The sequence below is a fragment of the Shewanella sp. BC20 genome, from assembly GCF_003129585.1.
Taxonomy (GTDB): Bacteria; Pseudomonadota; Gammaproteobacteria; order Enterobacterales; family Shewanellaceae; genus Shewanella; species Shewanella seohaensis.
Window position 1 is genome coordinate 1 of the sequence record NZ_NHRI01000023.1, and the last position, 57,671, is coordinate 57,671.

Below are 57,671 nucleotides of genomic sequence, written 5' to 3' on the forward strand. Positions count from 1 at the left end.
TACTCACCCGTCCGCCGCTCGCCACCTCAGGAGTAAACTCCCTTGTGCTGCCGCTCGACTTGCATGTGTTAGGCCTGCCGCCAGCGTTCAATCTGAGCCATGATCAAACTCTTCAATTAAAAGTTTTGTGAATCCGAAGATTCGGCTCAATGAATTCTGAATCGACTTAACTTAATAAGTCGTTGTACATATTGCTATGAACACTCATTCATTGATTTAATTCTTTGATTACTCGCCAAATGGCAGAGTAATTTCGATTAACTCAACACCTGTGAGTGTCCACACAGATTTCTTGTTTAGATTGTTAAAGAGCATTCGACCATTCACTTCGCGTTACCGCTCAGCGGGTCAGGGCTGCGTATTCTACGCATTTCCCTTGTCGCGTCAAGGCGTTTTTGCAAACTTCTTGGCGCTTTCGAATCAACCGCACATTTTGCATTCGATTCGCACTGATACCGCGTTCACTTTCGCTGTCTGCCGTGTCAGTGGATGCGCATTATAGGCAGCAGAACTTTTTGTGCAAGGGCTTTTTGAAAGAAAGTTTCGATTAATCATCTAGACGCCTAGATATCCAGCAACATGAATAAAAAAGGGGCTAAACAGCCCCTTTTTGAATGCATTTACTTAACAAAAAACTTACTACGGACTGAAGAAACGCGATTCTTGCTCGACTTCGACTTCTTCGCCACCGATATGGGTTTTCACTTTTATCTCGATGTTAGTCACTGAACGCGAAAGTTCGACCGGATCGACCCCGACGCTGATAGGTAGAGTTAACACCTCTCCACCCGCAATCGTCACTGAGGTTGGTCCATACCATTTATAGTTGTTGAGGCCTTCAACACTCATGGTGTATTCATGGGCTTGTTCTGTCTTATTGAGAATTTTCAGGGTGAAGGTGTTTTCAATCAGCCCCTGATTATTTTCCCTATAAAGTTGGTTACGGTCGCGGATGATATCCATACGCACGGGTGCAATCGTCGCGCTCGCGTAGATAAAGATCAGGATCATGGCGGCCAACACCACACCATAGCCCACCAGCTTAGGACGTAATACCTTCTCTTTGATACCTTCGAGTTTATTCTCTGTGGTATAGCTAATCAGCCCCAGAGGATATCCCATCCGCTCCATGGTTTGATCACAAGCGTCGATACAGGCGCCGCAGTTAATACATTCGTATTGCAAGCCGTTACGAATGTCGATACCCGTTGGGCAAACCTGGACACAGAGGTCGCAGTCGATGCAGTCGCCTAATCCCATTTCTTTCGGGTCGGCTTTGCGTGAGCGCGGGCCGCGGGTCTCACCGCGTTTAGCATCGTAACCTACGATATAAGTGTTTTTATCAAACATCGCCGATTGGAAACGGGCATAGGGGCACATATGGATGCACATAATTTCACGCATCCAACCCGCATTACCGTATGTTGCGAAGGTAAAAAACACCACCCAGAAGTAGATTGCGCCAGACGCATTAAGGGTAAAGACATCGACATACACTTCGCGGCTCGGCACAAAATAAGACACGAAGGTCATGGCTGTGAGCAGCGACAATAAAATCCACGCCGTGTGTTTTGCCGTCTTGCGCCAAAGTTTGTCAAAGTTCCATGGCATTTGATCTAGCTTGATGCGTTTATTACGTGCACCTTCAAGTTTTTCCTCGAACCAAATGAACATAAACGTCCACACGGTTTGAGGGCAGGTATAACCACACCAAACTCGGCCAAGATAGGTTGTGACGAAAAACAGCGCAAAGGCAGCTATCATAAAGAGAGCCGCAAGTAAGGTGAGATCCTGAGGCCAAATGGTGAGGCCAAAGACGTGAAACTTCTGTTCGCCCAGATTGAACCAAACGGCTTGACGGTCTCCCCAAGGGATCCACGGCAGGATAAGGAAGAAGAGCATTGCGACCCAACCCATACGGCGGCGTACGCTACTCCATAATCCATCGATTGCCCGGACATAAATCCGGTTGCGGGGGTTAAAGCGATCAGCCTTATTTTCATCTGGCTGGTGAATCTTAATTCGATTGGTTTTCGAATAGTCCTTGTTATTAGATTCTGCGTTCATCGTGACAGCCTTTTACTGCTTTAATATTGGACGAAAACTGGCTTATTATACCCATATTATTAATGGTTATTCACTTATGTTGGACTAAAAGATGAAAGGTTGGATCATATTAGCGCTCCTGTGTGGTGCATTATATTACTTATACACCGAAACAGACAAATTAGATGCACCTATAGCTAAAACAGAGGAAATGGTTCAGAAGATAGAAAACAAAATGGGTTCGATGACGGGCACCCAAATTATTAAGATCGATCAGAAACGCACTAAGGCTCGAAAAGATATTTTGGAGCGACTATCAGCTCCTGAAGTCGAAGAATTTAATAAAATCCCACTTACCGAAGACGGCATTGCCGATTTTAAAGACAGCTACTGCGGCACAAAAGCGCCCGAGCACCCCATTTTTAGCCGAGATAACCTGTTTTTTATCTGCGATAACCTCTAATCCCACTTATAGGCAAACGGAATTTTGCAGCCCATCACTAAGCATAACGCTTAGGCGATTGACCAAAGACATGATTCCGCCTAGCCTTTGAACTTCAATTACATAGGCCTTGTATCATGACTAAACCAGTATCAGATATTTTTGATCCCGCACTGTGGGATGAAGTCAGCGGATTTAATTTCGACGATATCACTTACCATAGAGCCAAAGCCCACGGCACAGTGCGTATCGCCATCAACCGTCCAGATTGCCTCAATGCCTTCCGCCCAAAGACGGTCGACGAGTTGTATATCGCCCTCGATCACGCTCGCCAATGGTCCGATGTAGGTTGTGTGTTACTCACAGGCAATGGCCCCTCCGCCAAAGGACAATATTCGTTTTCCTCTGGTGGCGATCAACGTATTCGCGGCAAAGATGGTTATAAATATGAAGGCGCAGAAGAAGGCAAAGCCGATTTAGCCAGAATGGGGCGTTTACATATCCTCGAAGTCCAACGATTGATCCGCTTTATGCCTAAGGTGGTGATCGCCGTCGTGCCGGGTTGGGCGGTTGGCGGCGGCCATAGTTTACACGTTGTCTGCGACTTAACCTTGGCCTCGAAGGAACACGCTGTCTTCAAACAAACCGATCCCGATGTCGCGAGTTTCGATTCAGGCTATGGCAGTGCTTATCTTGCCAAGATGATTGGCCAAAAGCGCGCGCGAGAAATTTTCTTCTGCGGCTTTAACTACAGTGCCGATGAAGCCTTTGCCATGGGAATGGTCAATAAATCGGTTCCCCATGCTGAACTCGAAGTCGAAGCATTAAGATGGGCCAAAGAGATTAACTCCAAATCGCCAACAGCGATGCGTATGTTGAAGTACGGCTTTAACATGACAGACGATGGCATGGTCGGTCAGCAACTGTTTGCGGGTGAAGCGACACGCTTAGCCTATGCCAGCGCAGAAGCTCAGGAAGGGCGCGATGCTTTCCTCGAAAAACGCGATCAGGACTTTTCAGCGTTTCCATGGCATTACTAATCGAAGCTGATTGTCATATAAAGCCCTCATTTGAGGGCTTTATATTTTTTAGCGCTTATAGATAGAAAAAACCGTTTAAACTAATCTCAAAATACGGGTTTAAATTTTAATGAGAATTGTTATCATCTAACTGTTCCCAATTGGGGCTTACATTAGAGGATAAGATCATGACCAAGACATTTACTTTTGCCGTATTACATTTCAGCGTCGCCTTCACTGTTACCTATTTATTAACCGGTAGTGTTTTGGTCGGTGGTGCAGTTGCCTTAGTTGAACCCGCAATAAACACGGTAGTGTTTTATTTCCACGATAAAGTGTGGAAGCGTTTCGAAGAAAAAAAGCAAAACGCACTTAATGCTATAACGGCTTAACACACTTAGCCACCAGCATATACTCTAATAAAGCCCCAATAAAAAACCGCCATTCAGGCGGTTTTTTATGACTTCCGATTTATTCCACCGTCACCGATTTAGCGAGGTTTCGCGGTTGATCCACATCCGTGCCCTTAATTAAGGCAACGTGATACGACAGCAACTGTAATGGGATAGTGTAAATCAGCGGTGCCATAAAGATATCGCAGTGTGGAACTGGGATAACCTTCATGGTCTCGTCAGATTCAAACTCGGCATCAACATCGGCAAAGACATACATTAAACCACCACGGGCACGCACTTCTTCAACGTTAGATTTCAGCTTTTCTAATAGTTCGTTGTTTGGCGCGACTACGATGACGGGCATGTCGGCATCAATCAACGCCAGTGGACCATGTTTCAGCTCGCCAGAGGCATACGCCTCAGCATGGATATAAGAGATCTCTTTAAGTTTCAGCGCACCTTCCATCGCAATCGGATACTGATCGCCACGGCCAAGGAATAGGGCATGGTGTTTGTCGGCAAAATCTTCCGCCAATTCAGCAATCGCATCATCTAAGCTCAATGCTTGTTCCACTTTGGCAGGCATAGACTGTAGGCTTTGAGTGATCTCCGCCTGCATTTGCTCCGACATGCCATTATGGCGACCGATCACCGCCGTCAGCATTAACAAACCAGCCAGCTGCACAGTAAAGGCTTTGGTAGAGGCCACACCAATCTCAGCGCCTGCTTTCATCATGTATGCCATATCAGACTCACGGACTAAGGAAGAGCCAGGAGCGTTACAGATAGTTAGCGTCGCCTTGTAACCCATCTCTTTGGCTAGGCGCATCGCCGCCAGCGTATCGGCGGTTTCGCCGGATTGAGAAATGGTCACCAACAGGCTGTTAGGAAACAAATGCGACTTGCGATAGCGGAACTCAGAGGCGATTTCGACATTACAAGAAACGCCAGCCCAATCCTCTAACCAGTAACGCGCCGCCATACCTGCATGGTAGCTAGTACCACAGGCAATGATTTGTACGTGTTTGATATCTTTTAAAAACTCTGCGGCATTATCACCAAAAGCCGTGTCGAGCACTTGCTTGTTAGCGATGCGACCTTCGATAGTGCGCGTCAGTGCCAATGGCTGCTCATAAATCTCTTTGAGCATATAGTGGCGATATTCACCTTTGTCACCGGCATCATGGGTGATTTCTGATTCTTTAACTTCGCGCTCAACTGTATTGCCATGCACATCGAAAATGCTCACGGTGCGACGAGTCACTTCAGCCACGTCACCTTCTTCTAAAAACGCGAAAGAACGGGTCACAGGCAACAGCGCCAATTGATCAGACGCAACGAAGTTTTCACCTAAACCAAAACCAATCACTAATGGACTACCAGAACGCGCGACGACCATACGCTCGCTATCGCGGCGGTCGATAACCACTGTGCCATAAGCGCCTTCAAGTTGTTTAACCGTGGCTTGCACTGCAGCAAGTAAGGTGTCGTGCGTTTTTAATTCGTGATGAACTAAGTGGCAAATCACTTCGGTGTCGGTATCAGAGCTGAAGTGATAGCCCAGCTCTTTTAGCATTTCGCGCAGTTTATGATGGTTTTCGATAATGCCATTGTGCACCACGGCAATATCGCCTTCAGATAAATGTGGGTGAGCATTGCGCTCGCTCGGCTCACCATGGGTAGCCCAACGAGTATGTGCAATACCAGTACCGCCCGCTAACGGGTCGGTTTCGAGTGCGGCAGAAAGCTCCTGCACTTTACCCACACGACGAGTGCGATTAAGTTCGCCATTGTGGATAACGGCAACACCAGCGGAGTCATATCCACGATATTCTAAACGACGTAAACCTTCGACCAGAATTTCGGCCACATCCCTTTGCGCCACGGCGCCAACGATTCCGCACATAGTTTTTACCTATAAAATGAAAAATAAAAATGAAGTTGTTTGAGACATTTACTTTGGTTTATCACGGGCAAATGTCTAAGGCGAGTAGGGCGCTAAGATGACTTTCACGCCTTGCTCGGTAATTTGGTTAAGGGCGCTCTCTTCGATGCGAGCATCGGTAACTAGCACGCTGATTTGCGACCAAGGTAGTTCTAAGTTAGGGATCCGCTTACCAATTTTGTCCGAATCCACCATAACGATCACTTCGCGGGAAACCTCAGCCATCACCTTACTTAAGCCCGTTAGCTCATTAAAGGTGGTGGTGCCGCGCGCTAAATCGATACCGTCAGCACCGATAAAGAGTTGGTCGAAGTTATAGGAGCGTAATACTTGCTCGGCCACTTGCCCTTGGAACGACTCGGAATGCGGATCCCAGGTACCGCCAGTCATCAACAGGGTGGGCTCATTTTCAAGTTCATGAATCGCATTGGCCAAATGCAGGGCATTGGTCATAACCACCAGCCCACGCTTGTGATTCAGCTCGGCGATCAGGCCTGAAGTGGTGGTGCCACTGTCGATAATGATGCGATTGTGATCTTTGATCAGCTGCGCCGCAGCTTTAGCAATAGATAACTTATTAGGGGCAATCTTGGCAGAAAACTGTTGTGTCACTTCATCGGGAATAGCCACAGCACCACCGTAGCGGCGCAGCAATAGTCCGGTTTTTTCAAGTTCTGCCAAGTCTTTACGAATAGTCACTTCTGAGGTTTCGAAACGTAATGACAACTCATCGACACTCACTTCACCCTGTTCATTCAGAATGCTGATAATACTGTGACGTCGTTGCTGTGTGTTTCGTTTATTCATAAAACCTTTCAATTAACTTTCGATTCGAAAGTTACATTATAGAGAAACGAAACATTTTTGCTAGTATTCGAAAGGTGTTTTTGGAATGAAAGTGATGAAATAGTGGAGTTTGTAAAATTAACCTAATGAAAAGAAATAAAAAAGCAGTTCACCTATCGATGAACTGCTTTAAGGGATCTAAAACTTAAGCGTAGAAAGTAAAGTTAGAACTTAGCTTCAAGTGCCACGCTGAAGTTACGGTCTTGGCCTAGAGTCACCATATTGTATTGTCCGCCATCAATATAATCGCTATCAAACAGGTTTCTCACGTTCGCGCGGATGCTTACATCTTTACCCATAATATCCATAGTGTACGCAGCACCGATATCGAAGCGGACATAACCGTCTTTACTGATAGTGTTATCTACGTTTGCAAAACGCTCGCCAACATAGATAGCACCGAAGTTCATTGCAAAGTTATCGGTTACTTCATAACGAGTCCAGATATTGGCCGACCATTCAGGGGCATCGATAGGCGTTTTACCTTCGCGCTCATCACCCGTTTGATACTCAGCATCGAGGTACATCATAGATGAAGTCACAAACCAGCTATCGCCTAGCTTACCTTGGGCACCCACTTCAAAGCCGCGGTGCTTTTGCTCTCCGCCTTGGGTGGTGATTGAAGTGTATTTTCCATCCTCACTTCGTGGGTCACTTGCTGTCAGCACCTCATTTATAGAGATATTCTCCAGTGTGACATCAAATACCGCAGCCGTTAATAACAAGCTATCGTCAAACAGTTCCCACTTAGTCCCTACTTCATATTGAATGCCATATTCTGGTTTAAGGTTAGTGTCATGATTAACATTTAGAGGGTCGGTAATACCACCTTGCGGTGTAAAGCTCTTAGAGTAGTTAACATATATGCTGCCATTGGTCATTGGTGAGTAGATCACCCCAAATTTAGGCGATACGGCATAGCTGTTTTCACCAAAACCATCTTTTTTCTGTTCGTCATAACGAACCCCTGCGAGCAATTTCCATTGTTCATTGATGGTCATTAAATCTTGCAGATAGAAACCATAGTATTTGTATTCATTTGGAGTGCCTTTCTTACCTGTATGGTAATCAAGATCCGGCTGAATCACCGGCTGACCAGGAATAACGGTTTGAGCTGCGCCACGGGCGATTTGTTGCTGGTAGAAGTAATCGAGATAGTTAGCGCCGATCAGCAACTGATGCTCCATACCCGCCAATGCAAACTCACCCGTAAAATCGACATAAGCGGTTTTATGTTGCCAATCATCGTAACGATCGAATGGCCTAATGCTGTATCCCGAGGTGAATGGATCTTCATTATATTGCGGCGCAGAATCAAAACGCTGGCGATTAAACTGTTGATCGTTATAACCCAGTTTAACTTTCCAATCGTCATTCATATGCCAAGTTAAATCGGCACCTAAGTTTGAAACCGTGTTATCGGTAAAGGCCCAAGGCGCATCCCAGATGGTTTTACGCTGGCCGACAACATTGCCTTGCTTATCTAACCAACCGCCGGCATCGATACCGGTTTTATCTTGGGTATGGTCGTATTTCAACGACAATAACAGATCATCACTGATATCAAATTCTAGGTTCAAATAACCTAACCAACGATCACGCTCTTGGTTTTCATCGGTCGTTGAATATTCACGCCAGTATTTAGTGTCTTGTTTGACGAACACACCGCGGTAACGAATGCTTTGAGCCTCGTTTAAGCTGCCACCCGCATCTAACTGTGCGCGGGTAGAGCCGTAACCGTCGGTATCAAAACCTAAATTGAGCATAGAATCATAGGTGGGCTTCTTGGTGACCATATTCACCAAACCGCCAGGTCCAGATTGGCCATACAACATACTCGAAGGACCTTTCAGCACTTCGACTTGTTGTAAGGTTTCGATAGGTTGGACGTAGTGGGACCATTGCTGGTGGCCGTTGATCAGATAACCGTTGCCCGAATCTAATTCAAAACCACGAATACTGAAGACTTGGCGGTTCCAACGGGTTGTTCCCGCTGTCACACTTGAATCGTTTACTAAGACTTCCGCAAGGTTAGTCGCTAATTGCTCATCGGTGACAAAGTCGGGGATCACATTCACAGATTGTGGTGTATCCATTAAATCGATATCACCACGCATAGCACCGGATGCGCTGCCGACTTTATAGTCGTTAAACGTACGGCCAGTCACATTAATGCGCTCAATGTTTGCATCGTTTGGCGCTTCGGCCATAACAGGCATCGCCATTAATGCAGACCCTACGGCCAAACCTACAACTGAATATTTAAATACCATTGCCAACACCTCAAGTAGACCTTTCGTCTTAGAATTGCAGGCAATATAAATAAGAATTGTTTTTATTTAATCATCTTTACACGAATTTACAATTCAGCGTGATTTAGATCAACTTTGAATAAAAACAATGGATTAGCCTTAACACTTCATTATTAACTCAACATTAATTTGGCTAATTTTTATTTAGTGAGGATTTTTAGCTTTGACAAAAAAGACATAAAGCGGCAATAAGCCGCTTTATGTTTGCTGAGAATAGAGCCGTTATTTCTTAATCTTTACCGGACGTTGCCAGCCAGTCAGATGTTTTTGCTTAACACGGGTGATCACCAGCTCATCCTCACCCACGTCACGGGTAATTGTTGACCCTGCACCCAGCGTCGCGCCTTTACCAATGGTCACAGGCGCCACCAGCTGAGTATCACTTCCCACAAACACATTATCTTCAATCACGGTTAGGTGTTTATTGGCACCATCGTAATTACAGGTAATAGTGCCCGCACCAATATTCACGCCCGCACCGATTTGCGCATCGCCTAAATAGGCTAAGTGACCCGCCTTAGAACCCACACCTAAAACGGCTTTTTTCATCTCAACGAAGTTACCGATATGGGCATCCTGCATTAACTCAGCACCTGGGCGTAAACGGGCAAAAGGCCCGGCACTGGCGGCAACGCCTAGCTTAGCGCCTTCGATAATAGAGTAAGGTTTGATCTCGGCATTATCGGCAATTTCACAATCGATAAGAATTGCGCCAGCGCCGATGCTAACGTTATTACCAATCACCACTTTGCCTTCGAAAACTACGTTCACATCGACCATTACATCCATACCGACCGTCACTTCACCACGGATATCGATACGGCTTGGGTCACGTAGGTTTGCGCCAGCAATCATCAGCTTTTCGGCTTCGCGGGCCTGATAGGCGCGCTCAAGTTGTGCAAGTTGCACGCGGTTATTAGCGCCTTCCACTTCGATAGCAGACTGTGGCTGAGCGGTATTAATTTCAACCCCATCGGCGTGGGCCATGGCGATAATATCAGTGAGATAGTATTCACCCTGAGCATTGTTATTCGATAAACGGCCAAGCCAGGTTTTTAATGCCTTGCCCGGCACAGCCATAATGCCTGTGTTGATTTCATTGATGGCTAACTGCTCAGCATTGGCATCCTTTTGCTCGACGATACCGACAACCTTGCCTTGCTCGCGCACGATACGGCCATAGCCGGTTGGATTGGTTAGATTGACGGTTAAAATCGCCACGCCATTATCGGGACGCGCAGCAAGTAATGCTTCGAGGGTTGAGGCTTGGATTAATGGCACATCACCGTAGAGGATCAGCACAGTGTCATTATCATCGATATTGGGAATCGCTTGAGCGACCGCATGGCCAGTGCCTAACTGCTCAGCTTGCAACATCCAATTGAGTTGCTGCTCACCCAAAGCCGATTTTAATTTGTCGGCGCCATAGCCGTACACCAATTGAATGGCATCGCTGCCGATACTGTGGGCGGTATCGATAACATGCTGCACCATGCTCTTGTGGGCGATAGGATGTAATACCTTGGGAAGATCCGAGCGCATGCGAGTTCCTTTTCCTGCCGCTAAGATCACTACATTTAATGCCATTGCCATATCCTTGATTAACATCCCAAAGGGATAAACTGAGCTCGATTTAATGGCGCAATTTTAACGGAAAGGCACTGCAAAGCGAAAGGCAGATATCAAAACGCAGCGAAAAAACCAACAAAAAAGGCGGGTATCTTTCGATAACCGCCTTTTATCACAAACAATAACCTTTATCTGGCAATGTTTTTCTTGATGGTTTCAACAACACGTAATTGAGCCATTGCTTTCGCTAACTCAACCATAGCGGCGTCATAATTGAAGTCCGCACCCGCAGTCGCCATATGGGCTTCTGCACGACGCTTGGCTTCTAATGCTGCCTGCTCATCAATATCTTTGGCACGCATAACCACATCAGCCAACACAGAAACAGAAGAAGGTTGTACTTCCAGTAAACCACCAGAAAGATAAAACACTTCTTCGCTGCCGTCTTGTTTGACGATGCGCGCCATGCCAGGTTTGATATAGCTTAACAGTGGAGCGTGGCCATGCATGATGCCCAACTCACCTTCAGAACCGGTCACTTGTAGGCTAGCTACGCGACCTGAGAAGATGCTGCTCTCTGCGCTTACTATATCAAGCTGTACTGTCATGGCTGCCATCCCGTTCTCCTTAAAAAACTAAGTATGACTACTTAGTTATTTCTTTTTGTTAGCTTTCTCGACAGCTTCGTCGATAGAACCAACCATGTAGAACGCTTGTTCTGGAATGTGGTCGAACTCGCCACTCAGAATTCCCTTGAAGCCACGGATAGTGTCTTTCAGAGATACGTACTTACCAGGAGAACCAGTAAAGACTTCTGCTACGTGGAAAGGCTGAGACAAGAAACGCTCAATCTTACGAGCACGGGAAACGGTCATCTTATCTTCATCTGACAGTTCGTCCATACCGAGAATCGCAATAATGTCTTTCAGCTCTTTGTAGCGTTGCAGAACAGTTTGTACACCGTTAGCTACGTCATAGTGCTCTTGACCAACCACTAATGGATCTAATTGACGAGAAGTCGAATCCAGTGGGTCAACCGCTGGGTAAATACCCAGAGAAGCGATTTGACGTGACAATACAACAGTCGCATCTAAGTGAGCGAAGGTTGTTGCTGGTGACGGGTCAGTCAAGTCGTCCGCTGGTACGTATACCGCTTGTACAGAGGTAATAGAACCAGTCTTAGTTGAAGTAATACGCTCTTGCAGAACGCCCATTTCTTCAGCCAGAGTGGGTTGGTAACCTACTGCAGAAGGCATACGACCTAACAGTGCTGATACTTCAGTACCGGCTAGGGTGTAACGGTAGATGTTGTCAACGAACAACAGAACGTCACGACCTTCGTCACGGAATTTTTCAGCCATAGTCAGACCGGTCAGTGCTACACGCAGACGGTTTCCTGGTGGCTCGTTCATTTGACCATAAACCATGGCTACTTTGTCGAGAACGCCAGAATCCTTCATCTCGTAGTAGAAGTCGTTACCCTCACGAGTACGCTCACCTACACCGGCGAATACAGAAAGACCTGAGTGAGCTTTAGCGATGTTGTTAATCAGTTCCATCATGTTAACTGTCTTACCAACACCCGCACCACCGAACAGACCTACTTTACCACCCTTAGCGAATGGACATACAAGGTCGATAACCTTGATACCAGTCTCTAACAGTTCAGTCGTGTTTGATTGCTCTTCGTATGAAGGAGCGCTGCGGTGAATCACATAACGTTCTTCTTCGCCAATTGCGCCAGCTTCATCAATAGGGTCGCCTAATACGTTCATGATACGGCCAAGCGTGGCAGTACCAACTGGAACAGAAATAGGTGAACCTGAGTTTACTACCTCAAGACCACGACGCAGACCATCAGAAGTACCCATAGCGATGGTACGAACTACACCACCACCTAGTTGTTGCTGAACTTCCAGCACCAAACCATTACAGGAGCCTTCACCTGTGATCTTCAGAGCGTCATATACCTGAGGTACGGCATCTTGTGGAAACTCTACGTCCACAACCGCGCCAATCACTTGGACAACAGTACCTGTGCTCATGATTAATCCTCTAAAACTTGTATTCGTTACCTAACCTAAACCGCAGAGGCACCAGAAACAATTTCCGACAGTTCCTGCGTAATCGCAGCCTGACGAGCCTTGTTATAGACCAATTGCAAATCGTCAATCAGTGTACCCGCGTTGTCTGTTGCCGCCTTCATCGCCACCATACGGGCAGCCTGTTCAGAAGCAATGTTTTCAACAACACCTTGGTAAACCTGAGATTCTACATAACGAACCAATAAGGTATCCAAAAGGGCTTTTGGATCTGGCTCGTAGATGTAGTCCCAACGATGAGCAACCTCATCATCTTCCGATTTAGGCAAAGGTAGCAGCTGCTCGATCACAGGAGTCTGCGTCATAGTGTTTACAAACTTGTTGAACACTACGTACAGACGATCCAGTTTGCCTTCGTTGTAAGCATCTAGCATTACACGTACTGTCCCGATCAGGTCTGCGAGCTTTGGCGCATCGCCTAAACCTGAAGCATGGGCAGATACTTGACCGCCAAAGCTTTTGAAAAACTGAACACTACGAGCACCAATTGGGCAAAATTCAAATTCTGCACCTTGCTCTTTCCAGCTTTTCACGTCTGAAACAACCTTTTTAAAGAGGTTGACGTTCAGACCACCACAAAGGCCACGGTCGGTTGCTACAACAATGTAACCAACCCGCTTGGCCTCTCTCACCTCTAAGTAGGGGTGTTTATACTCGAGAGAACCTTGCGCTACGTGACCGATCACCTTACGCATGCTTTCCGCGTATGGACGGCTTGCAGCCATGCGTTCCTGCGCTCTGCGCATTTTGCTGGCTGCCACCATTTCCATGGCGGACGTGATCTTCTGAGTGTTTTTCACACTCGCGATCTTGGTTTTAATCTCTTTAGCGCCGGCCATCTCTACTCTCCAATCTGGACCTGAGGTGCCTTAAGACACCTCTATCATTGTTACCAGGTTTGGGTTGCTACGAACTTGTCGAGGCCAGCTTTTAATTCAGCTTCGATATCGGCGTTATAATCGCCAGTCTCGTTGATAAGCTTGATTAAAGCAGCATGCTCGCTGTTCATGTACGAGAGCAGAGCGGCTTCGAAATCACCAACTTTTTTCAGCTCAACGCCCTTCAGGTAACCTTTTTCAGCTGCGAAAATTGACACAGCTTGAGCGGCTACGCTCATAGGAGCATATTGTTTTTGCTTCATCAGTTCGGTAACACGCACACCATGCTCAAGTTGAGCACGAGTTGCATCGTCTAAGTCAGATGCAAACTGTGAGAACGCAGCAAGTTCACGATACTGTGCTAGAGCGGTACGGATACCACCAGACAGTTTCTTGATGATCTTAGTCTGAGCCGCACCACCAACACGAGAAACAGAAATACCTGGGTTAACCGCTGGACGTAAGCCAGAGTTAAACAGATCGGTCTCAAGGAAGATCTGACCGTCAGTAATAGAAATTACGTTGGTCGGTACGAATGCAGATACGTCACCCGCCTGAGTTTCAATAATAGGCAGCGCGGTTAAAGAACCGGTTTGACCTGTTACAGCACCCTTAGTGAACTTCTCTACATATTCTTCGTTTACGCGTGAAGCACGCTCTAATAAACGAGAGTGTAGATAGAATACGTCACCAGGATAAGCTTCACGGCCTGGTGGACGCTTCAGCAGTAACGAGATCTGACGGTAAGCAACAGCTTGCTTAGACAGGTCATCGTATACGATCAGAGCATCTTCACCGCGGTCGCGGAAGTATTCACCCATAGCACAACCAGAGTATGGTGCTAAGTATTGCAGTGCTGCAGCTTCAGAAGCTGTTGCTACTACAACGATAGTGTTAGCTAATGCACCGTGCTCTTCTAGCTTGCGTACTACGTTAGCGATTGTAGAAGCCTTTTGGCCTACAGCTACGTACACACATTTGATGCCAGAATCGCGCTGGTTGATGATTGCGTCGATCGCCATCGCTGTTTTACCAGTTTGACGGTCGCCAATGATCAATTCACGTTGACCACGACCGATTGGGATCATAGCGTCAACGGCTTTATAACCAGTTTGAACTGGTTGATCTACTGACTTACGCTCGATAACACCTGGTGCGATCACTTCAACAGGAGAGAAACCATCGTTATCGATAGCGCCTTTTCCGTCAATTGGCTCACCTAGAGTGTTAACTACACGGCCTAACAGGCCGCGACCGACTGGAACTTCCAGAATACGGCCAGTAGTTTTAACTTTTACGCCCTCTGCTAAATCAGCATAAGGACCCATTACTACGGCACCGACAGAATCACGTTCAAGGTTCAACGCGATTGCAAAACGGCTACCAGGCAGTTCGATCATTTCACCTTGCATCACATCGGCTAGGCCGTGGATGCGGATAATGCCGTCACTTACCGCAACGATAGTACCTTCGTTACGAGATTCGCTAACGACTTCGAACTGCTCGATCCGCTGCTTAATCAGATCGCTGATTTCAGTGGAATTCAGTTGCATGCTCAAACTCCCAATTACGACTGCAGCTTTTCAGACAGACGCGATAACTTACCGCGGACAGAGCCATCAATGACTAAGTCACCTGCCTTAATAATTACACCGGCGATGAGCGCGGCGTCAGTGCTGCAATTCAGCTTAACTTTGCGTGCGAGACGTTTCTCTAAAGAATTACTGATCTGCTGCTGTTGTTCAGAGCTGAGCTCAGCTGCAGAAACCACATCGGCTTCCACTTCTTTTGCCCACTCATTACGGTATTGAGCAAAAAGCTCAGATACAGCAGGTAGTACCTTTAAGCGACCGTTTTCAGCCATTACCTTTATCAAGTTCTGACCTTGCTCATTGATTTGCTCACCACAAACACTAATGAAGAGTGCGGCAAGTTTAGTACTGGCTAAAGAGCCAGTTAGCAGTGGCTGCATGGTTTCGTTTTCACTAACCAGTGCGGCAAACGTGAGCATTTCTGCCCAGGTATCCACTGCATTGTGTTCAACAGCAATGTCAAAAGCTGCCTTTGCGTAAGGGCGAGCGATGGTGGTTAATTCAGCCATAACTCAAACTCCCTTATCAAATTTCAGCGACTAGTTTATTAACTATGTCACTGTGGGCGGCTGGATCAATAGAACGCTCAAGGATCTTCTCAGCACCCATGATGGCAAGAGTAGCAACCTGCTTACGCAGATCCTCTTTCACGCGATTACGTTCAGCTTCAATTTCTGCTTTACCCTGAGCGATGATTTTTGCACGCTCAGCGTCTGCTTCGGCTTTAGCTTCTTCAACTATTTGAGCTTTACGCTTGTTAGCTTGCTCAATAATTTCGTTAGCAGTCACCTTGGCTTCTTTTAGTTGGTCAGTCGCTTTCGCTTGAGCCAACTCTAGGTCTTTTACCGCACGATCAGCATCAGCTAGACCGTCAGCAATCCTTTTTTGGCGCGCTTCGATGGCATTCATCAAAGGGGGCCATACAAACTTCATGCAGAACCACACGAAGATGATAAAGGCGACCGTCTGACCGATTAGGGTAGCGTTGAAATTCACAACAGCCTCCTATTTAGAGTTAAGACAGAAGCGTTTTCTTACAGCATTGCACCCAGTGGGTTGGTGAACAGCATGAATAATGCGATACCAACACCGATCATTGTTACGGCGTCTAACAGACCCGCTACGATGAACATTTTAACTTGCAGCATAGGAGCCATTTCTGGTTGACGCGCAGCGCCTTCCAGGAACTTGCCACCTAATAAGCCGAAACCGATTGCAGTACCAAGAGCACCCATACCAATCAGCAGAGCAACAGCGATAGCTGTCATGCCTAAAATCGTTTCCATCTGTATCTCCAGTATCTAAAATCTAAATCTAATTAGTTGATGATTTAGTTTAAAATTTCTTCAGCAATCCTTAATGATCTTCATGCGCCATGCTTAAGTAAACAATGGTCAACATCATGAAGATAAACGCCTGCAGCGTGATAACCAAAATGTGGAAAATTAACCAACCTAGTTGCAGAGTCACACCCAGGGAAGATAATAACAAGTTGGTACCATACATCAGCGCAATAAGGATGAAGATCAACTCACCTGCGTACAAGTTACCGAATAGACGCAATGCCAATGAAATTGGCTTAGCAACTAAAGTAACAGTCTCTAATAGGAGGTTGACGGGTATCATTGCCTTATGGTTAAAGGGCTGTAGCGTCAGTTCTTTAACAAAACCAGACACGCCTTTGACCTTAATGCTGTAGTAAATAATCAGCACAAACACACCGATAGCTAAGCTGAAGGTGATGTTTACGTCAGTTGTCGGAACCACTTTCAAGTATGGAACGCCCGCTAAACTTGCTAACCAAGGCAGCCAGTCAACAGGAAGCATATCCATGAAGTTCATCATGAATACCCATACAAAAATGGTCAGAGCTAAAGGCGCGATCAGGGCATTGCGGCCATGAAAACTTTCTTTCACGCTGTTATCAACGAACTCAACGATCATCTCGATAAAGCATTGCAGCTTACCGGGAACCCCTGAAGTCGCTTTTTTACCAACACTACGGAAAATCCACAGGAACAGAACACCAAGACCAACCGAAAAGAACAACGAATCAATGTGCCATGTCCAGAAACCTTCACCAACATGTAAGTTGGTAAGGTGATGCTGGATATAGCCCTGCGGTGTTAACGCTTCACCAGGTGCAGCCATGATTCATCCCACTTAACTTTGCTTGAAGTATAAAGGAGCTGTCCAATGCACTATTAACGTCAGCACATAACAAACAAAAAGCGGCATAAATGCCACCTCAAGCTTGCTAAACACCAATGAAAACATTGCGATGGTTAACAGCAACTTTACCGCTTCCCCCCAGTAAAAAGTTTTAATCACTTTTGCTGCTGAACTTGCTCCCGTATGAGAGAAAGCGAGGGTTGCGAATACAAAATTAGGGAGCACAGCAATTGAACCACCTGCTAACGCAGAATAGCCAAACTGAACTCCCCACACGACGAAAAAGAGAATTGAAGCACCCCCAGCCACCGCCGCCTGCATCATCACCAATTTATAGGCTGACCACCGGCCACGACGCGCTAAAACCTTACTCAACTCATCCTCTCCGCATTCATACTTTTTGTTTCGATGACCGGATGACAAATATCCGTATTTTTGTCGATGCACAAAAAGCTTGCGAAAGTATACCTTTTCACGCCTTCATTGCAACTTTGAGATAAGGAAAAACAGCACTTTTAACGTGATATAGCGCCAAAACAGTCAAAATCCAAAATTAACATATGTCACAAATTTACATTAAAAACTGTTAATCTACAGACATTAACGAATTTTGCTAAGAATTCCGTCTAATTCAGCCAGATTCTGATAGTTAATTACAATTTTACCCTTACCCTTACTGCTATGAGCGATCGAAACCTTAGCACCTAATCTTTCAATTAACTGTTGCTCTAAACGACAAACATCTTGATCTTTAGTCGTAGTTTCGACGGGTTTGGGCGGATTTAAGGTTTGATTAATCAATCGTTCAGTTTCCCGAACGGTTAATTCCTTGGCAGCCACTAATCTCGCCAGATTTGTTTGTTCTTCACCCTCAATTGCGAGCAAAGCGCGTGCATGGCCCATATCAATGTCGCCATACTCGAGTAAACGCTTAACCGGTTCATTTAACCCGTTTAACCGTAACAAGTTAGATACACTCGCGCGAGATTTTCCCACAACATCGGCAACCTGTTGGTGAGTCAGCTCAAATTCTTGCATCAAACGTTGTAATGCAATGGCTTCTTCCATGGCATTTAAGTCTTCACGTTGAATGTTTTCAATCAACGCAATAGCAACCGCCGCTTCATCGGGAACTGGTTTAACGATACAAGGGATTTTTTCGACACCCGCCAATTGGGACGCGCGCCAACGGCGCTCACCGGCGATGATTTCATACTGGCTATCGCTAACAGGACGCACCACAATCGGCTGAATAATGCCTTGATTGCGGATGGAATGGGCGAGTTCTTCTAACGCCTCGGGAGACATGTCCTTACGAGGTTGGTATTTACCCGGTTGTAGTAGGTCGAGATCCAGATGAATAAGTTCTTCTTTTTTATCGACAACAACCACTTCTTCCGTGTGTTTTTTACTCGCGGCGTGGCTGTTACTCAGTAAAGCATCTAAGCCTTTACCTAACCCTCTTTTCTTTAACGTCATGGTTATCCTTTACGCTCGCTTAGCCTGAGTTTTCTGTTCGGAACGGCGGATCATCTCACCCGCTAACGCCAAATATGCCTTAGCCCCCGCACTCGATTTGTCGTAGTACATGGCGGGTGCACCAAAGCTCGGCGCCTCAGCCAAACGCACATTACGTGGGATCACAGTGCGATAAACCTTATCACCGAAATGCTGTTTTAACTGATCGGACACATCATTTGACAGGCGATTACGCGGGTCATACATGGTCCGCAAAATCCCTTCAATCCCCAAACCAGGATTCACCACCGCCGCTAATTTGGTGATGGTATCAATCAAGGCGGTTAAACCTTCCAGTGCAAAATACTCACACTGCATTGGCACCAGCACGGAATCCGCCGCCGACATGGCATTAACCGTCAACATGTTGAGCGAAGGTGGGCAATCGATAAAGATATAATCGTATTGATCTTTTATCGGTGCGAGCGCATTACGTAACCGCACTTCACGGGCAAAGAACTCCATGAGTTTAATTTCTGCCGCGGTCACATCGCCGTTACTGGCAATCAGATCGTATTTCCCCGTGGTGTCTTTGACCACGATCTCATCGAAGGGCTTTTCTTCAACCAGCAGTTCGTAAGCCGTGTTTTCGACTTCGTATTTATCGACACCGCTGCCCATGGTGGCATTGCCCTGAGGATCGAGATCGATCAGCAGCACTTTACGCTTAGTCGCGGCTAAAGAGGCGGCTAAGTTGACACAAGTTGTTGTTTTCCCTACGCCACCTTTCTGGTTGGCCACGGCAATTACTTTACCCACAATGTCACCCTGTATGTAAATTCTGGTTTATTGCCTACTTAAAAATCCATGCGAAATGAGGAGCTTTAAGCCTGTTATTCTTTGATTATTTTGAGTAAATGTCTTTGCTCATCGAGTCTAGGCACTTGGAGTTCGATGGTTTCGGTCACCACAAATCCAGCGGGGATTTGTTGCATCTCTTCATCACTCAGTTGTCCCTTGAGCGCATAAAATTGTCCATGCTCGGCAGGCAAGTGATGGCACCATGTCAACATATCATGGATTGAGGCAAAGGCGCGGCTGAGCACTCCATCGAATTTTTGCTCGGGTTGATAGGCCTCGACTCGGCTCTCTATCGAACTAATATTGTGGATCCCGAGTTCAAAGGCCACTTGCTTTTGAAAACGGATACGCTTGCCTAAGCTATCGAGCAGCACAAAGGTTTTATCTGGATTCATAATCGCTAAAGGAATGCCGGGAAGCCCAGGACCAGTACCCACATCGATAAAGCGCTCGCCCTGCAAATGGGGCGACACCACTAAGCTGTCCATAATATGGCGGACAAGCATCGCCTCAGGATCTCTGACCGAGGTTAAGTTATAGGCTTTATTCCATTTGTTGAGCATGCCAACAAAATCAAGCAGTTGTTTTTTCTGCTCAGCAGTGGCGTGCAGATTAATTTCGGCTAAATAGGCCTCTAACTGGGCAGATAACACTGAACAACCTCAATAAAGATACGATTATAAACTCGCTGGCTATTATGAAGCCCTGAAACGTCGAAGGGAAGCCTGAATGCTTCCCTTCTGCGACCAAACTGGCGATTAAGCTAGCTTTTACGCGCTCTTGCGTAATAAACCGCGTTTTTTCAGATGCACCAGCAGAATTGAAATCGCCGCCGGAGTGATACCTGAAATACGCGATGCTTGGCCAATGGTTTCGGGCTTATGGCTATTTAACTTAGCAATAACCTCATTTGAAAGCCCCGGAACCTCTTTGTAATCGAGATTCAATGGCAGACCTGTGTTCTCATTGCGTACCGCTTTGTTGATCTCTTCCTGCTGACGTTGGATATAGCCAGAGTACTTAACTTGGATCTGTACTTGCTCGGCAGCGAGTGGATCGGCAAGTCCTGGACCAAAGCCTTCAATCTGCATCAACTTGCTGTAATCCATTTCTGGACGACGCAGCAACTCTTCAAACGACGCTTCACGGGAGATAGGCGTGTTTAAATGCGGATTTAACACTGGCACCAAAGGTGAATTTGGATGGATCCATTGGCTACGTAGACGTTGCAGTTCTAACTCGATCGATTCCATTTTTTCACTGAAAGAGGCCCAGCGCGCATCATCCACCAGACCCAGTTCACGACCTTTTGCCGTTAAACGCAGATCGGCGTTGTCTTCACGCAGCAAGAGGCGGTATTCGGCGCGGCTGGTAAACATACGGTAGGGTTCTTTAGTCCCTAAGGTTGATAAATCGTCAACCAATACACCGATGTAGGCTTCATCACGGCGAGGACACCAAGCTTCTTTGCCCTGAACCTGCAAAGCAGCGTTCATCCCCGCGAGTAAACCTTGGGCACCAGCTTCTTCGTAACCCGTGGTACCGTTGATTTGGCCAGCGAAGAACAAACCATTGATAGTTTTGGTTTCTAACGAATTTTTAAGATCTCTTGGATCGAAATAATCGTACTCAATCGCATAACCTGGGCGAACAATCTCAGCATTTTCCATACCTTGGATCGAACGAACCAAATTTAACTGCACATCGAAAGGCAAGCTGGTGGAAATACCGTTAGGGTAGATCTCGTTGGTGTTTAAGCCTTCGGGTTCGATAAAGATCTGGTGCGATGATTTATCTGAAAAACGATGGATCTTGTCTTCGATAGAAGGGCAGTAACGTGGACCAATCCCCTCGATCACGCCTGAATACATAGGGCTGCGATCTAAGCCTCCACGGATAATATCGTGTGTCTTTTCATTGGTATGGGTGATCCAACAAGAAATTTGTTTCGGGTGATGGCTCACATCGCCCATAAACGACATCACAGGTAATGGCGTATCGCCTTTCTGCTCTGTCATCTGGGTAAAATCGATGGTGTTAGCGTCGATACGTGGTGGTGTACCGGTTTTTAAGCGGCCAACACGGATTGGTAACTCGCGTAAACGGTGGGCGAGTGCGATAGATGGTGGATCGCCAGCACGACCACCACTGTAGTTTTCTAAACCAATGTGAATTTTACCACTGAGGAAAGTACCCGCGGTTAAGACCACTGCAGGCGCTTCGAAGGCTAAGCCCATTTGGGTCACTACGCCGACTACGCGATCGTTCTCAACAACCAGATCATCAACGGCTTGTTGGAAAATACGTAAGTTGGCTTGGTTTTGCAGAATATTTTGGATCTTCTGACGATACAAAGCGCGATCAGCCTGAGCACGAGTCGCTCTTACTGCTGGGCCTTTGCTCGAGTTTAGGGTTCTAAATTGGATCCCTGCATAGTCGGTTGCGATCGCCATTGCACCGCCTAAGGCATCGATTTCTTTTACCAGATGACCTTTGCCAATACCGCCGATCGCAGGGTTACATGACATTTGGCCTAAAGTATCAAGATTATGCGTCAGCAATAATGTCTTAGAGCCCATTCTTGCTGCAGCCAATGCGGCTTCAGTTCCGGCATGACCACCACCTACAACAATAACATCAAACCGTTCATGAAAATGCATGACCCTACCTTTAGTAACTTAAGAGACCCAACGTGAGCCGATCATTTTAGCATTTGCTTTGAATGAGGTGAATGATCATTTTTAGAAAATGGATCCATAGGATCGGGACTAATAGATCTTAAGATCTTTATATAGATCTTCTTACTATGTTTACTATTAGGATCGCACTTTCCTGTGGGTAAGCTTATTTTCTTATTTATATCAAACAGTAACGAGCTTTTATTCTTGTGATCTAGCCGAGATCTACTGCCAGAAAAGGTGGGGATAGATCGGCTATTTATCCACAAGGGGGATCTTTAAGCAGATCAGGTTGTGAATAGCACAGAGGTTGATCAGATCTAAATAATAGTTTATCCACAAAAATATACATCTGAGTAGCTTTTTGTGGATAAATAAGATCTAAACTGTGGGTGGTTTGGTATGTTTTCCAAGAGAGGATCTTAAATTTGATCTTGCCATTGTGCCAACCACGCTAAAGCTGGGTCTTCTGGCACTGGATCCTGTTGTACATCGATCTGGATCTTATCCACAATGACTTTTGCACCGCTATATTCCAGCGCTTCAACTAACTTTTCTGGGCCTTGGCAAAAGGTGTCATAACTCGAATCGCCAATCGCGCATAAGGCGAACTGAACTTGGGTCAGATCCGGTGTGTTTAGCAGCAGTTCTTTACAAAATGGTTGTAAATTGTCGGGCAGATCGCCGGCACCATGGGTCGACGAAACGATGATCCAAAGGGGATATGATTGCAATTCATCCAAAGTTGGACTCAAAAAGGTATCGACTTCATGGCCTAATGGAGTGAGCTGGGCCTGCATTTCATCCGCTATATATTCACTGCTGCCGAGGGTGGTTCCGACTAATATCGCGATCTTGGTCATTGTTACTGCTCTCTGTGGTCGTTAATTTCTATCATTTTTGGGGCTTACATCTAGTTACAGTGTTTTGCTGTATAAATTTACTCACTATTGATTTGCAGTCTGCTAGTATCCTTGGCTGCAATCCTTGTTTTATACATAGGCCGTAAGGTTTTTATAACAATTATAATAGGATAACTGATGACTACTCCTGCTGATGCGCCAAAGTGGCCACGCCAAATACCCTATATTATTGCCAGTGAAGCGTGTGAGCGTTTCAGTTTTTATGGCATGCGCAACATTCTAACACCATTCTTGATGACGGCACTTTTGCTCTCTATCCCCGAAGATCTTCGTGGAGCTGTGGCCAAGGATGTGTTCCACTCGTTCGTGATTGGGGTGTATTTTTTCCCCTTACTCGGTGGTTGGATTGCAGATAGATTCTTTGGTAAGTACAACACTATTCTGTGGCTAAGCTTACTTTACTGTGTGGGCCATGCGTTCTTGGCGATTTTTGAGCACAGCGTGCAAGGCTTTTACACTGGCTTATTTTTAATTGCCTTAGGTTCGGGCGGGATTAAGCCTTTAGTTTCTTCGTTTATGGGCGATCAGTTTGATCAGAGCAACAAGTCTTTGGCGCAAAAAGCCTTCGATATGTTCTATTTTACGATCAACTTTGGTTCCTTCTTCGCATCCTTATCTATGCCATTGTTACTCAAAAACTTTGGCGCTGCAGTGGCTTTCGGGATCCCCGGTGTGTTGATGTTTATCGCCACGGTATTTTTCTGGTTGGGTCGCAAACGTTATGTGCATATGCCACCAGAACCAAAGGATCCCCATGGATTTTTACCCGTGATCCGCAGTGCCTTGCTTACTAAGGTCGAAGGCAAGGCTAATATCGGTTTAGTGTTAGCCTTAATTGGTGGTGTTTCAGCGGCTTATGCGCTGGTGAATATTCCGACGCTCGGGATTGTGGCAGGTTTATGTAGCGCTATGGTGCTGCTGATGGGATTTGTTGGCCTTGGAGCTTCATTACAGCTTGAGCGCGCGCGAGGGATTCATCCTGATGCGGCCGTGGATGGTGTACGTTCAGTGCTGCGTATTTTAGTGTTGTTCGCCTTAGTGACGCCATTTTGGTCTTTGTTCGATCAAAAGGCGTCGACCTGGATTTTGCAGGCTAACGATATGGTTAAACCTTCGTGGTTTGAACCTGCGATGATGCAGGCATTAAACCCGCTGTTAGTGATGCTGTTGATCCCATTCAATAACTTCGTTTTATATCCTGCGATTGAGCGTATGGGCGTGAAATTAACCGCGCTGCGTAAAATGGGGGCGGGGATCGCGATAACTGGCTTAAGCTGGATTGTGGTTGGGACGATTCAGTTGATGATGGACGGCGGCTCGGCGCTGTCTATCTTCTGGCAGATCTTACCCTACGCCTTACTGACCTTTGGTGAAGTATTAGTTTCGGCGACGGGTTTAGAATTTGCCTACAGCCAAGCACCTAAGGCGATGAAGGGCACTATTATGAGTTTTTGGACCTTATCGGTTACCGTCGGTAACCTTTGGGTATTGCTGGCCAATGTGAGCGTAAAAAGCCCAGCGGTGACGGAACAAATTGTTCAAACCGGTATGAGTGTGACGGCATTCCAAATGTTCTTCTTCGCGGGATTTGCGATTTTGGCAGCGGTCATCTTCGCACTCTATGCACGTTCCTATCAAATGCAGGATCATTATCGCCAAGTCTAGGTTAACCATTTAAGACAAAGCGCCTTTCAATAAAAAACGCCTTTAAATAAAAAATCAGCCCCTAAGCGAACTTAGTGGGCTGATTTTTTTATGGATAGTTTAACTAACCGCTAAAGCGAAATTATTTGCCGATACAGAATGAGCTGAAAATTTTGCCCAGTAGATCGTCAGAGGTGAAGCGGCCTGTGATTTCGGACAGGGCTAATTGCGCCATTCTCAGTTCTTCCGCTAACAGTTCACCTGCGAGGTAAATCTCTAATTGTTCTTTACCGAGTTGCAGGTGGCTTGCGGCAACATCTAATGCTTCGAGGTGACGACGACGGGCGATAAAGCCACCTTCGAGATTACTCTGATAACCCATCAAGGATTTAAGGTGTTGCTTTAATTCCTCGACGCCGAGACCTGTTTTGGCCGAGATCCGATACACGCTGTAACCTTTTTCTTCGGTCATGGCGAGGTTCTCACCGGTGAGATCGGCCTTATTGCGGACAACGGTCACGCCTAAATTGGCGGGGAGGCGATTGATAAAATCGGGCCAAATATCGTGAGGATCGACCGCATCTGTGGTGGTGCCATCGACCATAAATAACACGCGATCGGCGCTGTTGATTTCGTTCCACGCCCGCTCGATACCGATTTGTTCAACCGTATCTGTGGTGTCACGCAGGCCTGCGGTGTCGATAATATGCAGTGGCATACCATCTAAATGGATATGCTCGCGCAATACGTCGCGGGTGGTGCCAGCAATTTCAGTCACAATCGCCGACTCTTTACCCGCGAGCGCATTAAGCAGACTGGATTTTCCGGCATTGGGGCGACCGGCAATCACGACTTTCATGCCTTCACGGATAATCGAGCCTTGCTTGGCGCTGGCTTGGACGGCACTGAGTTTGTCGATAATTTTGTAGAGTGCGTTGGCAATTTTGCCATCACTTAAAAAGTCGACTTCTTCATCGGGGAAATCAATCGCGGCTTCGACGTATAAACGCAGATGGGTGACTTGATCCACCAGCTCATGGACTTCCTTCGAAAATTCACCTTGTAGTGATTGCAGCGCGCTTTTGGCGGCTTGCTCACTGGTGGCATCGATTAGATCGGCAATCGCTTCGGCCTGGGTTAAGTCCAGCTTATCGTTCATAAAGGCTTGTTCGCTAAACTCGCCTGGTTTGGCGATGCGAATGCCTTCGACTTCTAATACGCGCTTGATCAGCATATCGAGGACGATTTGACCACCGTGGCCCTGCAGCTCTAATACATCTTCACCAGTGAAGGAATTAGGGCCTTTAAAAAACAGTGCGATACCTTGATCGATCACTTGGCCTGAGGCATTTTTAAAGTCGCAGTAATCGGCGTAACGGGGTTTAGGTAAATGACCCAATACGGCCATGGCCACATCGGTTGCCTTATCACCAGAGATACGAATGATACCCACGCCGCCCCGTCCGGGCGCGGTGGCCTGTGCCACGATAGTGTCAGTTGTCACGGAAATACCCATTAATATCGATCAAATCATCTAAAGGAAAAGGCGGCTCATTAAGCCGCCTTTTTGTATATGCTGAGCCGTTAGCTCTTATCTAGCGCTTGGGCTTATTTTAAGCCTTTTTTCTCTAGACCTGCATAAATAATCTTCTGCTGGATGATGGCAACAATGTTACCCACTAACCAGTACAGTACCAGACCCGATGGGAACCACAGGAAGAATACGGTAAAGATCACTGGCATCCATTGCATCATCTTCACTTGCATTGGGTCCATGGTCGGTGCGATGGGTTGCATTTTTTGCATCACAAACATAGACGCACCCATCAGCAGCGGCAGAATGTAGTATGGATCTTGTACCGATAAGTCGTGGATCCATAACATAAATGGCGCGTGACGCAGCTCGAAGCTTTCTAACAATACCCAGTACAAGGCAATGAAGATTGGCATCTGTAGCAGGATAGGTAAACAGCCACCCATAGGGTTCACTTTTTCCTTCTTGTACAGTTCCATCATGGCTTGACCCATCTTTTGACGGTCATCGCCGAAGCGTTCTTTCAGATCCTGCAGTTTTGGCTGTAGGTTACGCATCTTCGCCATTGAGGTGTACTGCGCTTTAGTCAGCGGGAACAGTAAACCACGAACGGTTAAGGTGATCAGGATAATCGCCACACCCCAGTTACCCACAAATGATTGATAGAACATCAATAACCAGTGGATTGGGACGGCTAACCACCAAAGGAAACCGTAATCAACAACCAGGTTTAAGCTATCAGATAACGCAGATAGCGCTTTTTGATCCTTAGGACCAACATAAAACTGTGAGCTAATTTCTTGAGTCGCACCTGGTGCAATATCATATACCGCGCCACGGAAACCAATGTTAGCTAAACCGCCAGCACTTACACTCGAGAAAATGGTGTTGCTATCGGTTGCTGGTGGGATCCAAGCTGATACGAAGTAATGTTGCAGCATCGCCGCCCAACCACCGAGAGTCGGTTGATTGAGGTTGCTCTTGCTCATATCTTCAAATTTGTACTTCTCGTAACGTACATCTTGAGTCGAGAACGCGGCGCCACGGTAAGTTGGCATCATCATGCTGCTTTCAGATGGCTTGATGGTCTGTTTAATCTGACCGTACATCTGAACTTGCAATGGAGCAGCTGAGGTGTTGTTGATTTTGTAATCGATATCAACGTTAAACTTGCCACGATGGAAAACAAACACTTTTGTGTAAGTCACACCGTTATCAGCCACATAGGTCAGTGGTACTTCTAAGGTGTCTTGGCCATCGGCTAAGGTAAATTCAGTTTTGCTGGCGGCAAATGCGGCGCGACCTTTAGCACTGCTATCGATACCATCACGGCCAATCAGGCCACTCTGAGCGATATAGGTGAAATCTTTGGTTTGCTCAAGCAAAACAAATGGCTGGTCTTTACCCTGTTCCAGTTTGTGTGAAACCAGAGCTGCAAAAACGATGTCACCACCCACTGGGTTGATTTGTACATCGAGCTGATCGGTTTTAACTGTGATCAGATTTTGCGTTGCCGTTAAGGCTGCTGGGACACCTGTGTCTGCTTCTGGAACATCAGCACTGTGATTTGTGGTTGCATTCGCCACTACAGACGATTCGGTTGCAACGGGTTTTGGAGCTTTGTCTGCTTGCCACTGTTGCCACAGCAAAAAGCTGACAAACAGTAGTCCTATTAGCAATATATTGCGTTGAGATTCCATAGCCTATTTATTACACCTGTCATTTTTAGGGGGGACGGGATCACTACCGCCGGGATGCAAAGGGTGACATTTTAATATGCGTTTCAATGCAAACCAACAACCTTTCGCGGTTCCGTGCACTTTTATTGCCTCAATGGCGTAATGCGAGCATGTGGGATTGAAACGACATCGAGGCCCTAAGAGGGGGCTGATGAAGATTTGATAGCCACGAATAAACGTGGTTGCTAGCCATTGTAGCGGCGACTGAGTTTGCGCCATAGCTTTTCTATCAACTTGTTGATCTCCGCATTTTCCATTTCCATCACCCCGTTTCTGACCAGCACAACAATATCAAGGTGAGGGATGTCGTGTTGATTGAGGCGAAAACTATCTCTGATAACTCGCTTAATGCGATTACGCTGATTGGCGCGTTTTACATAGCGTTTAGCCACAGTAAGACCCAAACGCGGATGTTGTTCCGAATTAGGAATAGCAAGCAAGGTGATTTCAGCAGAAGATGCTTTGATGGGATTGGAGAATACAGATTTAAATTGCGCGGGAGTTAGCAAGCGTAACTCCCGCGTAAAGGTATAGCTAGTCAACTAGTTACCTACTTAACTTATTAAGCAGATAAACGAGCGCGACCTTTCGCACGACGACGTGCAAGCACCTTACGGCCGCCTACAGTAGCCATACGAGCGCGGAAGCCGTGAGAACGCTTGCGCTTCAGGTTGCTAGGTTGAAAAGTACGTTTACTCATGATGGCAATCCGTCTTTGTTATAAGTGAACATATCCTTATCTCTGGTGACAGAGGTAAGGGTAAAAAAGAGGCCGAATTGTAATCACTTTACTTGTCCCCGTCAACAACGAAAGTCAGTAAGTGGGTTATTTCTGCCCGTGTATCCTTTGGTCCATTTCCCGCATACACCAGAAGATGTGGATAACTCTGTGTATTGACACTACATGTAGTAGTGAAGGGGATCTATCGAGAGATCAAAGGGGCGCCATTATAGATCAATGTGGATCGCTTAATAAAGCGGGATTTGCCCTATTTGTTGAATAAAAGGATCGAATTTGATCTTTGATGATCGGGGATATCTCCATAGAATGATCTAGTTGGGGATAATTATTTTTTAAGGATAGCGATCATTGAGATCTCGCTATAGAATACACCTCTTTTTGATGATCTTTTGGGGATAACTTAGTGGCGGTTTCACTTTGGCAACAATGTATCGGAAGACTGCAAGACGAGCTTTCTGCTCAGCAGTTCAGTATGTGGATCAGACCGTTACAAGCCGAAATGGATGGAGATACTTTGGTGCTTTATGCGCCTAACCGCTTCGTGCTCGATTGGGTTAGGGATAAGTACATCAATATCATTAATCAGTTTTTTACTGAGCAAATGGGTAATGATGCACCTAAGTTACGCTTCGATATCGGTAGCCGTCCGTCAGCGAAAAAGCCTGAGCCAGCTCCAGTTGCGGCTGTGCGTGTGCCTAATCCCCAAACTAAAGCTTCAGTAGGGACTTCATTTAATACTACTGAGCCTGTTGCTAACGCTAATCATCGCAGCAATATCAATCCCACTTACCAATTCGACAACTTCGTTGAGGGTAAGTCTAACCAACTCGGTAAAGCGGCCGCACTCCAGGTTGCTGAAAATCCGGGTGGTGCCTATAACCCACTGTTCCTTTATGGTGGTACGGGTTTAGGTAAGACCCACTTATTACATGCAGTGGGTAACGGCATCATCAAAAATAATCCCAATGCGAAAGTCGTGTACATGCACTCCGAGCGTTTTGTGCAAGACATGGTGAAAGCGCTACAAAACAATGCGATCGAAGAGTTCAAACGTTATTACCGCAGTGTCGATGCCCTGTTTATCGACGATATTCAATTCTTCGCCAATAAAGACAGATCGCAGGAAGAATTTTTCCATACCTTTAACGCGCTGCTTGAAGGTAATCATCAGATCATCCTAACATCGGATCGTTATCCTAAAGAGATCGACGGTGTAGAGGACAGATTAAAATCTCGCTTTGGTTGGGGCTTAACGGTTGCGATTGAGCCGCCGGAGCTGGAAACCCGTGTGGCGATTTTGATGCGTAAAGCCCAGGAGAGCGGTATCAATCTTCCCGACGAAGTTGCCTTCTTTATTGCTAAGCGCTTACGTTCGAACGTTCGCGAGTTAGAAGGGGCGTTAAACCGCGTTATCGCCAACGCTAACTTTACTGGCCGCCCAATTACAATTGATTTTGTGCGTGAAGCCCTGCGTGACCTCTTGGCACTGCAGGAAAAATTAGTCACTATAGACAACATTCAGAAAACCGTAGCTGAATACTACAAAATCAAGATGGCTGATATGTTGTCTAAGCGTCGTTCGCGCAGTGTTGCGCGCCCTAGACAAGTGGCCATGGCGTTATCCAAAGAATTAACTAACCAGAGCTTGCCGGAAATTGGTGATGCCTTTGGTGGTCGAGATCACACCACAGTGTTACATGCCTGTCGTAAGATTGCTCAGCTACGGGAAGAGAGTCACGACATTAAAGAAGATTATGCTAACTTGATTAGAACCTTATCTTCTTAAAATCAAGGAATTTGGACACTATGAAATTTTCAATTGATAGGGACGCCCTATTAAAGCCGCTTCAATTGGTTTGTGGTGCGGTAGAAAGACGCCATAACTTGCCTATTTTGGCAAATCTCCTTGTAGAAGTTAGTGGTCACTCACTCAAAATGACAGGTACCGACCTCGAAGTTGAGTTAGTGGGACAGGCGGTCATTCATGGTGATATCGAAGAAGGTCGTACTACAGTTCCTGCTAAGAAACTGTTAGATATAGTTAAATCCTTACCCGAGCAAAGCGAGCTTAAGGTCGAGCAACAAGATAACAAATGGTTATTACGCTCTGGCCGTAGCCGTTTCTCGCTGGCAACCCTGCCCGCAGAAGAATACCCCAATGTGGAAGCCTTTCAGGCGGAAATCGAATTTACCCTTAAGCAAGGCGTGCTGAAGTCGTTGATTGATGCGACTCAGTTTTCGATGGCGAACCAAGACGTTCGTTACTATCTGAATGGTTTATTGCTCGAAACCGAAGGTAATGTGCTGCGTGCCATTGCTACCGACGGTCACCGCTTAGCCTTAAGTCACAGAACTATTGATGCGCAATTACCTGAAAAGCAAGTGATTGTGCCCCGTAAAGGCGTGATGGAAATGGCGCGTTTGTTGGAAGCCGATGATTTAGATATCGCAATTGCCATTGGTGATAATGCGATTCGTGCGACCACCAGCACCACAGTTTTTACCAGTAAATTAGTCGATGGTCGTTTCCCCGATTATCGCCGTGTGTTACCTAAGGGCGGTGATAAAATCGTTATCGCCAGCCGTAACCACTTCAAACAAGCCTTAACCCGTGCTTCTATTCTGTCGAATGAGAAGTTTCGTGGTGTACGCATTCAGTTAGAAGCGGGATTACTGAAAATCACCGCCAATAACCCAGAGCAGGAAGAAGCGGAAGAAATCATCGATGTGGATTACAACAATCAGCCACTCGAAATTGGTTTCAACGTCAGTTACTTATTGGATGTGTTAAACAACCTTAAGTCCGATGATGTGCGTATAACCTTAATCGATGGTAACTCGAGTGCTTTATTGGAAAACCACCTGGAAGAAGATTCCATGTATGTGGTTATGCCGATGCGCTTATAGTATTCCATTGCCTACTTCGTGCCATACGCCGCTTTTTAGCGGCGTATATGTCTTCAAGCCTTTATCCTTTGTTGCCTTATTTACTCGGATGGATGTGAATTGCGGTATGATGACTGTTCTGAGTCTTGGCCTAAGCCGTCGATGCGGTTTGATGAGTAACGCATGAGTCTTATCCGTCTTAATATTGATTCTTTTCGCAATATTCAATTGGCGCAGCTGAGCCCGACTGAAGGGATCAATCTAATTTACGGTCAAAATGGCAGTGGCAAAACCAGCATACTCGAGGCTATTTACTTTCTTGGGATGGGGCGTTCGTTTCGCAGCCACTTATCCCAACGGGTGATCAATAACGAACAGGATAAGTTAACCCTGTTTGCGACCTTAAATTTGCCCCGTGGCGACAGTAAAATCGGCTTGCGACGTTTCCGTAGTGGCGAAACCGAAGTCAAAATCGATGGGGAAAAGGTGAAACGGCTATCGACCTTAGCCGAAACTTTACCTATCCAAGTGATCACGCCGGAAAGCTTTTCGCTCCTGTTTGAAGGTCCTAAATCCCGTCGACAGTTTATCGATTGGGGCGCCTTTCATTCCGACCCACAGTTTTATGCGGCATGGGTGAATGTAAGACGGGTTCTAAAGCAACGAAATCAACTGCTTAGAAATAATTCTTCCTATGATCAAATCCAATATTGGGATAGGGAGTTTGTCCGTTACACCGAGCAGGTCACAGAAATACGAAACCGTTATGTAGACTCGTTAAATGAGCTACTTAAGGGTATAATCGGGGAGTTTTTACCGCAGGTAGATGTTAAGGTTTCATTTACTCGCGGCTGGGATAGCAAAACGGATTTTGCACAACTTCTCGAATCCCAATATCCCAGAGATTTGGCTACGGGTCATACCGTCAGCGGTCCCCATAAAGCTGACCTCAGACTTCGTGTAGGTAGTTTACCGGCGCAGGATGCCCTGTCCCGTGGTCAATTGAAATTATTAGTCTGTGCACTGCGTATTGCACAGGGAAAGTTGCTCAAACAACAAATAGATAAACACAGTATTTATCTTGTGGATGATCTTCCATCCGAGTTGGATGCACAGCATAGGCAGCTATTGCTTAAGCAGCTAGTGGACACTGGTGCGCAAGTGTTTGTCACTGCCATTGAGCCTGCAGCAATAGTCGATTCGTTACACACGCCTCCCAGTAGGATGTTCCATGTGGAACAGGGACGTGTAACGGTAATTGAATAACCATTGAGAGAATAATATGTCAGAGAATAGTTACGATTCTTCGAGTATTAAGGTCCTTAAGGGCCTTGATGCAGTACGTAAGAGACCTGGGATGTATATTGGTGACACCGACGACGGTACGGGTCTACATCATATGGTGTTCGAAGTAGTCGATAACTCTATCGATGAAGCCTTAGCCGGCCATTGTACTGATATCACTATTACTATCCATGTGGATGGCTCGGTCTCCGTTCGCGACGACGGCCGTGGTATTCCGGTGGCTATTCACCCGGAAGAAGGCGTGTCTGCCGCCGAGGTGATCATGACGGTACTGCACGCGGGCGGTAAGTTCGACGATAACTCTTATAAAGTGTCTGGTGGTCTGCACGGCGTGGGTGTGTCGGTAGTTAACGCGCTCTCTAAAAAGCTGCAGTTAACCATTCGCCGCGAAGGAAAAGTCCACGAACAGTTTTATACCCACGGTGTACCTGACGAGCCAATCAAAGTGATCGGCGATGCGACTAAAACTGGTACCGAAATCCGTTTTTGGCCAAGTGAAGAAACCTTCAGCGATGTTGAGTTCCACTTCGAGATTCTGGCCAAGCGCGTGCGCGAACTGTCATTCCTCAACTCAGGCGTGGGTATCCGCTTAGTCGACGAGCGTGACAATAAGAATGAATTCTTTAAATATGAAGGTGGTATCAGCGCATTCGTTGATTATCTGAACCGTAATAAAACGCCAGTAAACAAAGACGTATTCCACTTTATGCAAGAGCGTGAAGATGGCATTACCGTTGAAGTGGCGATGCAGTGGAACGATGGTTACCAAGAAAGCATTTTCTGTTTTACCAACAACATTCCACAACGCGATGGTGGTACTCACTTAGCGGGTTTCCGTAGTGCGTTGACACGTAACCTCAACAACTACATGGAAAACGAAGGCTATAACAAGAAAGGCAAAACCAACGCGACAGGCGATGACGCCCGCGAAGGTTTAACAGCCGTGATTTCAGTTAAAGTGCCTGATCCTAAGTTCAGCTCGCAAACTAAAGACAAGTTAGTCTCTAGCGAAGTGAAAGCCGCGGTTGAACAAACCATGGGTGAAAAGCTAAACGACTATCTGCTGGAAAACCCTGCCGATGCTAAGTTAATCGTCGGTAAGATTGTCGATGCGGCCCGTGCCCGTGAAGCGGCGCGTAAAGCCCGTGAAATGACCCGTCGTAAAGGCGCACTCGATTTAGGTGGTTTGCCAGGTAAGCTGGCGGATTGCCAAGAGAAAGACCCTGGTCTTTCAGAAATCTACATAGTGGAAGGGGACTCTGCTGGCGGTAGCGCTAAGCAGGGACGTAACCGTAAGAACCAAGCGATTCTGCCACTGAAAGGTAAAATCTTAAACGTTGAGAAAGCGCGTTTCGATAAAATGCTTTCTTCTCAAGAGGTTGCAACGCTAATTACCGCACTTGGCTGTGGTATTGGTCGCGACGAATACAACCCAGATAAGACGCGTTACCACAACATCATCATCATGACGGATGCTGACGTCGACGGCTCGCACATTCGTACCTTGCTGTTGACCTTCTTCTTCCGCCAAATGCCTGAACTGATTGAACGTGGTTATGTGTATATTGCTCAGCCGCCTTTATTCAAAGTGAAGAAAGGTAAGCAAGAACAATATCTCAAAGACGAAGCAGCACTGACTCAGTATCTGACTACTCAAGCGTTAGATGGTACTAGCATTTACCCATCTCAAGGTGCGCCTGGTATGTCGGGTGAGCCATTAGAGCGTTTAGTGACTCAATACCGTGAAGTGGAAGCGATTGTGGCCCGTTTAGAGCAACGTTACCCAACGCAGATCACCAACCGCATGCTTTATCATCCAATGATCAACAACGAAATGTTGGCGGATGAAGGCAAGATGAAGGAATGGATCGACGCCTTTATCCATGAGCTGGTGGAATTAGAAAACAGCGGTGTGTTGTATTCTGGTGAGCCTGTGCTCGATCCTGAGCGCAAAGTGTATCTGCCGAAGATCACTATCCGTAAACACGGTATCGATACACACTACCTGTTCAGCTACGACTTCTTCCAATCAACGGACTACCAACGCATTGGTAAGTTAGGTGCGGCACTTGAAGGCCTGATTGAAGTCGGTGGTTATGTACAACGTGGCGACCGTGTGAAGGAAGTGGGTAGCTTCATTGAAGCGTTAGATTGGACCATCGGCGAAGCCAAGCGTGGCCTCTACATCCAACGCTATAAAGGATTGGGTGAGATGAACCCTGAGCAATTGTGGGAAACCACAATGGATCCTGAATCTCGCCGCATGCTGCAAGTGACGATTGATGATGCCGTTGGTGCGGATCAGCTGTTTACTTGTTTGATGGGCGACCAAGTGGAACCACGCCGTGACTTTATCGAAGCCAACGCGCTGAACGTGGCTAACTTAGATGTTTAACATCTAGACGTTTAATCTTTATATCGTTAGCGATTGATAAAAAAGGGAAAGCTTAGCTTTCCCTTTTTGTTTTATTGCAACCTATCTATCAACACCCGCCTCATCGGCGTCTACGATTTCAGTTTCGGCTTTAGCGGCTTGTATCCAGGCCTGCATTTCTGGCTGATTGACGATAAATTCCATATAGGCTCTACTCGCTTGTGATACTTCAATCTCATAGGTGAAGAAGCGCATCACAACCGGCACAAACATCATATCTGCTATCGACCACTTGCCAAATAACCAAGTGCCTTGGGGGTTGGCAAACTCTGCCATTTGCTGTGACCAGATATTGTCGATGCGGGCAATATCCTGCAACACGGCAGGGCTTAATTCGACATAACGATGGGCGCGGATATTCATCGGCAGGGCATTTCGTAGGGCATGAAAGCCTGAATGCATTTCACAGGCGAAGGAGCGAGCCTTAGCCTTTTGTTTCGGGTCTTGTGGCCATGCAGAGCCTGAAAGATAAGTATCGTTGATATATTCGCAAATCGACAGCGAATCCCAAACCGTGATATTTCCATCGATGAGAGTTGGAACTTTTAGGGTAGGCGAAATGGATTTGAGCCGCTGATAAAAGCTATCGGTATCGAGCTGTAATAGGCTTTCATCGAACTGAATACCTGATTTTGCAGCCATTAACCAAGCGCGGAGCGACCAACTAGAGTAGTTTTTATTGCCAATATAGAGTTCCATTTTCACCTTCCTGTTTGGGGTTGTGTTTATCAATATAGGCGCTTGTACTTTGCATGACTAACGAATAGATTTGATGTTATCTATCAGCAAAATGAATAGATAGACTGACCTCAGATAGGAAACATGATGGATATAGAAGCGCTGCGCAGCTTTGTGGCATTTGTCGATACCGGGAGTTTTACCCGCGCGGCAATGCAAACCTATAAGACTCAATCTGCCGTCAGTATGCAAATGAAGCGCTTAGAGCAAGAGCTGGGAAAAACGCTTTTTGTAAAAGAGGGGCGAAACTTAGTCTTATCTACCGAAGGCCAACGTTTTGGCTTATACGCTAAGCAATTACTGCAACTACACGATGAGACTGTCACTACCATTAAGCAGACCCAAGTCGGCACACAATTGCATTTAGGTTGTCCCGATGACTATGCCGAATCCGTGTTACCGCGGATAGTGGCGTTGTTACATGGTCACATTAAGCAACTCGATCTTCAAATTACCTGCGCCTCGAGCCAAAAGCTGCGGATCATGCTGGATTCCGGGCAACTCGATGCGGCGATAGTGACTCGTTTGCCCGAGTCCGATGAAGGCTACTTATTACAAACCTCGAAAGGCGTTTGGGTGAGCGCGAGTGGTTCGAACTTGAGTGATGCCGATCCGTTACCCATAGCGCTTTTCCAGAAGGATTGTAAATTCCATATTGCGGCGTTAGATGGATTGATGAAGCAAGATAGGCATTATCAGTTGTTAGCCTGTAGCAGCAGTGCTACGGCTCTTAAAGCGATAGTGGCTAAGGATTTGGCTATTAGTGCCATGGCCGAATGCAGTGTATCGGCACCACTGAATATTATTGATTCTGAAATACTTCCACCCTTGCCTGTGGTCGCCGTCGCGCTGGTTATTTCCGCTAAAGCTTACTCACCCATAAATGCGGAGTTGGCCAAGCAAATTGCGCGAGCCTATCAAGGCTACTTGGAATAAGGTTTCACGTGAAACAATTTAATGATCTAACGCAGCCTTAAGCTTGAGGGCATATACTAAAACGGCGTGTGATTCGAATAGCCTCGCATATCAAAGACAATGGACTGATAATCTATGCGGGCTCGGTAACCACCATTCTTATAGGTTAGGATATTTTGATTAAGTCCATATTTAATAAAATCTTTAATATTCGTGAACAGACTATTCTTGAGCGACCTAAAAGCTTTAGTCAAACCGATCTCAGCAAACCTGTAACGGCAGTCTCTGGTAAGCAACCGCCTGAAGAGCCGCAGGATACTTCTGTAAGTATTGATCTTGCGGCACTGTTTTACAGCCTGTTATTTCCGGCTAGAACCAAAGATGCTGGTGGCGTTGCTAATAACCTTGAACGGCGTGTTATGGCTGAAATAGAGCTGGCCTTAGCATCGCCACAAGTGATAGCCGAAAAAGTGCTTAAGCTTCCCTCTAAGGTTTTGGAATTAGACCGTAAATTAGCTGAGCCACAGTTTGATACTAAGGACTTGTTGGCGTTAATCGAGAAAGATCCTTTACTGAGCGTCGAAGTGCTTAAGCTGTGTAATTCACCAGCCTTTAAGCGTGGCGATCGAGAGGTCACCAGCCTGCAGCAGGCTTTAGTGCAGCTTGGCCGTGAGCAGTTACGCCGCTTTGTTACTAGCTGCCTAGTGCGTGAAATGCTCGATATTAAACCCATTTATTTTCGTCGCTTTGGTGCCGAAATTTGGCGTCATTCAATGCAGGTGGCCTTTTTAACCAGCGAACTGAGTGAAGAAGATAGAGACACGGCATTCCTATTAGGATTACTGCATGATGTGGGTAAGCTCGCCATCTTTAAAATGTTGCTCGATGCCTTTGTGCAAGCAGAACCGGGGGAGCAGCCAAATTCATGGTTATTCCGACAAGTGATGACGGCAAAATCTCTCACCTTAAGCGCTCTGTTAGCAAAGCATTGGCAATTGCCAAGTACCTTTGAAACCGAGCTGGATAAATTAGCCCATGTCCATACTCGGCCGAATGAGGGAATTGCCGCTGTGGTTTGGCGCGCCAATATCATCAGTGAGATTTCGATGTTGCAGCAAGCGGGTAAATTGCCTGCTGAGATGCTGAGCAACTTGTTAGCCTTGGTTGGACTCGAGCCCGCTCAATTCGAAGCGTTGCACGAGAAACTTCAGCAGTTTTAATATATTGCAGCCAATAAAAAACGCGCTATATGCGCGTTTTTTATTAAGACTCTAACGTGCGATTTACTGAAGCAGAGAAATATCCGCTACATGTAAGAACTGTTCACGTAGGTTATTTAGCAGTGCTAAACGGTTGTTTTTCAATGCTTCGTCATCCGCCATAACCATCACGTCCTCGAAGAACTGGTCAACACTCTCACGTAAGCTTGCCAGCAGTGTTAATGCCTGTTGGTAATCAGCATTAGCGAACAGCGGAGCGAGTTGAGGTTGCAGTTCGGCAAGCTTAGCAGCTAATGCTTGTTCTGCGGCTTCGGCTAACAGAGCTGAGTTAATCGCGGTGGGTAATTCACCTTCCACTTTCGCCAGAATGTTAGACACACGCTTGTTCGCCGCAGCCAGAGCGCTAGAGGCTTCTAAGCTTCTGAAGTGAGATACAGCGTTGATACGGCTATCAAAATCAGCAGGGCGAGTTGGGCGACGTGCCAATACGGCGAGGATCACGTCAACATCGATACCTTTATCTTGGTACCAAGCACGGAAACGCGCCATTAGGAACTCAAGCACTTCATCGCTTGCATTCGCGTTGCTTAAGTTAGTGCCATGAAGTTCTTGAGCCTTAGCAATCAGAGTCACTAAGTCCAGTGGCAGCTTGTTCTCAACGATAATGCGTAGCACACCGATAGCGGCGCGGCGCAGTGCGAATGGGTCGGCAGCGCCCTTAGGTGCCTGACCAATACCGAAGATACCGACTAAGGTATCGAGTTTATCCGCTAAGGCTACTGCGCAAGATACCGCTGCAGTTGGAACCGTATCGCCAGAGAATTTGGGCTTGTATTGCTCTTCCATGGCCAAGGCGACGGCTTCTGTTTCACCGTCTAGGCGGGCGTAATGCATGCCCATAGTGCCTTGAGTATCGGTAAACTCCATCACCATATTGGTCATTAAGTCAGTTTTAGACAATAAACCAGCACGCGCTGCATCAACGGCGTTAGCGCCAGTTTGCTCTGCAATAAAGGCGGCTAGGGCAGATATACGAGTAACTTTGTCTTTTAAGGTACCGAGTTGTTGTTGGAACAAGACGGTCTCAAGACTCGATAAACGTGATTCTAGCGTGTGCTTTTTGTCGGTATTGAAGAAGAACTCAGCATCGGCCAAGCGTGGACGAACCACTTTCTCGTTACCCGCAATGATTTGCGCCGGATCTTTTGATTCGATGTTCGCGACAAAGATGAAGTTTGGCAGTAACTTACCGGCATCATCGAATACTGGGAAGTATTTCTGATCGCCCTTCATCGTATAAACCAAGGCTTCTGAAGGTACGTTTAAGAACTTCTCTTCAAAGCTTGCGGTTAATACGACTGGCCATTCAACCAAAGAGGTGACTTCTTCGAGCAGGTCATCTTCGATATCGGCGGTGCCACCAATCTTAGCGGCCGCTTTTTCTGCATCGGCTTTGATTAAGGCTTTACGGCTTTCGTAATCGGCGATGACTTTACCTTTTTCTTTCAGTAGCGTCAGGTAGTTGTCTGCATGGTCAAGCTCGAAGCCTGTACCCATAAAGCGGTGACCACGAACATTACGTGCCGATTTAATGCCGAGTAATTCACCTTCGATTAACTCACTGCCTAACAGCATAGTGGCTGTGTGAACAGGGCGAATAAATTGTGTCTTGCTGCTTCCCCAGCGCATTGGCTTAGGAATGGGTAACTTATCCAGCGCACGTTGCGCCATCGCAGCGATTAAGCTTTTGGTTTCAACGCCTTCGACTTTGGCGTTATAAACCAGCCATTCACCTTTATCGGTCACTAAACGCTCGGCTTGGTCAACGGTAATACCGTTACCACGTGCCCAACCTTCTGCGGCTTTCGTTGGTTTACCTTCGGCATCGAATGCTGAGCTGACAGCGGGGCCGCGTTTTTCAACGATTTTGTCCGCTTGAGCAAGCGCTAGTTCTGTCACATTAATGGCGAGACGACGGGGTGCTGCATACCAAACAGCTGATTTAAAAGCTAAATCTGCTTTGGTTAGCTCTTCGGTAAAGTTCGCGAGGAAAGACTCTGCTAGTTTACGCAGCGCCTTTGGCGGCAGCTCTTCTGTGCCTAACTCGATGAGTAAGTTTTCAAAATTCATGTGTTACCTCTACTTACACATTGGGAAGCCAAGCGCTTCGCGTGCCTGATAATAGGATTCAGCAACGGCTTTAGCCATGGTACGAACGCGCAGGATATAACGCTGACGTTCAGTCACTGAAATAGCGTGGCGTGCATCGAGCAGGTTGAAGGCGTGCGAGGCTTTCATCACTTGCTCATAGGCTGGCAGAGGTAATGGTTTTTCAAGCGACAATAAGTGCTGACACATCTTTTCGCATTGATCGAACAGGGCAAACATAAAGTCGACGTCTGCGTGCTCAAAGTTATAGGTCGATTGCTCAACTTCGTTTTGGTGGAACACATCGCCGTAGGTGATGCGACCCATTGGGCCATCGGTCCATACTAGGTCGTAAACGCTATCCACACCTTGGATATACATGGCGAGACGCTCTAAACCGTAGGTGATCTCACCCGTGACAGGGCTACACTCTAAGCCGCCGACTTGTTGGAAGTAAGTAAACTGAGTCACTTCCATGCCGTTTAACCAGACTTCCCAACCCAGACCCCAAGCGCCTAGCGTTGGTGATTCCCAGTTGTCTTCCACAAAGCGAATGTCGTGGATTTGTGTATCAATACCAAGAGCTTGCAGAGAACCTAAATAGAGTTCTTGGATATTATCCGGTGACGGTTTTAACACGACTTGGAATTGGTAGTAGTGCTGCAGACGGTTTGGGTTTTCACCGTAACGGCCGTCAGTAGGGCGGCGCGATGGCTGCACATAGGCACTGCTCATTGGCTCAGGCCCTAAAGAGCGTAGGAAAGTTTGTGGGTGGAATGTACCCGCACCGACTTCCATATCTAGAGGTTGAACGATTGCACAGCCTTGCTGCGCCCAATATTCCTGTAGGGTTAGAATGAAACCCTGAAATGTTTTTACGTCGTGTTTCGTCGTCATGTCTACTTGTCTACTGCCGTCAGCTTTAATAGAAAATGGTTTCGATTATACCTTGTAGATCTCTGCTTATGTAGGTTATTTTTTACCTTCTTCGTTAAAACGTTTAGGTAGATAGGCCATGGAAGAAATCCGCTGTAATTGGGTCAGTGATGATCCCTTGTATCGCGAGTACCACGATAAGGTGTGGGGGCGTCCAGTTTATGATTCGAAGGAGTTGTTTGCTAAGCTCTGTTTAGATGGGCAACAAGCGGGGTTGTCTTGGATTACAATCTTAAAGAAGCAGCAAAACTACGAACAAGCCTTTGCGGATTTTGAGCCGGCTGTGATTGCCACTTTCGACGACGCTAAAGTGGAGGAGTTGATGGCTAACCCAGGAATTGTGCGTAATCGCCTTAAGATCCATTCGATTATTCGTAATGCAAAAGGATACTTAGCCTACACTGCGGATGGCAAAGATTTTTCTGAATTTCTGTGGAGCTTTGTTGGTGGCAAGCCATTGGTGAATCAATTTACCTCCATGTCGCAGGTGCCTGCGCAAACACCTGAATCAGAGGCCATGTCTAAGGCATTAAAAAAGCTAGGTTTTAACTTTGTGGGTCCTACCATTTGTTATGCCTTTATGCAGGCAGTGGGGATGGTGAATGATCATCTTGTTGACTGTATTTCTTATCAAGCTTGTTGTGATCATCAATAATTAATTCATTCATTTTGCTTTGATGGGCAGCGAAATAGAAAAGGCATGTTCCACGTGGAACATGCCTTTTGTTATTTCACCTTGTTGAGATTAGATTTTCTCAAAGAAGAAAGATTTACGCTGTTGCTTGTCACCATTGAGTTGGTTCATCGACTCAGCATCAAACAACTTACCATTGACCATAGTATAAGTGACTTTATCTGTGACTCGAATATCCGCTAATGGATCGCCATCAATAACGATTAAATCTGCAAGCTTACCTGTCTTTATCGAGCCAAGTTGATGCTCTAGGCCGAAGGTGGTGGCTGGGTTAATGGTCGCAGTTTTGAGTACATCCATATTGCTCATGCCACCTTGGGCGAACATCCACATTTCCCAATGGGCGGCTAAACCTTCACGCTGACCATGGGCACCAATATTTGGATGAATGCCTAATTTATTAAACTCATTAGCCACTTTAGCAACATTAAAGTGGTTGTAGTGACTGTCTGGGGCGTGGGGGCGACGCATTGATCGAGCCTGCAAAATATCGCTTGGCACATACATAGACAAACGTGGGTGTGCCCAAACATCGGTCTTATCGTACCAATAGTTTTCACCTGAGATACCGCCGTAGGCGACGACTAAGGTTGGAGTGTAACCGACCTTAGTTTGGCTCCAGAACTGTTTAATATCGTTATAAATACTCGCTACGGGTAACGAGTGCTCTACGGTTGTATGGCCATCGGCAACCATGGTCAGGTTATGTTGTAGCAAGCTGCCACCCTCTGGCACGACCATCATTTCGAGTTCGCGAGCAGCGGCGATAACCTGTTGTCTTTGATTACGACGCGGTTGGTTGTAGCTCTTAACGCTAAAGGCGCCGACTTTTTTGAGTCGCTCTAAATGAAATTTTGCATCATCGAGTGAGTCGATATGCGATGTGTAGCCGGGAGCATTGGCGCCATAAAGAATGGTTCCTGTGGAGAAAATCCGTGGACCAACGATGTTCCCCGCCTTTTGCTGTTCCGAGGCGGCAAAAATCTCAGTGGTATCGTTTGACGGATCATGGATAGTTGTCACGCCTAAGGATAACCCTGAGTAGAGCGCCCAGTTTTGTTGTGGCACGATTTCATCATCCGCCTGAGCACCATGGGCATGCGCATCAAACAAGCCAGGCATAATGGATTTGCCACTAATATCGATGACTTGTGCATCCTTTGGAATCGCCGTGTTTGCATCGCCAACGGTTAGAATATGATTGTCTTTGACGATCACTACACCCTTATCGATGACTTGGTCATTTTCCATGGTGATCACTTTGCCGCCGACAAAGGCGATTGTTCCACGTGGAACATCTGCCTTTTCGGTAAAGCCTAAGTTAATGATGCTTGGCTTTGCTTGCTCGTCCTTTTTGAGATACTGAGAATCAACATTGGCTTGGTACAGTTCAGGGCCAAGAGTCCAATAGAGTTGGTTACTCTTGCTATTCCAGCTGATGCTTTCGCCAGCTCGCACACTTAACTGTGTGACGGGAAGATTGCTGGCGTTAGGGCCGATTTCAACCGTTTCACCATGTTTAGCAAAGGGGGTAACCCAAACTTTAAAACGTTCGGCAAAGGCCAGTTGTTCGCCGTCGGGTGAAACTCTAAATTCGGTTGCATGCTTACTGCTGTAGTGAACGCGCTTATCAAACCCATCTAAGTTTATTGAGGCAAGCTGTGGCGTGTCGTTTTCACCAGTGTTCATAAAGAAAATACGGTCGGCCGAAGCGCCGAATTGTGCTTGGTAACCCTCTGCAGTGATTTTCTTATTTTGTTTGGTTTTTAAATCAACCTTGTACAGGCCGGGTTCCTGCGACCAAGTGCGAGGCGTTAGGTGTCCACCTTGGGTTTTACGATACACCACAAGTTCGCCATCGGGTGAGAAGGTGGGCTCGACGTATTTTCCTGGCTCAGTGGTAAGTTGTTTCGCTTTGCCACCTTTTGCACTGATCACTTGTACTGTGCCCTGGTCTTGGTCATTCCAAGTTGTGAAGACAATATTTTTGCCATCACGCGACCACTGGGGATAGAGTTCTTCAATGTCGTTACCTAACTCGGTTAAGCGTGACATCTTGCCGTCGGGAAGCGTCTTCAACCAGATTTTACCTAAAGCTTCGAAGGCGACCTTACTGCCATCTGGTGAAACTTGTGCCATGCGCAGCATTTTTACGTCGAATACATCCTTATCAATATCTTGTTTAAAGCGTACTGAAGGCTGCGCGTCTAGCTGGGTCTTGACGCTGAAGGGAATGTTGGTGACCGTCTTATTGGCCACATTCAGGCGATTGATTTTGCCTTTAGCCCAGAAAAAAATATCTTTATTATCTTGTGTCCACGCCATGGTGGGATAGACACCGTGGATTGCCCAGGTCTCTTGCATATCGCGGTCTAAATCGCCGTACAGCTTAGTCGTTTCGCCGGATTTCAAATCGAGTAAATACAAAGAGGATTGGAAATCATCTCGCTTGATATATGCTAGTTTGGTGCCGTCAGGACTCGGTGTTGGGCGAATGGCGCCACCGGTTCCTTCGATCAAGATTTCAATATCACCCGTTTGGGTATCGTAACGCTTGATTTTATAGATGCCGTTTACCGAGTCTTTGGAATAATGGAAGGTTTTGCCAGGAGTGTCATCCTGACTGAAATAGATATAGCGGCCATCGGGTGAATAGGCAGGCTCGCCTAAATCCTTTTCATCGTTAGGACGTTCGGTCAGTTTAACGCCTTCGCCACCTGCGACATGGTAGAGCCAGACTTCGCCGGCACCTAAGCTTCGACTGGCGGTAAAATGCTTACGACCGACTAAATATTGCGAATCAGGGCTCCACGCAGGACTGTTGAGTAAACGAAAGGTTTCCGTCGTGACTGTACGTGGATTGCTGCCATCGGCGTCCATAATCCAAATATTGTCGCCACCATCTGCATCTGAGGTGAAGGCAATGTGCTTACCATCAGGGCTATACACGGGCTGCATTTGCCAGGCTATGCCTTGAGCTAACGGTTTGGCTTCGCCACCCGTGACGGGGATTTGATAAATATCACCCAGTAAATCAAACACTAATTGTTTACCATCTGGGCTGACACTGATGTTCATCCAAGTGCCTTCGGTTACATCTATGGTCACTTTTTCTAGTGGAGCATTGGCTGGCGCATTGACGTCCCAACTGGGTTTTTGGGCGTCTGTTGCCTGTACGGCATGGGAACTAAGGCCAAGCATCAGGGCGATATAAAGCGGTGTCAGCTTAGGTTTCAACATGTTATGTCCTGTTATCGTTATTCTAGGGCTTTGCTGTTATCGGATTAGATAAACTTTTGTTAATACTGCGCTAATTTATCGCACAAATACCCTGTAAGGAAAACGGAAATACTGTTTCAATTAATGACCGAGGGGCAGAAGCTGAGGGGGGAAGCTGTGGGAGAGTCATGTGCTTACTCTCCACGAGTGGTGATTAGTCTAATGTAACGGGGTCGCCGATGTGGATCATGGCGTCATTGATGACACGGCAGGTGATGCCGCCTCGCCAATCGGGAGTTAGCGCGGATTCCAAGCCTGCATGAGCCTGTTCCATCTTTTTACAGGGATCGGTTTCACCAGTTACTTCGAGGCAGAGATCCCCAATGCGGAGCTGCTTGCCCACATCAGCCGCCCCAAAACTATATCCATCGACTAATAGGTTTGCTCGGCGAGTCGTCCAAGGTAAATTTGCATCTATGCTCTGACAAGCTATTTGCCACTGCTGCAGCGACAGTACCGTGACTTGCCGTTTACCCGGGCGACCAAATACATCTTTTTCGACGCCGCTATGCTGGGTGACATTCGCGCATAGCACTTCGTTCATTGGCCCGCGTTTAACCGTTTTGTAGGCAATAGCAACTAGTTTCGGCATGTTTGATGTCCTTATCCTAATGTCGATGCAGAGACTTAGAGTCCCTTTTTAATTAGATATTGATAGGGTGTTTGGCTGGTTTCACTGGCGATCAGTGTGTGGTCCATAAATTCGCAAAAGCTGGGAATATCACGTGTGGTCGCAGGATCATCTGCGATGATAAGCAGGGTTTCACCTTGTGCCATTTGTCTTACCGTTTTGCGCACCATCATTACCGGTTCAGGGCAGCGTAAACCAAGAGCATCCAGTTTGTGTTGTGCGGTTGAGAAAACGTCGTTCATGTGACCTCGAGTGAACGGTTAAACAGAATTGGCTAATGTTACTCCAGTGATTTGGATAAACCAAGTTGATGGCCTGAATTTGTGATGGGGCTGGAATTGCTTCAGGCCAAGCAGATGTTTGCTCGTAACCATCGAAATGTTCCACGTGGAACAACATCATTATTCGGCGATTTTATCTATGATTGGTGCAGCAGATTCATGGGGGCAAGATTCTGCTGCGTCGAGGTTTAGAGTCTCTATGTTATTCATCTCGGTTTTTAAATCATTGGCCGCCGTCGCTGGTAACTGTGATTTGGCAGCTCGTGCGCGTTTGTAGCTATACATTTTTTGATCGGCTTTATGGATTAGGGTATTGGCATCATCGTAGTCGTAGGGACCAGTATCGACGATGCCAAAGCTTAATGAGATGTTATTCAGGTGGCGCTTGATATTCTGGTTAAAGCGTTTGATAAAATGATCTCTGGCTTGTTCCTCACGGCAGTTGGGCATGATGATACAAAACTCATCACCACCATAGCGAAAACAATGGTCTTCCGCTCGGGTACTTTCCTTTATTGATTGAGCGACGGCTCTGAGTACTTCATCTCCAGCTCTATGGCCTTGGCTATCATTAAAGTGTTTAAAGTCATCCACATCGAGATAAATAACACTTACAGGCTCAGCACGTCTTTGTGCGGCTCTTAGGATACGCGTGGCAAATTCCTGCAAGTGACGCACGTTAAGCAAGCCGGTTAATGGGTCAGTTTGAGATAACTCTTCGAGTTGTTGTGTGCGCTCTTTGACTTTGCTTTCCATGCTTTGAGCGTAACGTTCCGCCTTGTCTTTGGCGTTCTCAATTTCAGAAACCAAGCTGCGAATATAAGTATCAAACACTAAGGTAACATCGAAAAGCACTAGCTTGTCGATGGCGATTCTAATACGTTCATTTTGAGCGGCGTCTTTAACCGAGTTATTAATCTCCGCATAAATCAGCTCTTTTAGGGTATGAACGGCAGAGAGGTAGAGTTTGGGTTCGACGCCGATACGTTTGTGTACTAAGCCAATCCTTAGACGGTTGTTTACATATTCTAAATCGTACACACCATTAAATAGGTCGAGCACATAGCGTCTCTGAGCGGTACGTAAACGAGCCAGAGTGTCGGAGTCACCAATCAACAATGCAATCTCAGATACACTGGTTTGCAGGCCATAGAAGTCATCAACAATTTTGTCTATGTTCGCTTCAATCACAGGCTTGAAAGATTGAAGCGCTCTGACATCCGCCAAGGTAAAAGAGAACAAGGATTTGCGAAAATCAATCTCAAGCTCAGTGATCCGCATTTGTTCGAAAAGCGTTTGCTCCGTTTGCAGCATAATAACTCCCTCATCGCGTAAATGATGAAAAGCATCCTTGCCTTTGGTTACGCCGTGTTATGACGGTTAAACGCGGATAAGTGCACTAAGGATATTTACCAAGTTAAGTCGAAAACTACCCGATTTTCAAATTGATGAGGCGGTGTGAGTAATACGAAATGAAAGCAATAAAAAAGCCGGAACTGAGTCCGGCTTTTAAAGAATGGGGGTTAGGGATTAAACGCGTTCGAAAACGGTCGCAATACCTTGGCCTAAACCGATACACATAGTGGCTAAACCTAAGGTCGCATCTTTGTGTTCCATCAGGTTGATCAGCGTCGTCGAAATACGCGCACCAGAGCAACCCAGTGGATGGCCAAGAGCGATAGCGCCACCGTTGAGGTTAATCTTCTCATCGACCACATCCAGCAGACCTAAATCTTTCACGCAGGGTAAAGATTGTGCGGCAAAGGCTTCGTTCAGTTCGATAACATCTAAATCATTGACTGTGATGCCTGCGCGAGCCAGTGCTTTTTGAGTAGCAGGTACTGGACCGTAACCCATGATTGCCGCGTCACAACCTGCAACCGCCATTGAGCGGATACGGGCACGGATTGGTAGACCTAAAGCGCGCGCTTTAGATTCTTCCATGACTAACATAGCCGAAGCGCCGTCAGATAATGCCGAAGAGGTACCGGCAGTCACTGTACCGTTTGCAGGGTCGAATACAGGACGCAGCGCCGCTAATGATTCCATTGAGGTTTCTGGACGAATCACTTCGTCGTGCAGCACTTTAATCAGCGCGCCGTTAGCATCATGGCCTTCGATGCCATAGATTTCCTTGGCAAAGCGGCCTTCAACAGTGGCAGCGTGAGCGCGTTGGTGTGAACGCACTGCAAAGGCATCTTGCTGCTCACGGGTAATACCGTGAAGCTTACCTAACATCTCAGCGGTTAAACCCATCATGCCGGAGGCTTTAGCGACGTTATTGGCTAAACCTGGGTGGAAGTCCACACCGTGGTTCATTGGCACGTGGCCCATGTGTTCAACACCACCGATGATAAAGGTGTCGCCCATGCCAGTCATGATTGCGCGAGCGGCTTGATGGATGGCTTCCATTGAAGAACCGCATAAGCGGTTGACTGTCACGGCGCCAGCCGTCTTCGGAATACCTGCCAGCAATGATGCGTTACGGGCAATGTTGAAGCCTTGCTCTAGGGTTTGCTGCACGCAGCCCCAAATCACGTCTTCAATAGTATTGGGATCTAATTGCGGGTTACGCAGTAATAGACCTTTCATTAATTCGGCAGAGAGTGTTTCTGCACGTACATTACGGAACACCCCAGCCTTAGAACGGCCCATAGGAGTACGAATGCAATCTACGATAACAGCTTGTTTCATAATTAAATTCCTTTCCCGCTAATTAGGCTTGGTAGTAGCTACCGTTGTTGGCTGCAAGGGCACGCATGGCGTCGGTGACTTGATACAAACCACCTAAGTGAGCGTATTTGTCTGCTAAGGCGACAAAGTTCGCTACGCCCATAGTATCTAAGTAACGGAATACACCACCACGGAATGGAGGGAAACCTAAACCATAGACCAAGCCCATATCCGCTTCGGCAGGTGATGCCACAATGCCTTCTTCTAAACAGCGAACGGTTTCGATAATCATTGGGATCATAGTGCGGGCGATGATTTCATCCGCATCGAATGCTTTTTGCTCACCAAAGGCGGCCTTCAGCAGCTCGTAGCTGGTTGGGTCGACATCTTTCTTTGGCTTACCGCGACTATCTACAGAGTAAGCGTAGAAGCCTTTACCATTCTTCTGACCGAGACGTTTGTTCTCGAACATCACGTCAATCGCGTCATTGCCAGTTTTGCCCATACGATCGGGGAAGCCTTCGGCCATTACCGCTTGCGCGTGGTGACCTGTGTCTAGGCCGACAACGTCTAGCAGGTAAGCCGGGCCCATTGGCCAGCCGAATTGTTTTTCCATCACTTTATCGATAGCGGCAAAGTCGCCACCCTCGGCGAGCAGGCCGTTAAAGCCAGCAAAATAAGGGAAGAGTACACGGTTAACGAAGAAACCTGGGCAATCATTTACAACGATTGGGGTTTTACCCATTTTGCTGGCGTAGGCGACAACAGATGCGATGGTTTCTTCTGAGCTGTGCTCGCCACGAATAACTTCAACCAATGGCATTTTGTGCACTGGATTGAAGAAGTGCATACCGCAGAAACGCTCAGGTTTTTTCATGCTCTTGGCGAGCAGGTTGATTGAAATGGTTGACGTGTTAGAGGCGATAATCGCATCTTCACTCACGTATTGTTCAACTTCCGCCAGTACTTGTGCCTTCACTTTTGGATGCTCAACAACGGCTTCAACAACCACGTCAGCATGTTTCACTGGTGCATAGTCTAAGGCTGGAGTGATGTTGTTCAGCACTTTAGCCATTTTTTCTGGGGTAGAGCGGCCGCGAGCAACTTGCGCAGATAACAGTTTTGCGGCTTCGCCTAAACCTAAATCTAATGCTGGTTGAGCGATATCCTTCATCACGATTGGCGTGCCTTTGCTGGCGCTTTGGTAAGCGATACCGCCACCCATGATACCAGCACCTAATACGGCGGCGCTTTTCACATCTTTAGCGAGCTTGCCCGCTTTCTTAGCCTTGCCTTTTACTAATTGGTCATTCAAGAAGATACCGATCAACGCTTTGGCTACATCGGTTTTCGCTAACTTGATAAATGCTTGATGCTCAATTTGCAGCGCTTCGGCTCGGCCTTTGGTCGCCGCTTGCTCAACTACATTTACCGCCGCCATTGGTGCAGGATAATGTTTGCCAGCGACAGAGAAAACCATACCTTTAGCGGTTGTGAAAGACATCATGGCTTCGAGTTTTGGTAAGGTCAGTGGTGACATCTTACGTTGGCGACGGGCTTGCCAATCAAGCTTTTCTGCAACCGCGTCTTTAAGCATTTGAATGGCGGCAGCTTCTAAAGCCTCTGGCGCAACAACGGCGTCAACCGCGCCTACTTTTAAGGCATCTTCTGGACGTTGATCTTTACCCGTGGTGATCCACTCAAGGGCGTTATCCGCACCAATCACACGTGGTAAACGCACTGTGCCACCAAAGCCTGGGATAATACCTAGTTTGGTTTCGGGTAGACCGATTTTGGCTGTGGTGTCGGCGATACGGAAATCCGTTGCCAGAATAGTTTCACAACCGCCGCCTAAGGCGAAACCTTTAATCGCTGAAGCGGTTGGGAAAGGTAAATCTTCGAGTTTGTTGAATACGGCGTTGGCCTGTTCAACCCAAGAGAGCAGTACCGCATCATCCTGTGCGAATAAGCCTAAAAATTCAGTAATGTCGGCACCCACGATAAAGGTATCTTTACCTGAGGTCAGCACTAAAGCCTGAATGTTTGATTGTTGTTTAATGCTATCTAATGCGGCATCGAGTGAGGCGAGTGTTTCTCTGTCGAATTTGTTCACCGAACCGGGTGCGTTAAAGCACAGCTTGGCAATATTATCCTCGAGTAACTCAACCTGAATTGTAGGACTTTGGTAGATCATTGCTTGCTTCCTTTTGGCTTAAAAGTGATACCCACCATTATCTGTTGGTGTTAGTACGACTCTCTATCTCACAGCAGCTTCGGCCATCATTTGACCAGTTGTGTGCCAGTGTGCTTCGAAATTCGATAAATTACAACACCCAATTTAAACGACTGTTTAATTTCTTGTCGGCTAGAGTGAATTTTCAGCTTTGTGATACACTGCACAAAGTGTAGAAGTGCCAGATTACGCCAAAGAGTACATGGTGGGAATTTGTACTTTAGCGGTATTGCTCGCTGGCTAAATGGATAATTTTATTTTTAGAATTAAAAGCATAGGCTTGAATCGAGAATTTGCTACCCCATGGAATAATAGGGCGTTAGCGAAGGAAAACACTGAGCCTGTATGGCTTTGTCAGATTTGTGTTTTTTTTATTAACGATCGTTCATTACAGGATATGACACATGGATCACTTGGCTCATCACTATCATGCCCACATCGCCGAGCTTAATCGTCGAGTCGCTGAAATTGTATCGCGTGAAGCATTATCAGGTTTAGTGATCCACTCGGGTCAGCCACATCGAATGTTTTTGGACGACATTAATTACCCTTTTAAAGCCAATCCCCACTTCAAGGCCTGGTTACCTGTGTTGGATAACCCTAACTGCTGGTTAGTGGTGAATGGTCGCGATAAGCCGCAAATGATTTTTTATCGCCCAGTGGATTTTTGGCATAAGGTGTCTGACGTGCCGGAGATGTTCTGGACCGAGCATTTTGAGATCAAGTTACTCACTAAGGCCGATAAGGTTGCCGAGCTATTGCCTAGCGATATCACCAACTGGGCTTATTTGGGTGAGCATTTAGATGTGGCTGAGGTACTGGGTTTCACCAGTCGCAATCCAGACTCTGTGATGAGCTATCTGCATTTCCACCGTACCACTAAAACCGAATATGAACTCGAATGTATGCGCCGTGCGAACCAGATCGCGGTGCAAGGGCATTTAGCGGCTAAAAATGCCTTCTATAACGGTGCCAGCGAGTTTGAAATTCAGCAGCAGTATTTATCTGCCGTGGGACAGGGCGAGAACGAAGTGCCCTACGGTAATATCATTGCCTTAAACCAAAATGCGGCGATTTTGCATTACACCGCGCTCGAGCATCAAAATCCTGCGCGGCGTTTATCTTTTTTAATCGATGCGGGCGCCAGTTATTTTGGCTACGCGTCGGATATTACTCGTACCTATGCGTTTGAGAAGAATCGTTTCGATGAATTGATCACTGCCATGAACAAGGCGCAGCTCGAACTGATCGATATGATGCGCCCAGGTGTGCGTTATCCCGATTTACACTTGGCGACCCATGGAAAAGTCGCGCAAATGTTGTTGGATTTTGAGTTAGCCACGGGCGATGCCCAAGGCTTAGTCGACCAAGGCATAACCAGCGCCTTCTTCCCCCACGGACTCGGCCATATGTTAGGCTTGCAAGTGCATGATGTGGGAGGTTTTTCCTTCGATGAGCGTGGTACCCATATTCCGGCACCAGAAGCCCATCCGTTCTTGCGTTGCACCCGTATTTTAGCGCCAAATCAAGTTCTTACGATGGAGCCAGGATTATACATTATCGACACTTTACTCAATGAGCTAAAACAAGATAGCCGTGGCCAGCAGATCAATTGGCGCACCGTTGATGAGCTGCGACCTTTCGGTGGTATTCGTATCGAGGACAATGTGATTGTGCATCAAGATCGAAACGAAAATATGACCCGCGAACTGGGCTTAGCGTGAGTTTAGGGAGAGTGAGTGCTCGAAAGTTATCTGATACCGAGTGAAAGTGTGCAGATAGAAGAAGAGATAAAGCATAGTCGCTTTATCTCTTTTCTATTTCATTGCACGAGTTTAGAACAACTGAAGTTAGTACTTACTGACATAAAGCGAGATCATCCCGGCGCCAGCCATTACTGCTATGCCTTTATCGCAGGAGCGCCTAACGACAGCATTGCCATCGGTTCGAGTGACGATGGTGAGCCAGCGGGCAGCGCAGGTCGTCCAATGCTCGCAGTATTACAAGGCGCGAATCTTGGTGAAGTCGGTGCCGTTGTGGTGCGTTTCTATGGCGGTACTAAGTTAGGCGTAGGCGGTTTAGTGCGTGCCTATACCTCGGGATTACGCCAAGGTTTAGGGCAATTGCCGACGCGAGTAAAGCAATTACGTTATCCGGCAAAACTGCATTGTGATTACACCCAATTAAGGGATGTTGAGCATTTACTGCAGCAGTTAGAAGCGGTGATCATCAATAAGCAATTTGCCGAAGCCGTTGATATCCATTTTGAAATAGGTAAACAGCAGCAGGGCATATTGAATGAATCGCTGGCAACTTTGAGTCAGGGCAGCCTGCGCGCAGAGTTTGAGCTGTGATGCCTGCGTAAATTATGCCAAAATATGCAAAATGCTGAAAATACCTTTGCAGCCAATGGAATAATTGAACACGCGGAATGCAATACAAAACCATAATAAGAATCATAGGTCTGCTTATCGGCCTGTTCTCCATCACTATGCTGCCGCCAGCCTTAATCGCCATTTGGTATAACGATGGCGGTGGTACTGCGTTTATTCAGGCATTTTTTGTCAGCTTATTTATCGGTTTTTGGCTCTGGTATCCTAATCGTCGCTGTAAAGAGGAATTGCGAACCCGCGAGGGGTTTCTGATTGTGGTCCTGTTCTGGACCGTTCTTGGCTCTATCGGTGCCTTACCCTTTATCTTCTCAAGCCAACCCGATCTCAGCTGGACCGACAGTTTTTTCGAATCATTCTCTGCACTGACCACCACGGGAGCCACAGTCATTGTCGGGCTGGACTCCTTGCCTAAGGCCATTCTGTTTTATCGACATCTGCTGCAATGGCTCGGCGGTATGGGGATCATTGTTCTAGCCGTGGCGATTCTGCCAGTGCTGGGCGTTGGGGGCATGCAGCTGTATCGCGCCGAGATTCCTGGGCCTGTGAAGGACAGTAAGATGACGCCGAGGATTGCCGAAACGGCCAAGGCGTTATGGTACATCTATCTATTGCTAACCATTGCCTGTGCTGGCGCTTATTGGCTGGCGGGAATGAGCGTTTTCGATGCCGTGTGTCACTCGTTTTCGACCATCGCCATCGGGGGCTTTTCGACCCACGATGCCAGTATGGGATACTTCGACAGCTCAGTGATCAACCTGATTTGCGTGTTCTTTTTGATTGTCTCGGCGGTGAACTTTAGCGTGCACTTTGCGGCATTTTCGCGTCGCGGGATCAATTTTAGAGTCTATTTTCGAGATACCGAGTTCAAGATGTTGGTGGCGATTCAGTTGGTGCTGACGGCGATTTGTTTCTTAACCCTTTATCATTCAGGGATTTATGATTCGCCAGAGGAAACCTTAGATCACGCCTTATTCCAAGCGGTTTCGGTGGCGACAACCGCTGGCTTTGGTACCGAAAGCTTCCATATGTGGCCGCTGTTCCTGCCTATTCTGTTGATCTTCTCAAGCTTTATCGGTGGTTGTGGTGGTTCAACTGCGGGCGGGATTAAGGTGATCCGGGTTATCCTGTTGCTGTTACAAGGTTCACGCGAACTTAAACGACTCGTTCACCCTAAGGCGATGTTCTCGATTCGTATCGGCTCCAAGGCGCTGCCTGACCGGGTTGTCGATGCCGTGTGGGGATTTTTCTCCGCCTATGCCTTAGTCTTCGTGCTGTGTATGTTAGCGCTGATGGCTATGGGGCTGGATGATATTACCGCCTTTAGTGCTACGGCAGCCTGCTTAAATAACCTCGGTCCGGGTCTTGGGGAAGTCGCAAGTAACTACGCCAGTATTGGTGATGGTGCTAAATGGGTGCTGGTGGTAGCCATGTTATTTGGTCGCCTCGAAGTCTTTACCTTGCTGATTTTGTTCACGCCAACTTTCTGGAGGGATTAACATGCAGACACTAATCATCTATTCGACAATTGATGGCCAAACACTGGAAATCTGCCGCAAAATCAAAACGCTTGCCGAACAAGCGGGTGAGCAGGTGTCTTTAGTGACCTTAGAACAGGCCGAAGCCTTAAGCCTTGCCGATTTCGATAAAGTGTTGATTGGTGCGAGCATTCGTTATGGCAAACATAGGCCCGATCTCTACCAGTTTGTGAATCGCAATCATGCTGTGCTGGACAGTAAAATCAACGGCTTCTTTACCGTGAATGTGGTGGCACGTAAGCCATTAAAGAACACGCCAGAAACCAATCCTTACATGCAAAAGTTCCTCAAATTATCCCTGTGGCAGCCACAGCAATTGGCGGTGTTTGCGGGCAAGATTGATTACCCTAAATACGGCTTATTCGACCGTACTATGATCCGTTTCATCATGTGGATGACAAAGGGACCGACCGATCTGAAGGGCACATTCGAGTTTACCGACTGGGGTAAAGTCGAAGCCTTTGGGGCACACTTTAGCAAGCTATAAAAATGATAAAGCCCTAGTCTATGCTAGGGCTTTATTGTTACCACCAGACACGATTTATACGGCGCAGTAACGGCTGTGGAGAATCGAAATCACTTGGGTGACCTGCTCATTCTTAAGCTTGTAATACACAATCTGCGAGCTCTTACGGGTATCGACTAAGTCTTCGGCTCGTAACACCGCCAAATGCTGTGATAGCGCCGACTGGCTCAAGGGCACAGTTGCATTCAGCTCAGTTACACTCAGCTCTTTATCCAGCAATAGGCACAAAATCATTAAGCGATAAGGATTCGCTATGGCTTTGAGCCATTTAGCCGCACTTTCCGCATTAGTTACCATTGCATTTACATCAATATCATTTTGCATAAGGTACTCACTTTATCGCTTTTGATTAGATAATTCTAATTGAACATATTTCTATACGCAATCATACTGCTCGGCAATTCAGATCTCAATTTTTGCATTTCAGAATATGAGACAACGCTGATTTGTGATCCTATCAGGGGTTTATTTAACCAATGATTGCCACAATGGTGACATACTTTAACGGAACGGGAATACCCCATGACACGCATTCTGGTGCTTTATTTTACCCGTGGTGGCCATACGGCCAAGATAGCGAATGCGATTGCGCAACAACTCACGCTGCGTGGCGCCAAGGTGGACTTGGTGGATATTAATAGTGCGGCGGCAACCAAGATTAACTGGCCCGATTATCAACTGGTAGCGCTAGGGGCTTGTGTACTCTATGGTACCTACGATAAGAGTGTATTTCAGTTTATAGAGCAACACGCTCCGGCCTTAAGTGCGTTGCCAAACAGTTTCTTCTGCGTCAACGTGGTGGCGCGTAACCCAGAGAAACGCATCCCAGAGAACAACAAATACCTGCAAAAATTCATCGCGTTATCACCTTGGACTCCCGCCGATTTGAAGATTATCGCCGGTAAGGTGGATTACCCCTCGTGGCCCTGGTACGACAGACTGATGATCCAGTTGATTATGAAAATCACCAAAGGACCAACGGATCCTAAGGCGGTGATCGATTATACCGACTGGGAAGATGTGAAGGTCTATGCCGACCATCTGCTAACCTTGGCCGAGGTTACTGAACCCGCCTAATAAAAATGCGCTCTGTGAGCGCATTTTTAGTTTTTGACTGATACGATTAGTATTTCCAAAAACTGGGATGGAACAGTACAGCCACGGTTAAAATCTCTAAGCGGCCGAGCAACATACCCAAAGAAAGTGCCCATTTAGCCAAATCGGGCAGCGTCGAGAAGTTACCCGCAGGACCAATGATGGGGCCAAGCCCAGGGCCTACGTTGGTGACTGCGGTAATAGCGCCGGTAAAGCTGGTCATGGGGTCTAGCCCCGTCAGCACAAGAATCACCGAGAGTCCAACAATCACAAACATAAACAGCAGCACAAAGGTGATCAGTGAGCGCACAATATCTTCACTGATCAGACGGTTGTTATAGCGCTCCCGGAAGATGCCATTGGGATGGCATTGCTGCTTTAACTGCTCGCGCATAATGGCGCCGGCAATTTGGAAGCGGAAGATTTTAATCCCGCCAGAGGTGGAGCCCGAGCAGCTACCGACAAACATTAAGAATAAAAACGCGATATTCGCAAACGCGCCCCAGGCGCCGTAGTCGGTTAAACCATAACCTGTGGTGGTGACCACTGAAACCACGTTAAAGCTGGAGAGGCGCAGCGCGTCGATAAGGGCGATATCCCGCGTTTGCCACAGCCAGAAGCCAATAAAACAAGACACAAAAGTGAGGAAAAACAAGAAACCTTTGACTTGAGCATCGTTCCAGACGGTGAAGTCTCGTTGCTGGATCATCTGCACAAACATCAGCAGGGGTAAGCCTCCCGCTGCCATAAACACTACACCAACCCAATGGGCTGAGTTCGAAAACGCCGCCATCGAGTTATCTGAGGTCGAATAGCCGCCCGTCGACAGTGTGGTCATCGCATGGTTAATGG

Annotated in this window: 51 protein-coding genes and 1 rRNA gene (1 of these 52 running past the window's edge); 16 read left to right on the top strand and 36 right to left on the bottom strand. The window is 46.9% G+C overall.

The genetic code is table 11. The annotated features are described in order from the left end of the window. Positions 1 to 119 (bottom strand): 16S ribosomal RNA (locus CBX96_RS18735); the annotation flags it as partial. Positions 120 to 639: 520 nt separating this feature from the next. Further along, entirely contained in the window at positions 640 to 2,067 is a 1,428-nt protein-coding gene (gene ccoG / locus CBX96_RS18740; protein WP_109287707.1) for a cytochrome c oxidase accessory protein CcoG, read from the bottom strand. Between the two features lie 91 nt (positions 2,068 to 2,158). On the opposite strand from ccoG, the gene CBX96_RS18745 reads away from it, so the two are divergent. The 3 genes from CBX96_RS18745 (at position 2,159) to CBX96_RS18755 (ending at position 3,899) form a co-directional block, all read left to right on the top strand. After that, entirely contained in the window at positions 2,159 to 2,509 is a 351-nt protein-coding gene (locus CBX96_RS18745) for a hypothetical protein (RefSeq protein ID WP_109287708.1), read from the top strand. A gap of 116 nt (positions 2,510 to 2,625) precedes the next feature. Next, positions 2,626 to 3,528, top strand: coding sequence for a 1,4-dihydroxy-2-naphthoyl-CoA synthase (locus tag CBX96_RS18750; protein ID WP_011627707.1), 903 nt, complete (start codon positions 2,626 to 2,628; stop codon positions 3,526 to 3,528). A gap of 167 nt (positions 3,529 to 3,695) precedes the next feature. Continuing rightward, positions 3,696 to 3,899, top strand: a complete 204-nt coding sequence (locus CBX96_RS18755) for a DUF2061 domain-containing protein (RefSeq protein ID WP_011627708.1) — start codon at positions 3,696 to 3,698, stop codon at positions 3,897 to 3,899. Between the two features lie 79 nt (positions 3,900 to 3,978). Here CBX96_RS18755 and glmS read toward each other — a convergent pair whose 3' ends face one another. The 18 genes from glmS to mioC form a co-directional block, all read right to left on the bottom strand. After that, positions 3,979 to 5,808, bottom strand: a complete 1,830-nt coding sequence (gene glmS / locus CBX96_RS18760) for a glutamine--fructose-6-phosphate transaminase (isomerizing) (RefSeq protein WP_109287709.1) — start codon at positions 5,806 to 5,808, stop codon at positions 3,979 to 3,981. 75 nt (positions 5,809 to 5,883) lie between these two features. Beyond that, entirely contained in the window at positions 5,884 to 6,654 is a 771-nt protein-coding gene (locus CBX96_RS18765; RefSeq protein WP_011627710.1) for a DeoR/GlpR family DNA-binding transcription regulator, read from the bottom strand. A 203-nt stretch (positions 6,655 to 6,857) separates the two neighbouring features. Further along, the gene (locus tag CBX96_RS18770) at positions 6,858 to 8,966 is read right to left on the bottom strand and encodes a TonB-dependent siderophore receptor (RefSeq protein WP_109287710.1); all 2,109 of its coding nucleotides are present in this window, start codon (positions 8,964 to 8,966) and stop codon (positions 6,858 to 6,860) included. Between the two features lie 261 nt (positions 8,967 to 9,227). Further along, a complete protein-coding gene (gene glmU / locus CBX96_RS18775) occupies positions 9,228 to 10,592 on the bottom strand; it encodes a bifunctional UDP-N-acetylglucosamine diphosphorylase/glucosamine-1-phosphate N-acetyltransferase GlmU (protein WP_039977549.1) in 1,365 nt (454 codons plus the stop codon). 170 nt (positions 10,593 to 10,762) lie between these two features. Continuing rightward, the gene (locus tag CBX96_RS18780; RefSeq protein WP_011624645.1) at positions 10,763 to 11,191 is read right to left on the bottom strand and encodes a F0F1 ATP synthase subunit epsilon; all 429 of its coding nucleotides are present in this window, start codon (positions 11,189 to 11,191) and stop codon (positions 10,763 to 10,765) included. A gap of 36 nt (positions 11,192 to 11,227) precedes the next feature. Continuing rightward, positions 11,228 to 12,619, bottom strand: coding sequence for a F0F1 ATP synthase subunit beta (gene atpD / locus CBX96_RS18785; protein ID WP_011718832.1), 1,392 nt, complete (start codon positions 12,617 to 12,619; stop codon positions 11,228 to 11,230). Positions 12,620 to 12,654: 35 nt separating this feature from the next. Next, on the bottom strand, positions 12,655 to 13,515 hold the full coding sequence (atpG, locus tag CBX96_RS18790; RefSeq protein ID WP_011718833.1) for a F0F1 ATP synthase subunit gamma: 861 nt from the start codon (positions 13,513 to 13,515) through the stop codon (positions 12,655 to 12,657). Positions 13,516 to 13,565: 50 nt separating this feature from the next. Continuing rightward, on the bottom strand, positions 13,566 to 15,107 hold the full coding sequence (gene atpA, locus CBX96_RS18795; protein WP_011718834.1) for a F0F1 ATP synthase subunit alpha: 1,542 nt from the start codon (positions 15,105 to 15,107) through the stop codon (positions 13,566 to 13,568). A 14-nt stretch (positions 15,108 to 15,121) separates the two neighbouring features. Beyond that, on the bottom strand, positions 15,122 to 15,655 hold the full coding sequence (gene atpH / locus CBX96_RS18800; RefSeq protein WP_086903508.1) for a F0F1 ATP synthase subunit delta: 534 nt from the start codon (positions 15,653 to 15,655) through the stop codon (positions 15,122 to 15,124). Between the two features lie 16 nt (positions 15,656 to 15,671). After that, a complete protein-coding gene (gene atpF, locus CBX96_RS18805) occupies positions 15,672 to 16,142 on the bottom strand; it encodes a F0F1 ATP synthase subunit B (protein WP_011624650.1) in 471 nt (156 codons plus the stop codon). Between the two features lie 38 nt (positions 16,143 to 16,180). Continuing rightward, complete coding sequence (atpE, locus tag CBX96_RS18810; RefSeq protein WP_006083840.1) at positions 16,181 to 16,432, bottom strand: F0F1 ATP synthase subunit C; 252 nt, start codon at positions 16,430 to 16,432, stop codon at positions 16,181 to 16,183. 70 nt (positions 16,433 to 16,502) lie between these two features. After that, positions 16,503 to 17,297 carry a F0F1 ATP synthase subunit A gene (gene atpB / locus CBX96_RS18815; protein WP_011718837.1) on the bottom strand — a complete coding sequence of 265 codons (795 nt, stop codon included), beginning with the start codon at positions 17,295 to 17,297 and terminating at the stop codon, positions 16,503 to 16,505. Between the two features lie 12 nt (positions 17,298 to 17,309). Further along, positions 17,310 to 17,693 (bottom strand): ATP synthase subunit I, encoded by a 384-nt coding sequence (locus CBX96_RS18820; RefSeq protein WP_011624652.1) that lies wholly within the window; start codon positions 17,691 to 17,693, stop codon positions 17,310 to 17,312. Between the two features lie 225 nt (positions 17,694 to 17,918). Then, on the bottom strand, positions 17,919 to 18,797 hold the full coding sequence (locus CBX96_RS18825) for a ParB/RepB/Spo0J family partition protein (protein WP_011718839.1): 879 nt from the start codon (positions 18,795 to 18,797) through the stop codon (positions 17,919 to 17,921). A gap of 9 nt (positions 18,798 to 18,806) precedes the next feature. Then, positions 18,807 to 19,595 (bottom strand): ParA family protein, encoded by a 789-nt coding sequence (locus tag CBX96_RS18830; RefSeq protein WP_011718840.1) that lies wholly within the window; start codon positions 19,593 to 19,595, stop codon positions 18,807 to 18,809. 74 nt (positions 19,596 to 19,669) lie between these two features. Further along, positions 19,670 to 20,290, bottom strand: coding sequence for a 16S rRNA (guanine(527)-N(7))-methyltransferase RsmG (gene rsmG, locus CBX96_RS18835; RefSeq protein ID WP_109287711.1), 621 nt, complete (start codon positions 20,288 to 20,290; stop codon positions 19,670 to 19,672). Positions 20,291 to 20,407: 117 nt separating this feature from the next. Beyond that, on the bottom strand, positions 20,408 to 22,297 hold the full coding sequence (gene mnmG, locus CBX96_RS18840) for a tRNA uridine-5-carboxymethylaminomethyl(34) synthesis enzyme MnmG (protein ID WP_086903509.1): 1,890 nt from the start codon (positions 22,295 to 22,297) through the stop codon (positions 20,408 to 20,410). Between the two features lie 440 nt (positions 22,298 to 22,737). Then, positions 22,738 to 23,178, bottom strand: a complete 441-nt coding sequence (gene mioC, locus CBX96_RS18845) for an FMN-binding protein MioC (protein ID WP_109287712.1) — start codon at positions 23,176 to 23,178, stop codon at positions 22,738 to 22,740. A gap of 177 nt (positions 23,179 to 23,355) precedes the next feature. On the opposite strand from mioC, the gene CBX96_RS18850 reads away from it, so the two are divergent. After that, the gene (locus CBX96_RS18850) at positions 23,356 to 24,903 is read left to right on the top strand and encodes a POT family MFS transporter (protein WP_089068869.1); all 1,548 of its coding nucleotides are present in this window, start codon (positions 23,356 to 23,358) and stop codon (positions 24,901 to 24,903) included. A 121-nt stretch (positions 24,904 to 25,024) separates the two neighbouring features. On the opposite strand, the gene mnmE is transcribed toward CBX96_RS18850, so the two are convergent. From mnmE to rpmH, 5 genes are all read right to left on the bottom strand, one after another. After that, positions 25,025 to 26,386 (bottom strand): tRNA uridine-5-carboxymethylaminomethyl(34) synthesis GTPase MnmE, encoded by a 1,362-nt coding sequence (gene mnmE / locus CBX96_RS18855; protein WP_088212876.1) that lies wholly within the window; start codon positions 26,384 to 26,386, stop codon positions 25,025 to 25,027. Between the two features lie 104 nt (positions 26,387 to 26,490). Continuing rightward, positions 26,491 to 28,116, bottom strand: coding sequence for a membrane protein insertase YidC (gene yidC / locus CBX96_RS18860; protein WP_109287713.1), 1,626 nt, complete (start codon positions 28,114 to 28,116; stop codon positions 26,491 to 26,493). Between the two features lie 3 nt (positions 28,117 to 28,119). Beyond that, positions 28,120 to 28,374: a membrane protein insertion efficiency factor YidD gene (yidD, locus tag CBX96_RS18865; RefSeq protein ID WP_011624661.1), complete on the bottom strand. Its 255-nt coding sequence runs from the start codon at positions 28,372 to 28,374 to the stop codon at positions 28,120 to 28,122. Next, the gene (gene rnpA / locus CBX96_RS18870; RefSeq protein ID WP_007652336.1) at positions 28,341 to 28,697 is read right to left on the bottom strand and encodes a ribonuclease P protein component; all 357 of its coding nucleotides are present in this window, start codon (positions 28,695 to 28,697) and stop codon (positions 28,341 to 28,343) included. The genes yidD and rnpA overlap by 34 nt, the downstream gene beginning before the upstream one ends. A gap of 20 nt (positions 28,698 to 28,717) precedes the next feature. Continuing rightward, complete coding sequence (gene rpmH / locus CBX96_RS18875) at positions 28,718 to 28,855, bottom strand: 50S ribosomal protein L34 (RefSeq protein WP_006083827.1); 138 nt, start codon at positions 28,853 to 28,855, stop codon at positions 28,718 to 28,720. A gap of 445 nt (positions 28,856 to 29,300) precedes the next feature. Between rpmH and dnaA the strand changes: the two genes are divergently transcribed. The 4 genes from dnaA to gyrB all read left to right on the top strand — a co-directional run bounded on the left by dnaA (position 29,301) and on the right by gyrB (position 35,483). Beyond that, complete coding sequence (gene dnaA, locus CBX96_RS18880) at positions 29,301 to 30,683, top strand: chromosomal replication initiator protein DnaA (RefSeq protein ID WP_109287714.1); 1,383 nt, start codon at positions 29,301 to 29,303, stop codon at positions 30,681 to 30,683. A gap of 20 nt (positions 30,684 to 30,703) precedes the next feature. Continuing rightward, a complete protein-coding gene (gene dnaN / locus CBX96_RS18885; RefSeq protein ID WP_011620839.1) occupies positions 30,704 to 31,804 on the top strand; it encodes a DNA polymerase III subunit beta in 1,101 nt (366 codons plus the stop codon). 162 nt (positions 31,805 to 31,966) lie between these two features. Next, positions 31,967 to 33,049, top strand: coding sequence for a DNA replication/repair protein RecF (gene recF, locus CBX96_RS18890; protein WP_086903526.1), 1,083 nt, complete (start codon positions 31,967 to 31,969; stop codon positions 33,047 to 33,049). A 16-nt stretch (positions 33,050 to 33,065) separates the two neighbouring features. Then, positions 33,066 to 35,483 carry a DNA topoisomerase (ATP-hydrolyzing) subunit B gene (gyrB, locus tag CBX96_RS18895; protein ID WP_011620841.1) on the top strand — a complete coding sequence of 806 codons (2,418 nt, stop codon included), beginning with the start codon at positions 33,066 to 33,068 and terminating at the stop codon, positions 35,481 to 35,483. Between the two features lie 81 nt (positions 35,484 to 35,564). Here gyrB and CBX96_RS18900 read toward each other — a convergent pair whose 3' ends face one another. Then, positions 35,565 to 36,221: a glutathione S-transferase family protein gene (locus tag CBX96_RS18900; RefSeq protein ID WP_109287715.1), complete on the bottom strand. Its 657-nt coding sequence runs from the start codon at positions 36,219 to 36,221 to the stop codon at positions 35,565 to 35,567. A 126-nt stretch (positions 36,222 to 36,347) separates the two neighbouring features. On the opposite strand from CBX96_RS18900, the gene CBX96_RS18905 reads away from it, so the two are divergent. Together CBX96_RS18905 and CBX96_RS18910 are read left to right on the top strand one after the other, a co-directional pair. Continuing rightward, positions 36,348 to 37,196, top strand: coding sequence for a LysR family transcriptional regulator (locus CBX96_RS18905; protein WP_109287716.1), 849 nt, complete (start codon positions 36,348 to 36,350; stop codon positions 37,194 to 37,196). A 155-nt stretch (positions 37,197 to 37,351) separates the two neighbouring features. Then, positions 37,352 to 38,395 (top strand): HDOD domain-containing protein, encoded by a 1,044-nt coding sequence (locus CBX96_RS18910; protein WP_109287717.1) that lies wholly within the window; start codon positions 37,352 to 37,354, stop codon positions 38,393 to 38,395. Positions 38,396 to 38,458: 63 nt separating this feature from the next. Here the strand turns inward: CBX96_RS18910 and glyS are convergent, their stop codons facing one another. Both glyS and glyQ read right to left on the bottom strand, forming a co-directional pair. After that, positions 38,459 to 40,525, bottom strand: a complete 2,067-nt coding sequence (gene glyS / locus CBX96_RS18915) for a glycine--tRNA ligase subunit beta (RefSeq protein ID WP_109287718.1) — start codon at positions 40,523 to 40,525, stop codon at positions 38,459 to 38,461. A 9-nt stretch (positions 40,526 to 40,534) separates the two neighbouring features. Next, a complete protein-coding gene (gene glyQ / locus CBX96_RS18920; protein ID WP_011070431.1) occupies positions 40,535 to 41,440 on the bottom strand; it encodes a glycine--tRNA ligase subunit alpha in 906 nt (301 codons plus the stop codon). A 118-nt stretch (positions 41,441 to 41,558) separates the two neighbouring features. Here glyQ and CBX96_RS18925 point away from each other — a divergent pair, with 118 nt between their 5' ends. Further along, the gene (locus CBX96_RS18925; protein ID WP_047538192.1) at positions 41,559 to 42,134 is read left to right on the top strand and encodes a DNA-3-methyladenine glycosylase I; all 576 of its coding nucleotides are present in this window, start codon (positions 41,559 to 41,561) and stop codon (positions 42,132 to 42,134) included. 90 nt (positions 42,135 to 42,224) lie between these two features. Here the strand turns inward: CBX96_RS18925 and CBX96_RS18930 are convergent, their stop codons facing one another. The 6 genes from CBX96_RS18930 to fadB all read right to left on the bottom strand — a co-directional run bounded on the left by CBX96_RS18930 (position 42,225) and on the right by fadB (position 51,231). Continuing rightward, positions 42,225 to 45,413 carry an amidohydrolase family protein gene (locus tag CBX96_RS18930; RefSeq protein WP_109287719.1) on the bottom strand — a complete coding sequence of 1,063 codons (3,189 nt, stop codon included), beginning with the start codon at positions 45,411 to 45,413 and terminating at the stop codon, positions 42,225 to 42,227. 193 nt (positions 45,414 to 45,606) lie between these two features. Continuing rightward, positions 45,607 to 46,044, bottom strand: coding sequence for an MOSC domain-containing protein (locus tag CBX96_RS18935; RefSeq protein ID WP_109287720.1), 438 nt, complete (start codon positions 46,042 to 46,044; stop codon positions 45,607 to 45,609). A gap of 35 nt (positions 46,045 to 46,079) precedes the next feature. Continuing rightward, positions 46,080 to 46,325 carry a sulfurtransferase TusA gene (gene tusA / locus CBX96_RS18940; protein ID WP_011620849.1) on the bottom strand — a complete coding sequence of 82 codons (246 nt, stop codon included), beginning with the start codon at positions 46,323 to 46,325 and terminating at the stop codon, positions 46,080 to 46,082. A 159-nt stretch (positions 46,326 to 46,484) separates the two neighbouring features. Further along, positions 46,485 to 47,678, bottom strand: a complete 1,194-nt coding sequence (locus CBX96_RS18945) for a diguanylate cyclase domain-containing protein (protein ID WP_109287721.1) — start codon at positions 47,676 to 47,678, stop codon at positions 46,485 to 46,487. Positions 47,679 to 47,894: 216 nt separating this feature from the next. Further along, positions 47,895 to 49,058: an acetyl-CoA C-acyltransferase FadA gene (fadA, locus tag CBX96_RS18950; protein ID WP_011620853.1), complete on the bottom strand. Its 1,164-nt coding sequence runs from the start codon at positions 49,056 to 49,058 to the stop codon at positions 47,895 to 47,897. Positions 49,059 to 49,080: 22 nt separating this feature from the next. Further along, entirely contained in the window at positions 49,081 to 51,231 is a 2,151-nt protein-coding gene (fadB, locus tag CBX96_RS18955) for a fatty acid oxidation complex subunit alpha FadB (protein ID WP_023266034.1), read from the bottom strand. A gap of 443 nt (positions 51,232 to 51,674) precedes the next feature. Here fadB and pepQ point away from each other — a divergent pair, with 443 nt between their 5' ends. From pepQ to hemG (CBX96_RS18975), 4 genes are all read left to right on the top strand, one after another. Then, a complete protein-coding gene (gene pepQ, locus CBX96_RS18960) occupies positions 51,675 to 52,994 on the top strand; it encodes a Xaa-Pro dipeptidase (RefSeq protein WP_109287722.1) in 1,320 nt (439 codons plus the stop codon). A gap of 15 nt (positions 52,995 to 53,009) precedes the next feature. Next, the gene (locus CBX96_RS18965; RefSeq protein ID WP_109287723.1) at positions 53,010 to 53,624 is read left to right on the top strand and encodes a YigZ family protein; all 615 of its coding nucleotides are present in this window, start codon (positions 53,010 to 53,012) and stop codon (positions 53,622 to 53,624) included. A gap of 77 nt (positions 53,625 to 53,701) precedes the next feature. Beyond that, on the top strand, positions 53,702 to 55,159 hold the full coding sequence (locus tag CBX96_RS18970; RefSeq protein ID WP_011624678.1) for a TrkH family potassium uptake protein: 1,458 nt from the start codon (positions 53,702 to 53,704) through the stop codon (positions 55,157 to 55,159). Position 55,160: 1 nt separating this feature from the next. After that, on the top strand, positions 55,161 to 55,685 hold the full coding sequence (gene hemG / locus CBX96_RS18975) for a menaquinone-dependent protoporphyrinogen IX dehydrogenase (RefSeq protein WP_011715320.1): 525 nt from the start codon (positions 55,161 to 55,163) through the stop codon (positions 55,683 to 55,685). Positions 55,686 to 55,739: 54 nt separating this feature from the next. On the opposite strand, the gene CBX96_RS18980 is transcribed toward hemG (CBX96_RS18975), so the two are convergent. After that, positions 55,740 to 56,048: a metalloregulator ArsR/SmtB family transcription factor gene (locus tag CBX96_RS18980; RefSeq protein WP_011715321.1), complete on the bottom strand. Its 309-nt coding sequence runs from the start codon at positions 56,046 to 56,048 to the stop codon at positions 55,740 to 55,742. 198 nt (positions 56,049 to 56,246) lie between these two features. On the opposite strand from CBX96_RS18980, the gene hemG (CBX96_RS18985) reads away from it, so the two are divergent. Beyond that, positions 56,247 to 56,801, top strand: a complete 555-nt coding sequence (hemG, locus tag CBX96_RS18985; RefSeq protein ID WP_011620860.1) for a menaquinone-dependent protoporphyrinogen IX dehydrogenase — start codon at positions 56,247 to 56,249, stop codon at positions 56,799 to 56,801. Positions 56,802 to 56,847: 46 nt separating this feature from the next. Here hemG (CBX96_RS18985) and CBX96_RS18990 read toward each other — a convergent pair whose 3' ends face one another. After that, a protein-coding gene (locus CBX96_RS18990) for a TrkH family potassium uptake protein (RefSeq protein WP_086904520.1) crosses the window boundary here: on the bottom strand, positions 56,848 to 57,671 show its 3' portion. It continues 619 nt past the right edge of the window; 824 of the gene's 1,443 nt are visible here — the last part of the coding sequence; its start codon lies beyond the right edge, outside the window — the gene reads right to left on this strand; the stop codon is at positions 56,848 to 56,850.

What these genes read in the sequence shown, in the direction of transcription:
- dnaN (WP_011620839.1), top strand. Translation starts at nt 30,704, where the DNA reads ATGAAATTTTCAATTGATAGGGACGCCCTATTAAAGCCGCTTCAATTG.
- mnmG (WP_086903509.1), bottom strand. Translation starts at nt 22,297, where the DNA reads ATGCATTTTCATGAACGGTTTGATGTTATTGTTGTAGGTGGTGGTCAT.
- CBX96_RS18755 (WP_011627708.1), top strand. Translation starts at nt 3,696, where the DNA reads ATGACCAAGACATTTACTTTTGCCGTATTACATTTCAGCGTCGCCTTC.
- CBX96_RS18765 (WP_011627710.1), bottom strand. Translation starts at nt 6,654, where the DNA reads ATGAATAAACGAAACACACAGCAACGACGTCACAGTATTATCAGCATT.
- CBX96_RS18970 (WP_011624678.1), top strand. Translation starts at nt 53,702, where the DNA reads ATGCAATACAAAACCATAATAAGAATCATAGGTCTGCTTATCGGCCTG.
- atpE (WP_006083840.1), bottom strand. Translation starts at nt 16,432, where the DNA reads ATGGAAACGATTTTAGGCATGACAGCTATCGCTGTTGCTCTGCTGATT.
- CBX96_RS18900 (WP_109287715.1), bottom strand. Translation starts at nt 36,221, where the DNA reads ATGGAACTCTATATTGGCAATAAAAACTACTCTAGTTGGTCGCTCCGC.
- yidD (WP_011624661.1), bottom strand. Translation starts at nt 28,374, where the DNA reads ATGGCGCAAACTCAGTCGCCGCTACAATGGCTAGCAACCACGTTTATT.
- fadA (WP_011620853.1), bottom strand. Translation starts at nt 49,058, where the DNA reads ATGAAACAAGCTGTTATCGTAGATTGCATTCGTACTCCTATGGGCCGT.
- atpA (WP_011718834.1), bottom strand. Translation starts at nt 15,107, where the DNA reads ATGCAACTGAATTCCACTGAAATCAGCGATCTGATTAAGCAGCGGATC.
- CBX96_RS18935 (WP_109287720.1), bottom strand. Translation starts at nt 46,044, where the DNA reads ATGCCGAAACTAGTTGCTATTGCCTACAAAACGGTTAAACGCGGGCCA.
- glyQ (WP_011070431.1), bottom strand. Translation starts at nt 41,440, where the DNA reads ATGACGACGAAACACGACGTAAAAACATTTCAGGGTTTCATTCTAACC.
- CBX96_RS18930 (WP_109287719.1), bottom strand. Translation starts at nt 45,413, where the DNA reads ATGTTGAAACCTAAGCTGACACCGCTTTATATCGCCCTGATGCTTGGC.
- hemG (WP_011715320.1), top strand. Translation starts at nt 55,161, where the DNA reads ATGCAGACACTAATCATCTATTCGACAATTGATGGCCAAACACTGGAA.
- CBX96_RS18850 (WP_089068869.1), top strand. Translation starts at nt 23,356, where the DNA reads ATGACTACTCCTGCTGATGCGCCAAAGTGGCCACGCCAAATACCCTAT.
- CBX96_RS18750 (WP_011627707.1), top strand. Translation starts at nt 2,626, where the DNA reads ATGACTAAACCAGTATCAGATATTTTTGATCCCGCACTGTGGGATGAA.
- gyrB (WP_011620841.1), top strand. Translation starts at nt 33,066, where the DNA reads ATGTCAGAGAATAGTTACGATTCTTCGAGTATTAAGGTCCTTAAGGGC.
- CBX96_RS18825 (WP_011718839.1), bottom strand. Translation starts at nt 18,797, where the DNA reads ATGACGTTAAAGAAAAGAGGGTTAGGTAAAGGCTTAGATGCTTTACTG.
- ccoG (WP_109287707.1), bottom strand. Translation starts at nt 2,067, where the DNA reads ATGAACGCAGAATCTAATAACAAGGACTATTCGAAAACCAATCGAATT.
- tusA (WP_011620849.1), bottom strand. Translation starts at nt 46,325, where the DNA reads ATGAACGACGTTTTCTCAACCGCACAACACAAACTGGATGCTCTTGGT.
- CBX96_RS18980 (WP_011715321.1), bottom strand. Translation starts at nt 56,048, where the DNA reads ATGCAAAATGATATTGATGTAAATGCAATGGTAACTAATGCGGAAAGT.
- recF (WP_086903526.1), top strand. Translation starts at nt 31,967, where the DNA reads ATGAGTCTTATCCGTCTTAATATTGATTCTTTTCGCAATATTCAATTG.
- fadB (WP_023266034.1), bottom strand. Translation starts at nt 51,231, where the DNA reads ATGATCTACCAAAGTCCTACAATTCAGGTTGAGTTACTCGAGGATAAT.
- CBX96_RS18925 (WP_047538192.1), top strand. Translation starts at nt 41,559, where the DNA reads ATGGAAGAAATCCGCTGTAATTGGGTCAGTGATGATCCCTTGTATCGC.
- glyS (WP_109287718.1), bottom strand. Translation starts at nt 40,525, where the DNA reads ATGAATTTTGAAAACTTACTCATCGAGTTAGGCACAGAAGAGCTGCCG.
- glmS (WP_109287709.1), bottom strand. Translation starts at nt 5,808, where the DNA reads ATGTGCGGAATCGTTGGCGCCGTGGCGCAAAGGGATGTGGCCGAAATT.
- CBX96_RS18745 (WP_109287708.1), top strand. Translation starts at nt 2,159, where the DNA reads ATGAAAGGTTGGATCATATTAGCGCTCCTGTGTGGTGCATTATATTAC.
- atpH (WP_086903508.1), bottom strand. Translation starts at nt 15,655, where the DNA reads ATGGCTGAATTAACCACCATCGCTCGCCCTTACGCAAAGGCAGCTTTT.
- CBX96_RS18780 (WP_011624645.1), bottom strand. Translation starts at nt 11,191, where the DNA reads ATGGCAGCCATGACAGTACAGCTTGATATAGTAAGCGCAGAGAGCAGC.
- CBX96_RS18770 (WP_109287710.1), bottom strand. Translation starts at nt 8,966, where the DNA reads ATGGTATTTAAATATTCAGTTGTAGGTTTGGCCGTAGGGTCTGCATTA.
- atpG (WP_011718833.1), bottom strand. Translation starts at nt 13,515, where the DNA reads ATGGCCGGCGCTAAAGAGATTAAAACCAAGATCGCGAGTGTGAAAAAC.
- hemG (WP_011620860.1), top strand. Translation starts at nt 56,247, where the DNA reads ATGACACGCATTCTGGTGCTTTATTTTACCCGTGGTGGCCATACGGCC.
- CBX96_RS18905 (WP_109287716.1), top strand. Translation starts at nt 36,348, where the DNA reads ATGGATATAGAAGCGCTGCGCAGCTTTGTGGCATTTGTCGATACCGGG.
- pepQ (WP_109287722.1), top strand. Translation starts at nt 51,675, where the DNA reads ATGGATCACTTGGCTCATCACTATCATGCCCACATCGCCGAGCTTAAT.
- CBX96_RS18945 (WP_109287721.1), bottom strand. Translation starts at nt 47,678, where the DNA reads ATGCTGCAAACGGAGCAAACGCTTTTCGAACAAATGCGGATCACTGAG.
- atpD (WP_011718832.1), bottom strand. Translation starts at nt 12,619, where the DNA reads ATGAGCACAGGTACTGTTGTCCAAGTGATTGGCGCGGTTGTGGACGTA.
- yidC (WP_109287713.1), bottom strand. Translation starts at nt 28,116, where the DNA reads ATGGAATCTCAACGCAATATATTGCTAATAGGACTACTGTTTGTCAGC.
- rpmH (WP_006083827.1), bottom strand. Translation starts at nt 28,855, where the DNA reads ATGAGTAAACGTACTTTTCAACCTAGCAACCTGAAGCGCAAGCGTTCT.
- mioC (WP_109287712.1), bottom strand. Translation starts at nt 23,178, where the DNA reads ATGACCAAGATCGCGATATTAGTCGGAACCACCCTCGGCAGCAGTGAA.
- atpB (WP_011718837.1), bottom strand. Translation starts at nt 17,297, where the DNA reads ATGGCTGCACCTGGTGAAGCGTTAACACCGCAGGGCTATATCCAGCAT.
- glmU (WP_039977549.1), bottom strand. Translation starts at nt 10,592, where the DNA reads ATGGCATTAAATGTAGTGATCTTAGCGGCAGGAAAAGGAACTCGCATG.